51 protein-coding genes, 2 rRNA genes, 1 pseudogene and 1 riboswitch (1 of these 55 cut by a window edge) are annotated in these 56,032 nt (G+C 62.2%); of the genes and pseudogenes, 22 read left to right on the top strand and 32 right to left on the bottom strand.

What is annotated here, in order from left to right; all coding sequences use genetic code 11:
* Positions 1-45, bottom strand: partial view of a tRNA (adenosine(37)-N6)-threonylcarbamoyltransferase complex ATPase subunit type 1 TsaE gene (gene tsaE / locus C3418_RS01040; RefSeq protein WP_029313846.1) — the start only. Its footprint begins 429 nt before the window's first position; only the first 45 of its 474 coding nucleotides appear in the window; the start codon lies at positions 43-45; its stop codon lies beyond the left edge, outside the window.
* A 17-nt stretch (positions 46-62) separates the two neighbouring features.
* Positions 63-1,565 (bottom strand): NAD(P)H-hydrate dehydratase, encoded by a 1,503-nt coding sequence (locus C3418_RS01035; RefSeq protein ID WP_103857862.1) that lies wholly within the window; start codon positions 1,563-1,565, stop codon positions 63-65.
* 99 nt (positions 1,566-1,664) lie between these two features.
* Between C3418_RS01035 and queG the strand changes: the two genes are divergently transcribed.
* Entirely contained in the window at positions 1,665-2,819 is a 1,155-nt protein-coding gene (gene queG, locus C3418_RS01030) for a tRNA epoxyqueuosine(34) reductase QueG (protein ID WP_103857810.1), read from the top strand.
* An 83-nt stretch (positions 2,820-2,902) separates the two neighbouring features.
* Positions 2,903-3,646: a polyphosphate--glucose phosphotransferase gene (gene ppgK / locus C3418_RS01025; protein WP_041214591.1), complete on the top strand. Its 744-nt coding sequence runs from the start codon at positions 2,903-2,905 to the stop codon at positions 3,644-3,646.
* 52 nt (positions 3,647-3,698) lie between these two features.
* Here ppgK and C3418_RS01020 read toward each other — a convergent pair whose 3' ends face one another.
* Entirely contained in the window at positions 3,699-4,154 is a 456-nt protein-coding gene (locus C3418_RS01020) for a hypothetical protein (RefSeq protein ID WP_010673186.1), read from the bottom strand.
* 472 nt (positions 4,155-4,626) lie between these two features.
* On the opposite strand from C3418_RS01020, the gene metN reads away from it, so the two are divergent.
* From metN to rfaH, 4 genes are all read left to right on the top strand, one after another.
* Positions 4,627-5,670, top strand: a complete 1,044-nt coding sequence (metN, locus tag C3418_RS01015) for a methionine ABC transporter ATP-binding protein MetN (protein WP_039040957.1) — start codon at positions 4,627-4,629, stop codon at positions 5,668-5,670.
* Positions 5,651-6,304 carry a methionine ABC transporter permease gene (locus C3418_RS01010; protein ID WP_029313844.1) on the top strand — a complete coding sequence of 218 codons (654 nt, stop codon included), beginning with the start codon at positions 5,651-5,653 and terminating at the stop codon, positions 6,302-6,304. The genes metN and C3418_RS01010 overlap by 20 nt, the downstream gene beginning before the upstream one ends.
* A 26-nt stretch (positions 6,305-6,330) precedes the next feature.
* Complete coding sequence (metQ, locus tag C3418_RS01005) at positions 6,331-7,131, top strand: methionine ABC transporter substrate-binding lipoprotein MetQ (protein ID WP_010673183.1); 801 nt, start codon at positions 6,331-6,333, stop codon at positions 7,129-7,131.
* Between the two features lie 97 nt (positions 7,132-7,228).
* Complete coding sequence (gene rfaH / locus C3418_RS01000; protein ID WP_010673182.1) at positions 7,229-7,729, top strand: transcription/translation regulatory transformer protein RfaH; 501 nt, start codon at positions 7,229-7,231, stop codon at positions 7,727-7,729.
* 167 nt (positions 7,730-7,896) lie between these two features.
* Here the strand turns inward: rfaH and C3418_RS00995 are convergent, their stop codons facing one another.
* The 8 genes from C3418_RS00995 to arcB form a co-directional block, all read right to left on the bottom strand.
* On the bottom strand, positions 7,897-9,873 hold the full coding sequence (locus tag C3418_RS00995; RefSeq protein WP_103857809.1) for a methyl-accepting chemotaxis protein: 1,977 nt from the start codon (positions 9,871-9,873) through the stop codon (positions 7,897-7,899).
* Between the two features lie 37 nt (positions 9,874-9,910).
* Positions 9,911-11,122, bottom strand: a complete 1,212-nt coding sequence (locus C3418_RS00990; protein WP_041214588.1) for an EAL domain-containing protein — start codon at positions 11,120-11,122, stop codon at positions 9,911-9,913.
* A complete protein-coding gene (locus tag C3418_RS24615; RefSeq protein ID WP_235677329.1) occupies positions 11,115-11,831 on the bottom strand; it encodes a response regulator in 717 nt (238 codons plus the stop codon). The genes C3418_RS00990 and C3418_RS24615 overlap by 8 nt, the downstream gene beginning before the upstream one ends.
* The gene (locus tag C3418_RS24610; protein WP_235677357.1) at positions 11,821-14,196 is read right to left on the bottom strand and encodes an ATP-binding protein; all 2,376 of its coding nucleotides are present in this window, start codon (positions 14,194-14,196) and stop codon (positions 11,821-11,823) included. Before C3418_RS24610 ends, C3418_RS24615 begins: the two co-directional genes overlap by 11 nt.
* A 17-nt stretch (positions 14,197-14,213) precedes the next feature.
* A complete protein-coding gene (locus C3418_RS24605; protein WP_258039711.1) occupies positions 14,214-15,401 on the bottom strand; it encodes a transporter substrate-binding domain-containing protein in 1,188 nt (395 codons plus the stop codon).
* Positions 15,402-15,545: 144 nt separating this feature from the next.
* Positions 15,546-15,749: a hypothetical protein gene (locus tag C3418_RS00980; protein ID WP_041211124.1), complete on the bottom strand. Its 204-nt coding sequence runs from the start codon at positions 15,747-15,749 to the stop codon at positions 15,546-15,548.
* A 293-nt stretch (positions 15,750-16,042) separates the two neighbouring features.
* Positions 16,043-17,419, bottom strand: coding sequence for a dGTPase (gene dgt / locus C3418_RS00975; protein WP_043152541.1), 1,377 nt, complete (start codon positions 17,417-17,419; stop codon positions 16,043-16,045).
* A gap of 29 nt (positions 17,420-17,448) precedes the next feature.
* Positions 17,449-19,761 carry an aerobic respiration two-component sensor histidine kinase ArcB gene (gene arcB, locus C3418_RS00970; RefSeq protein ID WP_103857808.1) on the bottom strand — a complete coding sequence of 771 codons (2,313 nt, stop codon included), beginning with the start codon at positions 19,759-19,761 and terminating at the stop codon, positions 17,449-17,451.
* A gap of 202 nt (positions 19,762-19,963) precedes the next feature.
* On the opposite strand from arcB, the gene C3418_RS00965 reads away from it, so the two are divergent.
* Positions 19,964-20,962: a DUF2860 family protein gene (locus tag C3418_RS00965; protein ID WP_103857807.1), complete on the top strand. Its 999-nt coding sequence runs from the start codon at positions 19,964-19,966 to the stop codon at positions 20,960-20,962.
* Between the two features lie 61 nt (positions 20,963-21,023).
* Here C3418_RS00965 and C3418_RS00960 read toward each other — a convergent pair whose 3' ends face one another.
* From C3418_RS00960 to C3418_RS00945, 4 genes are all read right to left on the bottom strand, one after another.
* On the bottom strand, positions 21,024-21,716 hold the full coding sequence (locus C3418_RS00960; protein ID WP_029313837.1) for a DUF3334 family protein: 693 nt from the start codon (positions 21,714-21,716) through the stop codon (positions 21,024-21,026).
* Between the two features lie 118 nt (positions 21,717-21,834).
* The gene (locus C3418_RS00955) at positions 21,835-22,281 is read right to left on the bottom strand and encodes an HIT domain-containing protein (protein ID WP_102949251.1); all 447 of its coding nucleotides are present in this window, start codon (positions 22,279-22,281) and stop codon (positions 21,835-21,837) included.
* A gap of 73 nt (positions 22,282-22,354) precedes the next feature.
* Positions 22,355-22,978, bottom strand: a complete 624-nt coding sequence (locus C3418_RS00950; RefSeq protein ID WP_103857806.1) for a DUF2057 domain-containing protein — start codon at positions 22,976-22,978, stop codon at positions 22,355-22,357.
* A 74-nt stretch (positions 22,979-23,052) separates the two neighbouring features.
* Entirely contained in the window at positions 23,053-23,955 is a 903-nt protein-coding gene (locus C3418_RS00945) for a LysR family transcriptional regulator (RefSeq protein WP_103857861.1), read from the bottom strand.
* Between the two features lie 97 nt (positions 23,956-24,052).
* Here C3418_RS00945 and C3418_RS00940 point away from each other — a divergent pair, with 97 nt between their 5' ends.
* Complete coding sequence (locus C3418_RS00940; RefSeq protein WP_042881199.1) at positions 24,053-24,655, top strand: short chain dehydrogenase; 603 nt, start codon at positions 24,053-24,055, stop codon at positions 24,653-24,655.
* A gap of 123 nt (positions 24,656-24,778) precedes the next feature.
* Here the strand turns inward: C3418_RS00940 and C3418_RS00935 are convergent, their stop codons facing one another.
* The 3 genes from C3418_RS00935 to dapA form a co-directional block, all read right to left on the bottom strand.
* Complete coding sequence (locus C3418_RS00935; protein WP_039040947.1) at positions 24,779-25,882, bottom strand: phosphoribosylaminoimidazolesuccinocarboxamide synthase; 1,104 nt, start codon at positions 25,880-25,882, stop codon at positions 24,779-24,781.
* 169 nt (positions 25,883-26,051) lie between these two features.
* Complete coding sequence (gene bamC / locus C3418_RS00930) at positions 26,052-27,170, bottom strand: outer membrane protein assembly factor BamC (RefSeq protein ID WP_029313833.1); 1,119 nt, start codon at positions 27,168-27,170, stop codon at positions 26,052-26,054.
* On the bottom strand, positions 27,163-28,050 hold the full coding sequence (dapA, locus tag C3418_RS00925; protein WP_103244290.1) for a 4-hydroxy-tetrahydrodipicolinate synthase: 888 nt from the start codon (positions 28,048-28,050) through the stop codon (positions 27,163-27,165). The genes bamC and dapA overlap by 8 nt, the downstream gene beginning before the upstream one ends.
* 188 nt (positions 28,051-28,238) lie before the next feature.
* Between dapA and C3418_RS00920 the strand changes: the two genes are divergently transcribed.
* The 3 genes from C3418_RS00920 (at position 28,239) to C3418_RS00910 (ending at position 29,956) form a co-directional block, all read left to right on the top strand.
* Entirely contained in the window at positions 28,239-28,772 is a 534-nt protein-coding gene (locus tag C3418_RS00920) for a glycine cleavage system protein R (protein WP_010673166.1), read from the top strand.
* Positions 28,773-28,795: 23 nt separating this feature from the next.
* Positions 28,796-29,260, top strand: coding sequence for a thioredoxin-dependent thiol peroxidase (gene bcp / locus C3418_RS00915; RefSeq protein WP_010673165.1), 465 nt, complete (start codon positions 28,796-28,798; stop codon positions 29,258-29,260).
* A gap of 195 nt (positions 29,261-29,455) precedes the next feature.
* Positions 29,456-29,956, top strand: a complete 501-nt coding sequence (locus C3418_RS00910) for a YfbU family protein (RefSeq protein WP_039040945.1) — start codon at positions 29,456-29,458, stop codon at positions 29,954-29,956.
* A gap of 52 nt (positions 29,957-30,008) precedes the next feature.
* Here C3418_RS00910 and yfbV read toward each other — a convergent pair whose 3' ends face one another.
* A complete protein-coding gene (yfbV, locus tag C3418_RS00905) occupies positions 30,009-30,449 on the bottom strand; it encodes a terminus macrodomain insulation protein YfbV (RefSeq protein ID WP_039040944.1) in 441 nt (146 codons plus the stop codon).
* Between the two features lie 300 nt (positions 30,450-30,749).
* On the opposite strand from yfbV, the gene C3418_RS00900 reads away from it, so the two are divergent.
* Positions 30,750-31,952 carry an acetate kinase gene (locus tag C3418_RS00900; protein WP_010673162.1) on the top strand — a complete coding sequence of 401 codons (1,203 nt, stop codon included), beginning with the start codon at positions 30,750-30,752 and terminating at the stop codon, positions 31,950-31,952.
* 70 nt (positions 31,953-32,022) lie between these two features.
* Positions 32,023-34,176, top strand: coding sequence for a phosphate acetyltransferase (gene pta, locus C3418_RS00895; protein WP_010673161.1), 2,154 nt, complete (start codon positions 32,023-32,025; stop codon positions 34,174-34,176).
* 478 nt (positions 34,177-34,654) lie between these two features.
* On the opposite strand, the gene ilvN is transcribed toward pta, so the two are convergent.
* From ilvN to C3418_RS00865, 6 genes are all read right to left on the bottom strand, one after another.
* Entirely contained in the window at positions 34,655-35,149 is a 495-nt protein-coding gene (gene ilvN / locus C3418_RS00890) for an acetolactate synthase small subunit (RefSeq protein WP_010673160.1), read from the bottom strand.
* Positions 35,149-36,867 (bottom strand): acetolactate synthase 3 large subunit, encoded by a 1,719-nt coding sequence (locus tag C3418_RS00885; protein ID WP_010673159.1) that lies wholly within the window; start codon positions 36,865-36,867, stop codon positions 35,149-35,151. The genes ilvN and C3418_RS00885 overlap by 1 nt, the downstream gene beginning before the upstream one ends.
* A gap of 390 nt (positions 36,868-37,257) precedes the next feature.
* Positions 37,258-37,410: a hypothetical protein gene (locus C3418_RS00880; protein WP_010673158.1), complete on the bottom strand. Its 153-nt coding sequence runs from the start codon at positions 37,408-37,410 to the stop codon at positions 37,258-37,260.
* Positions 37,411-37,445: 35 nt separating this feature from the next.
* Positions 37,446-38,555, bottom strand: a complete 1,110-nt coding sequence (locus C3418_RS00875) for an MJ1255/VC2487 family glycosyltransferase (RefSeq protein WP_029313827.1) — start codon at positions 38,553-38,555, stop codon at positions 37,446-37,448.
* Positions 38,552-39,055, bottom strand: coding sequence for a phosphatase PAP2 family protein (locus C3418_RS00870; protein WP_103857805.1), 504 nt, complete (start codon positions 39,053-39,055; stop codon positions 38,552-38,554). The genes C3418_RS00875 and C3418_RS00870 overlap by 4 nt, the downstream gene beginning before the upstream one ends.
* A 125-nt stretch (positions 39,056-39,180) precedes the next feature.
* Positions 39,181-39,804, bottom strand: a complete 624-nt coding sequence (locus C3418_RS00865) for a TetR/AcrR family transcriptional regulator (protein ID WP_010673155.1) — start codon at positions 39,802-39,804, stop codon at positions 39,181-39,183.
* Positions 39,805-40,209: 405 nt separating this feature from the next.
* Between C3418_RS00865 and leuA the strand changes: the two genes are divergently transcribed.
* The 5 genes and pseudogenes from leuA (at position 40,210) to C3418_RS00840 (ending at position 46,057) form a co-directional block, all read left to right on the top strand.
* On the top strand, positions 40,210-41,772 hold the full coding sequence (gene leuA / locus C3418_RS00860; RefSeq protein ID WP_010673154.1) for a 2-isopropylmalate synthase: 1,563 nt from the start codon (positions 40,210-40,212) through the stop codon (positions 41,770-41,772).
* A 111-nt stretch (positions 41,773-41,883) separates the two neighbouring features.
* The gene (gene leuB, locus C3418_RS00855) at positions 41,884-42,969 is read left to right on the top strand and encodes a 3-isopropylmalate dehydrogenase (RefSeq protein ID WP_041211114.1); all 1,086 of its coding nucleotides are present in this window, start codon (positions 41,884-41,886) and stop codon (positions 42,967-42,969) included.
* 32 nt (positions 42,970-43,001) lie between these two features.
* A complete protein-coding gene (leuC, locus tag C3418_RS00850; protein WP_041211113.1) occupies positions 43,002-44,399 on the top strand; it encodes a 3-isopropylmalate dehydratase large subunit in 1,398 nt (465 codons plus the stop codon).
* A 16-nt stretch (positions 44,400-44,415) separates the two neighbouring features.
* Positions 44,416-45,015: a 3-isopropylmalate dehydratase small subunit gene (gene leuD, locus C3418_RS00845; protein ID WP_103857804.1), complete on the top strand. Its 600-nt coding sequence runs from the start codon at positions 44,416-44,418 to the stop codon at positions 45,013-45,015.
* Between the two features lie 112 nt (positions 45,016-45,127).
* Positions 45,128-46,057, top strand: a pseudogene (locus C3418_RS00840) (transglutaminase domain-containing protein).
* Positions 46,058-46,108: 51 nt separating this feature from the next.
* On the opposite strand, the gene C3418_RS00835 reads toward C3418_RS00840, so the two are convergent.
* A complete protein-coding gene (locus C3418_RS00835) occupies positions 46,109-46,399 on the bottom strand; it encodes a PilZ domain-containing protein (RefSeq protein WP_103857803.1) in 291 nt (96 codons plus the stop codon).
* Positions 46,400-46,490: 91 nt separating this feature from the next.
* Positions 46,491-46,581, top strand: a riboswitch (TPP riboswitch).
* An 83-nt stretch (positions 46,582-46,664) separates the two neighbouring features.
* Here C3418_RS00835 and thiB point away from each other — a divergent pair.
* From thiB to C3418_RS24295, 4 genes are all read left to right on the top strand, one after another.
* Positions 46,665-47,645, top strand: a complete 981-nt coding sequence (gene thiB / locus C3418_RS00830; protein ID WP_103857802.1) for a thiamine ABC transporter substrate binding subunit — start codon at positions 46,665-46,667, stop codon at positions 47,643-47,645.
* Positions 47,621-49,249 carry a thiamine/thiamine pyrophosphate ABC transporter permease gene (gene thiP, locus C3418_RS00825; RefSeq protein WP_103857801.1) on the top strand — a complete coding sequence of 543 codons (1,629 nt, stop codon included), beginning with the start codon at positions 47,621-47,623 and terminating at the stop codon, positions 49,247-49,249. Before thiB ends, thiP begins: the two co-directional genes overlap by 25 nt.
* 141 nt (positions 49,250-49,390) lie before the next feature.
* Positions 49,391-50,101 carry a thiamine ABC transporter ATP-binding protein gene (gene thiQ, locus C3418_RS00820; protein ID WP_049637131.1) on the top strand — a complete coding sequence of 237 codons (711 nt, stop codon included), beginning with the start codon at positions 49,391-49,393 and terminating at the stop codon, positions 50,099-50,101.
* 15 nt (positions 50,102-50,116) lie between these two features.
* Entirely contained in the window at positions 50,117-50,278 is a 162-nt protein-coding gene (locus tag C3418_RS24295; RefSeq protein WP_181023048.1) for a hypothetical protein, read from the top strand.
* Between the two features lie 67 nt (positions 50,279-50,345).
* Here the strand turns inward: C3418_RS24295 and C3418_RS00815 are convergent, their stop codons facing one another.
* The 6 genes from C3418_RS00815 to C3418_RS00790 form a co-directional block, all read right to left on the bottom strand.
* Complete coding sequence (locus C3418_RS00815; protein ID WP_041214576.1) at positions 50,346-51,716, bottom strand: PhoH family protein; 1,371 nt, start codon at positions 51,714-51,716, stop codon at positions 50,346-50,348.
* A 206-nt stretch (positions 51,717-51,922) separates the two neighbouring features.
* Complete coding sequence (locus C3418_RS00810; RefSeq protein ID WP_103260769.1) at positions 51,923-52,606, bottom strand: NrdJb; 684 nt, start codon at positions 52,604-52,606, stop codon at positions 51,923-51,925.
* Between the two features lie 9 nt (positions 52,607-52,615).
* Entirely contained in the window at positions 52,616-54,763 is a 2,148-nt protein-coding gene (locus C3418_RS00805) for an adenosylcobalamin-dependent ribonucleoside-diphosphate reductase (protein ID WP_103857860.1), read from the bottom strand.
* Between the two features lie 204 nt (positions 54,764-54,967).
* Positions 54,968-55,420 (bottom strand): pullulanase, encoded by a 453-nt coding sequence (locus C3418_RS00800; protein WP_029313820.1) that lies wholly within the window; start codon positions 55,418-55,420, stop codon positions 54,968-54,970.
* A gap of 309 nt (positions 55,421-55,729) precedes the next feature.
* Positions 55,730-55,844, bottom strand: a 5S ribosomal RNA gene (gene rrf / locus C3418_RS00795).
* A gap of 81 nt (positions 55,845-55,925) precedes the next feature.
* Positions 55,926-56,032, bottom strand: a 23S ribosomal RNA gene (locus C3418_RS00790); the annotation flags it as partial.

Genomic DNA, 56,032 nt, shown 5'->3' with positions numbered 1-56,032 from the left:
TGTTGCTGCCTCATCCGGCAGTGTCATCATCAAGGTTTTTGCCATGTTCTTCTTGTTACTTGTTACTGTGTCGGATTGACCAGACGACGGATCCAGGGCAGCAGATCCGATGCCAGCATGCCCCTCTCACCCTCGGCAGCGGCCAGATCGGCGGCCTCTGCGTGGATCACGGCCCCGAGTCGGGTGGCCATGCCCGCAGACCAGCCCTGAGCCAGAAGGGCGGCGATTATACCAGACAAGAGGTCACCCATGCCGCCACTGGCCATGCCGGGGTTGCCCTCGTCGCACAGGGAAATGCGCCTGCCGTCGCAGATGAGCGACCCCGCCCCCTTGAGCAACACCACACCACCGTAGCGCTGTTGCAGTCGCGAGACGGCCGCAAACCTGTCCCCCTCGACCTCGGCGATGGAGCAACCCAGCAGGCGAGCCGCCTCCCCGGGGTGGGGTGTGAGCACCCAATTATCCTGATGACGGGGGGCCTGCGCCAGCCAATTCAATCCATCGGCGTCCAATACCAGTGGCACGGCGGCTCCGATGCCCTGTTCGAACCGGGCCCGGCCCCACCCATCCTGACCGAGCCCGGGGCCCAGTACCTGCACCGACGCCCACCCTTCATCCATGTCCGCCGGGCATCCCATCAGCTCGGGTTGAACCAGGCTGGCCACAGGGCAATCCGGGTGCTGGCGCAGGCGTACCAATCCCGCCCCCGCCCGCAGACAGGCCTGACCCGCCAGCAGGATGGCTCCCTGCATGCCGAGGTTCCCCCCCGTCAGCAGTACCTTGCCGCTGTGTCCCTTGTGAGCCGAGCGCCTGCGCGGGGTCAGCAACCCCTTGAGGCTGGGATAATCGATCCGCTCGGCAGCGGGAACCCGTTCCTCCCCCGGCGTCACACCCAGGGGATCCCGGTCGAGGTGGCCGACTCCGTCCACCCCGTCGGCGGTGAGCATGCCCTGCTTGATGCCGATGAAAGTGAGGGTGCGGGTGGCACGCACCAGTGCGCCCATGGCGCGACCGGTGTCGGCATGGAGACCGGAGGGGAGATCCACCGCCAGCACGGGCGCGTTCAAGCCATTGATTGTTGCGACGATCTTTGTCATTGACGAGGAGAGGGGAAGCTGGACGCCGGTACCGAGCAGTGCGTCTATGACCAGATCCGGCGGCGGCAGCGTGGCGGGCAGCAGATCCTCGGCCATGGTCACGCTCCCCCCCGATGCGAGCCACTCTTCGGCAGCCCGCCTGGCATCTCCCCTCAGCAGGCCGGGAGCCCGGGCAGCAATCACCAGAGGCTCGAGGCCGATGCGCCGGGCAAGGCGGGCCAACACGTAGCCATCCCCACCGTTGTTGCCAGGGCCGACGAAGATCCACCACTGACGGCTGTCGGGCCAGTGGTGACAGGCATAGTTGCACAGCGCACTCCCGGCCCGCTCCATCAGCACATAGAGGGGCAACCCCTCCTGCTCGGCCCAGCGCCGTTCCATGCTGCGGATCTGCTCGGCCCGCCACAGGGGTTGTGCTAGACTCTCCCACTCATTTTTGCGGATAGCGTCCCCGAACACCTCTACCATGACGGCCCCCACGTTTCATCATCCCATGACCCGGCAACTGGCACACCATATCGCCGCCCTGCGCCTGCCACACTCCTGCAGGCAGAGGGGGGATGCTGCATGACGGCTGCCGAACTTGCGCAACTGGCCCACGATATCAAGCTCTGGGCAAGGGAGCTAGGATTTGACCAGGTCGGCATCGCCGACACCGATCTCACCCTGGAAGAGCCGAGGTTGCAGGCCTGGCTGGATGCCGGTTATCACGGCACCATGGACTACATGGCGCGCCACGGCATGATGAGGGCCCGCCCCCACGAGCTGTTGCCGGGCACCTTGCGGGTCATCTCGGTGCGGATGAACTATCTGCCGTTCGAGGCGGGCTTTGCCGCCACCCTGCGCGCTCCCACCCTCGGCTACATCAGCCGCTATGCCCTCGGCCGCGACTACCACAAGGTGCTGCGCAACCGGCTCAAACAGTTGGGGGAGCGCATCGAGCTGCGGTGCGACACCCTGTTGCGGGCGGCGGGACAAACCCTGGGCGAGTGGCGCCCCTTCGTCGACTCGGCCCCTATTCTGGAAAGGCCGCTGGCGGCCAAGGCCGGCCTTGGCTGGGTGGGAAAGCACTCACTGCTGATCAACGAGTCCGCCGGCTCCTTCTTCTTTCTGGGAGAATTGCTCATCGCCCTGCCGCTGCCCGTGGATGCCCCGGTGGAGAAGGAGCTGTGTGGCAAGTGCGTGGCCTGCATCAACATCTGCCCCACCGGTGCCATCATCGCCCCCTATGTGGTGGACGGACGGCGCTGCATCTCCTATCTCACCATCGAGAATGACGGCCCCATTCCCGAGGAGTTCAGGCCGCTCATGGGCAATCGCATCTATGGCTGTGACGACTGCCAGCTCATCTGCCCCTGGAACCGCTATGCCGATGCCAGCCCCGAACCCGATTTCAGCCCCCGTCCCGACCTGCATCGCCCTCCCCTGCTAGTGCTGTGGCGCTGGAACGAGGCCGAATTTCTCAAGCACACGGAAGGCAGCCCCATCCGCCGCATCGGCTATCAGCGCTGGCGCCGCAACCTGGCAGTGGCCCTTGGCAACGGGCCGGCCAGCAGCGAGGTCCTGGCCGCCCTGCAACAGGCGCTGCCTGAGGCGGCGCCCATGGTGGCCGAGCATATCGAGTGGGCGCTGGCGACCCTGGCCAGGCGTCAGCAGGAAGAGAATAAAAAGACGCGATTGCTGATCCGCTGCATCGAAAAAGGTCTGCCGGATCACGCATAAGTGATCTGGCCCTTGCCGGATCGCAGCCATTTTTTCATGCTCTGCCGACCATTGAACATCGGCACAATAAAAGGAAGATTCTGATGCAGATGCTGGGAGTAGATATTGGGGGGTCCGGGATCAAGGGCTGCCTGGTCGACACCGAAACCGGGGAGCTGATTGGCGAACGCCACCGCATCGCCACACCGCAACCGGCAACCCCGGCCGCCGTGGCACACACCCTCAAGGCGCTGGTCGAGCACTTCCAATGGAAGGGGCCCGTGGGGTGCGGTTTTCCCGCCACCATCCACAACGGCATCGCCAAGAATGCCTCCAACATCGACAAGAGCTGGATTGAGACCGATGCCGCCCACCTGTTTGCCGATGTGACCGGCCTGCCCTGCCATGTCCTGAACGACGCCGATGCGGCCGGTCTGGCGGAGATGCGCTTTGGCACCGGGCAGGATCGCCAGGGGGTCATCATTCTCATCACCGTCGGCACCGGCATCGGTACCGCCGTCTTCGTCAATGGCCAGTTGCTGCCCAATACCGAACTGGGTCACCTGATGCTGGAAGGCATGGTGGCTGAACACTATTGCTCCGATGCGGTGCGCAAGCGCGAGGATCTTTCCTGGGGCCGCTGGGGCAAACGTTTCAACAAATACCTGGCTCGCCTGGAGTTTCTGTTCTCCCCCGACCTCTTCATCCTGGGGGGCGGCAGCGCCGCCAAGCTCGACAAGTTCATCGACAAGATTGAGACCCGGGCTCCCCTGGTGGCGGCCGCGAACCTCAACCAGGCCGGCATCATAGGCGCCGCCCTCTATGGCGCGTCCCGGCAAGGGGGCTGACCGCCAGCAACATCAGAAGACCCGGCCCGTGCCGGGTCTCTCTCATCCGGGCTCAGAGATCGTCGAGGCGATGAGCACCGTGTACCAGACGGGTAAGGCGGGATTGGGCCATGGAGGCCAGGGCTTTCAGCAGCGCCGCCGTGTCGGGCGTGGGGCACTCCCGGGCCAGACGTTCCAGCTCGCCGATGAGCCTCTCCTCCTGGCGTGACACCAGGGCCACTATCTCCGCGGGCTGGGTTGTGGCGGGCAGCGCCAGACGATCCCCCTCGGCCAGCAGATCCTCGCCAAACCCCTGATCCAGCCAGGTCTCCTTCACCGCGCTGCCCATCTGCTCGCGATAATCGTGCAGATGAGCCGCCGCGGCATCCTCCCGCCCTTGCAAATAGGCCAGCAACATTCTGCTGCGCTCAGCATCCACCCGGGGGATCTGGCGCCCGTAAATGTGCCCTTGCCGATGATGAAGCTCCTCGAGATAGAGCATCAGGTCCTTGATCTGTTGGAATCGCATCTCGCCCCCCTCCTGGCATCCACCTGCAGCCAGTATAGGGAGCTGGCATGTCGACACGGCCACAAACTGGTCATTTATTGTTCTGCATCAAGGAGATGGAAAAGAAAGCAGGAAAAGAGACGGCAGGAGGAAGGGGAAACCGGCAGCGAGACTGCCCGGACGACCGGGCACCTTGTCCGAAGGGGAGACATCAAATCGACGACATAAAAGATATTTACCAGCTTATATTCGGACTAGAGTCATCAAATCGGAATCTAATATTGATGCTGGTGGTTATACCTCCACACCATAGTCAAATGGCGGGAATCCTTATCCATTTTTTAGACGTCTAGACGTAAAAACATGCGTTGACACAGCCATCCGGACATCTTAGCATCATCCTCCATGATGACAGAGCTACCCAGTGAAACCTCTGCCCAATTTACCCGCCTGTAGCGCCCTGTGCTTTAAGGCTGTTAGCACGGAAGAATCCATGATTAAGTTGATCGGTCTCAACAAAGTCTACGGTAAAGGCAGTGATGCCGTGCACGCCCTGCGTGACGTGAGCCTGCATGTGCCCCAAGGCAAGATCTTCGGGGTGATCGGTGCCTCCGGTGCCGGCAAGAGTACCCTCATCCGCTGCGTCAACCTGCTGGAGCGCCCCACCGAGGGGCAGGTCATCGTCGATGGCCAGGACCTGGTCGCCCTGAGCGAGCGGGATCTGACTCAGGCTCGCCGCCAGATCGGCATGATCTTCCAGCACTTCAACCTGCTGGCCTCTCGCACCGTCTCCGCCAACATCGCCTTCCCGCTGGAACTGGCGGGCTGGAGCAAGGACAAGATCCAGAGCCGGGTCAGCGAACTGCTGGCCCTGGTCGGGCTGGAAGCCCGTGCCCACGCTTATCCGTCCGAGCTCTCCGGCGGCCAGAAGCAGCGCGTCGCCATCGCCCGTGCCCTGGCTCCGGCTCCCAAGGTCCTGCTGTGCGACGAGGCCACCTCGGCCCTCGACCCCCAGACCACACGCTCGATCCTGACCCTGCTCAAGGAGATCAACGTCAAGCTGGGGCTCACCATACTGCTCATCACCCACGAAATGGACGTGGTGAAGGGGATCTGCGACGAAGTGGCCATCATCAGCGACGGCCGTCTCATCGAGCAGGGGGAAGTGGCCTGGTTCTTCAGCAATGCCAAGACCCAGCTGGCCCGGGATTTCATCCACTCCACCATCCACCTGGAAGTGCCTCAGGAGTATCAGGATCGGATGAGTAGCGACCGGGTGCCCGGCAGCTATCCCCTGGTGAAGCTCGGCTTTACCGGGACCACGGTGGATTCGCCGCTGATTTCCGAGGCGAGCCGCCGTTTCAACATCGACATCAGCATCCTGAGCGCAGACATCGAATACGCCGGTGGCGTCAAGTTCGGCTTCCTGCTGGCGGAACTGTTCGGGGACGAGGCCCAGTGCGAGGCCACCCAGCAGTTCCTCATCGACAACCACATTCAGCTGGAGGTAATGGGTTATGTCCGAAGCAATGATTAATCTGCTGATTTCGGCTCTGGGCGACACCCTCATCATGGTGTTTGCCTCCGCCCTGTTCGGCTGCCTGCTCGGCCTGCCGCTCGGCGTGGCGCTGCACGTGACCAAGGCGGGCCAGATCCTGGCCAATCCGCTGCTCAACAAGGTCCTGGGCGTCATCGTCAACGTCGGTCGCTCGGTGCCCTTCATCATTCTGCTGGTCGCCATCATTCCGTTGACCCGCTTCATCGTCGGCACCAGCATCGGCACCATCGCCGCCATCGTGCCGCTGACCGTGGGCTGCATTCCCTTCATCGCCCGCCTGGTGGAAGGGGCTCTGATGGAGGTGCCTGACGGCCTGCTGGAAGCGGCCAAGGCCATGGGGGCCAAGCCCCTGCAAATCATCGCCAAGGTGCTGCTGCCCGAGGCCCTGCCGGGGATCCTCAACAGCGTCATCATCACCCTCGTCACCCTGGTGAACTACTCCGCCATGGCAGGTGCCATCGGAGGCGGTGGTCTCGGTGATGTGGGTATTCGCTACGGCTACCAGCGTTTCGATCCCACCGTCATGCTGGTCACCGTGGTCATTCTGGTGGTGCTGGTTCAACTCATCCAGAGCGCGGGTGAGCGCCTGGTCAAACAATGTGATCATCGTTAATCGTCGATTTCTGACAGGAGGTTTTTATGAAATTGGGCATCAAATCCGCAGCAGCTGCGCTGCTGGCAACCCTGGTACTGGTCGGCTGCGGCCAGAAGGAAGAGAACAAGACCCTGAAGGTGGGCGCCATCGCCGGCCCCGAGACCGAGCTGGTTGAGACCGCGGCCAAGGTTGCCAAGGAAAAATACGGCCTGACCGTCGAAGTGGTCACCTTCTCCGACTACGTCACCCCGAACGTGGCCCTGAACGACGGCAGCGTCGACGTCAACGCCTTCCAGCACAAGCCCTACCTGGATGCCCAGATCCGTGATCGCGGCTTCAAGCTGGTGCCGGTCGGCAACACCTTCGTCTACCCGATAGCCGGTTACTCCAAGAAGGTCAAGGCCCTGTCCGAGCTGAAAGACGGTGCCCAGATCGCGGTGCCGAACGATCCGACCAACCTGGGTCGTTCCCTGATCCTGCTGGAGAAGCAGGGCCTGCTGAAGCTTAAAGAGGGTGCCGGTCTGGAAGCGACCGTACTGGACATCGCCAGCAACCCGCGCAACTTCAAGATCGTCGAGCTGGAAGCCGCACAACTGCCGCGCTCCCTGGAAGACGTGGATCTGGCCATCATCAACAACACCTTCGCCGGTCAGATTGGTCTGACCCCGACCGAGAACGGCCTGTTTGTCGAAGACAAGGAGTCCCCCTACGTCAACCTGATCGTTGCTCGCGAGAACAACAAGGACGACGAGAAGGTCAAGGAGTTCGTTCAGTCCTTCCAGACCGACGAGGTCTTCAAGAAGGGGACCGAGCTGTTCAAGGGCGGTCTGGTGAAAGGTTGGTAATCACTCACTCTGGAAAAAAGGCCACGTCAAGCGTGGCCTTTTTTTTTACCCCCGTTATCATAGCCAGAAGCACGGCAACACGAAAAACAGAACAACAATGAAGAAATGGTATCTGGCCTACTGCAAACCCAAGGAAGAGGCCCGCGCCCGCGCCCATCTGGCAGCCCAGGGCGTTGAATCCTATTACCCCATGGTCGAGATTGAAAAACTGCGGCGAGGCAAGCGCGTGCCCCAGCGCGAGCCCATGTTCCCCAACTATCTCTTCATCTACGTGGATCTGGAAGAGGTCACCCCGGTCACCCTGAAATCGACCCGGGGCATCAGTCGCATCATCCACTTCGGCAAGGAGTGGACCCCCGTCAGCAGCCAGCTGATCTACCGGCTCATGAGCCGGGACGACAGCGACGAGGCGCGCGCCAGCTACGCCCGTCTGCCGACCCAGGGAGACAAGGTACTTATCGAATCCGGCCCCCTCGCCGGGTTTGAAGCCATCTATCTGGAACCGGATGGCGAAAAGCGGGCCATCCTGCTGGTCAACCTGCTCAACCAGGAGACCTGCAGCAGCTTCGAAAACCAGGCCTTCCGCCGCCTGGAGTGACCCGTCCTGCCGGCAGAAAGAGCCACAGGGCAGTACACAAGACACCATCCCCCTGCTCCCGAACGGTCAGGACCGCACCTGCGTCGTACATCCTTCCACCACCAGGTTTTCGGGCCGAAAAAAACGGGGCAGACCCAGAGGTCTGCCCCGTTTTTCTCTCCCTTGCGTCAGGCATCCAGTTCGAAGCGGCTGATGGCCGATGTCAGTCTCCCCGTCTCCCGGGTCAGGCGGGCGGCGATCTGCTCCCCCTGCTGGCCATGCTCGCTGGACTGATGGCTGAGCCCGGCAATCTCCTCCACCGTGCCCGCCACCTCCTGCGCCGCCCTTGACTGCTGCTCGGTGGCGGTAGCGATGGCGGCAAGCTGGCCGCTGAGATCCTGCACCAGCGTCGCCATCGACTCCAGGGTCTCGGTCACCGAGGCCACGGCGCCGCGCCCCAGCTCCACCAGCAGGGTACCGCTGCCCACGGTATCCGCGGTCTCCCGGGTCTGCTGCTGGATGCTGGCAATGGTCTGGTTGATCTCCATGGTCGATGCGCTGGTGCGGCTGGCCAACTGCCTCACTTCATCGGCCACCACGGCAAATCCCCGTCCCTGCTCACCGGCCCGCGCCGCCTCGATGGCCGCATTGAGTGCCAGCAGGTTGGTCTGCTCGGCGATGGTGGCGATCACTTCGGTGACCCTCCCCACCTGCTCGCTCTGGCTGCTGAGCTGCGTCATCGCCTGGTTTGCCTGGGCAATCATGTCACCAATCTGCGCCATGGTGGTCCCCATGCGGGCGAGGGCCTGCTCCCCCTCCCTTGCCTGTTGCTCGGTCTGGCGAGCCGCTCCCGCCGCGTCCGCAATGTTGCCCGCCACATCCCGGGTACTGACCGACATCTGCTCGATGGCGGCTGCCACCGCATCGAGCCGCTGATTCTGGCTCGCCAGATCATCCACGATGGCATTGGTGGTCTGGCCCACCTCGCGGCCAGCCCCTTCCACCTGACCGACCGCCCCCTGGATCTCCCCCACCAGCTCGCGCAACTGTGCCGACATCCGGTTGATGGAGCCCGTGAGCCCTCCCAGCTCATCCTGACGAAGCACGGGCAAGGGGGTGACGGGGAGGCGGCCATCGGCCACCAGGCCCGCCCGTTTCACCAGGCTGGCGATGTCCCGGGTCAGGCGCCGGCTGAACAGCAGGGCCACCAGGGTACCCAGCAGGATGACGCTGGTGGTGGCCAGCAGCAGGGTGCGATGAATGGTCTGACTGGCGGCCGCCATCTCCCCCGCCATCTTGTCCACCTCGGCACGGGTATGGGTCACCTGGGTCGCCAGCTGATCCGCCAGCCGGGTCAGGGCGGGCTCTATCTCGGTGGCCATCAGGTGGTTGGCCCTGTCCCAGTCCGGGGCCTGGCGCTTCTCGATCACCTGGCCCACCAGCTCGGCAAAGGGGGCAGACATCTCTTCAAAGAGCGTCCAGAGCCCCTTTTGTGCCTCGGTGAAGTTGGCCTCTTGCTGCTTCAGCTCGGCCACCCGCTGCTGGTGAAACTGGTAGTAGTCCCGGTACTTGTCCAGATACTCCTTCTCCCCCGAGATGAGGAAATCCCGCAGGGCGGAGAGCGCATTGCCCAGGCTGTTGTAGGCATCCCCCACCTGCTTGAGCAGCAGGCGCCTGTCACCGGGCAACGTCGCCTGGGGCGTCGCCACCTCTTCATTGGCAAAAGACTGCAACTGATCGAGGGCCGACTCCGCCAGGGGGCCGGCCTCCAGCAGCATCAGGGTGTGGGCGGGCAGGTTCTCTTCGGTGTGAGCCAGGGCCCACACCTGTGACTGTGCCCCCTTGAAATCCTTGAGTGCCCGGGTCAGGTCGGGGGTGAAACGCTGGCGTTCGATGGCGTGCCAGGCCTCTTCCCACTCCTGCTTGATGCGATCACCCTGTGCCGGATCCTTGCCGAGGATGAGATAGGCCCGCAGGGATGAAACGGTGGCAATCAGGGCTTTCTGGCTCGCCTCGTCCCGCTGCAGGGCGGGCAGGGCCTGGGCCAGCAAGGCATCTTGCGAGCCTTCGATCCGGCCGAGCTGATGATAGACAAGGGCGGAGGAGAGAATGATGAGCAGGTTGATAAAACAGAAGCTCAACAACAACTTGCTTGATATTTTCATGGCCATCCTTGGAATTCGTCGGGCATCCTGCCCGGGATTAGCGTCTGATGAGCGCGGGCAAACGAGCCTGCCAACCCTGATGCCATCCCATCAGCTCCTCGCGGGGCATGGGACGGGCGGAGAAGAAGCCCTGGCATTGATCGCACCCCAGCTTCGCCAGCAATTGCCAGGTCGCCTCATCTTCGACCCCCTCGGCCACCGATTTCAAGCCCAACTTGCGAGCCAGCTCGATGCTGGACTCGATGATGGCTAGGCGAGAGGGATCTTCATAGCAGCGATCCACGAAGGATCTGTCCAGTTTCAACTCGGTAAAGGGGAGCAGGGCGAGCTGCTGCATGGAGGAGTAGCCGGTCCCGAAATCATCGATGGAGAGACCAAAACCGTGCATCCGCAAGCGGGTCAGCACCTCCAGCGATTTGCCGAGATCCTTGACGAAGGCGCTCTCGGTCACTTCGAGGGTGATGAGCTCGGGGTTGATGCTCCAGCGCTGGCAGTGGCTGAGCAGGGTGTTGCACAGATCCCCCTCGATGAGGGAGGTGGTGGAGAGGTTCATCGACAGGTTCAGGGAGAGCCCGGTCTTCTCCCACAAGTGGCCGTCCCGCAGCGCCTTGCCGATGATCACCTCGGTGAGCGGGTCGATGAGCCCGTTGTGCTCCGCCAGCGGGATGAAACGGGCCGGCGAGATAAGGCCATATTCGGGGTGCTGCCAGCGGGCAAGCGCCTCCATGCCGAGCCACTCCCCGTTGTGAAAACCCACCTTGGGTTGATACCAGGGCAGCAACTGGTCCTGATCCAGCGCCCGGCGCAGCTCATCCAGGGTCAGGTGATAACCATCCTCTTCCTGGCTGCGCACCTGCTGGGGCCGCCAGGCACCGATGAGCTGCGCGATCTGCTGGGGAGACGCGGGTTTCTCGATGCGCCCCAGCACCTGCAGGCCATAGGCCCGGCTCATGCGCAGCACGGCATCGACCACGTCATCCTCCAGGGCGCTGCACAGCACAATGCCGCCGCGGAACCCGCCAAGGGAGAGGCGGCGCAGCAGCGCCATGCCATCCATGCCCGGCATGCGCAGATCGCAGAACAGGATGTCGACCCTGTGGTGCTGGCACTGTGCCAGCGCCTCCTCCCCGTCCTGCGCCTCCAGCAGGTTGCCGTAGCCCAGTCCGCGGATCTGGTGCATCAGGGCCTTGCGCTGGAAGTTGTGATCCTCCACCACCATGATCGCCAACTCATGCCGTGCGCTATTCATCGAGCCATAACCCCGTTTCAACTCTGATAGAGTCCATCAATGCCTGTACCGCCCTGGCCAGGTCATCGAGCTTGTCCAGTTGTTTCAATCTGGCCGCCGCCTCCAGCCGGGCCGCCTCCTCTGCCAATGCCTGCTGTCCTACCATGCGCGCGGCCCCCTTGATGCGATGTGCCGTCTCCACCAGCGCCTGGGTATCCTGGCTGGCCAGCGCCAGCCTCATGTCCTCGCCATCCTGCTCGTTGGCTTCCAGGTATTCGCTGGCCATGCTGCGTGCCACCGCTTCATCCCCGAACAGGGTCAACCAGCTTATGCCTGGCAGCTGAACCCTGGCTTGCCGGGGCGCCTCCGAGGCGAGCTGTTCTTCCTGAGTCGGCAACCAGCGTCCCAGGGTCTGGCTCAGGGCATCCAGGCTGTAGGGCTTGAACAGCATGTCGTTCATGCCGGCATCACGCATCTGTTGGCTCGCCTCCTCAGAGGTATCGGCCGTCACCCCGATAATGGGAGCACTGTCCCCGGCATCCCGCAAGGCTCGCGTGAGGGCATAGCCATCCATCACCGGCATGTGGCAGTCGGTCAGCAGCAGGGCGAAGTCCTGCCCCTGCCAGGCGCGCAGCGCCTCCTCGCCATCTTCCACCACCTCGGACTCGAGCCCCAGGATAGCGAGCTGTCTCGTCAGCAATGCCCGGTTGACGGGGTGATCATCGGCCACCAGCACCCGCCCCTTGAGCTTCTCCCCCCTCCATCCCCATCGACTGGCTCGCCTGCTGGTTGAACAGTGACTGGCAGGTTTCCAGCAACAGATCGGGATAGAGAGGCGATTGTCCCAGTCGCCACCAGGCGTCACCACCCATGCGTCCCCGCAGGGCCTCATGGGGAGAGAGTACTATGCCCTTGAGGTTCGAACGCTGCAAACAGGCCAGCCAGTCACTGCCAAGGGCCTGCTCCAGGTGATTCTCCTGCGCCAGCAGATGCCCCTCGAGGGGCTGCTGCCAATGGTGTGCCTCCATGCGAACCAGTCTGGCGCCCAGCCTGGCCATCACCGATTCCAGCCCCTCATCCTCCCCAAACCACCACCATACCTGGCCGGTCAGGGGGGGCGCTTCCCACTGGCACTCGGCCAGAGGCAACGTGAAAGTCACGCAGGTGCCCATTCCGGGGGTACTCTCCAGGGTCAGGCTCCCCCCCATTTTCTGGGTGAGTTGATGACAGATGGCAAGCCCGAGCCCGGTGCCGCCAAACCGGCGGTTGGTGTCGGACTCCACCTGCTTGAACGGGATGAAGAGGGTGCGCTGCTGCTCCAGGGCGATGCCTATCCCGGTATCCCGGATCCGGAAGGCCAGCCGGTCGTCTTCATAATCCACCTGGATGGCGATCGCCCCTGCCTCGGTGAACTTCACCGCGTTGTTCAACAGATTGGAGATCACCTGCCCCACCCTGATCCCGTCGATACAGGCCAGATCCGGCACCGTCTTCCCCCACCGCAGCGTCACAATGAGTCCCTTGCCATAGGCCAGGGCCGCATGTCCCCGGATGACATCGCAAATCACCGAGGTCAGGCGGCAGTGATGGGGATGCAGTTGCAACTGCCCGGCTTCCATCTTGGAGAAGTCCAGGATGTCGTTCACCAGATAGAGCAGGTGGTTGGTGGAGGTCGAGATATTGCGCAACATGTAGCGCTGATCGTCATCCAGCGGGCTCATTTGCAGCAGCTCCAGCATGCCGTGCATGCCGGAGATGGGAGTGCGAAGCTCATGACTCATGGTGGCGAGGAAGCGGCTGCGCGCCTGGGTCGCCTCCTCCGCCACCCGCCTGGCCTGGCGCAGCTCCAGCTCCTGGCGCTTGAGCTTGGTGATGTCCTGCACCACGCCGTTCAATATGACCCCTTCAAGCCCCTCCTGGTGAACGAAGTGACCACGGATCTGCAAATAGCCCGCCTCCCCCTGGCGCCGGATCTCCACCTCGAGATCCAGCGGCTGCATGCTCAGGGCATGACGATCCACCGTGGCCACGAAGTCCTGGTGCGCCTTGCCTGTCAGCCCCAGGATGGAGGCACCGGTGACCGCCATGCCGACCAGGTCCTCTTCCACCCCCACCATCTCCCTGACCCCTTGCGAGGTGTAGAGGAAGTGCCCCTTGCCCGGCCCAAGCCAGTGATACTGATAGACCAGACCCGGCATGCTGTCGGTGATCTGGGTCAGCCGGGTCTGCGCCTCCTGGGCCGCAAACCGCGCCTGCTCCAGCTCGGTCACGTCGGTCAGCACGGTCAGGATCCCGAGCCGCTTGTCATCGGGCCCCGCAAAGAGCCGCTTGGTGTAGATCATCTGGTGCAGGCGATCGTCATCAAACCGGATCTCGCCCCGGCCATGAAGCTCCTCTCCGCTCTCCCAGACGCTGGCATCCTCCTCCATCACCCTGGCGCGGATCGACTCGGGTAATCGATCCTGGAGCAACCGCTCATAGGAGCCCGTCAGATTCTCCCCGCCGAGGAACATCTGCCGATACGCCCGGTTCGTCATTGCCACTTCATAGCGCTCGTTGGTCAGCACCACCTGGTTGGGCAGGGCATCCAGCATCATCTGGACAAACACCAGCTGCTCCTCGAGCCGCCGCTCGGCCTCCCGCCGCTGGCTGATCTGGCGGCGCAGCGTCCGGTTCCAGCCCATGAACAGCAAGAGGCAGAGCAGGAAGATGCCGCCGCCAAGGGAGGACCAGAGCAGCACCGTCTTCGGATCCAGTCCCGTCTGTATGGTCAGGGAGAGCCACTTTTTCTCCAGGGCGGAGAGCTCGTCGGGGGGAATGGCGATCAACACCTTGGTGAGGATCTGCTGCAGCATGGGGTCCTGCAACTGGGTCGCCATGGCGATGGGTACCCGCAGGTCGCTGCCGGAGAAGACCACCTGGTAGCGGTCGCTGAATCCCTTTTGCAGCGACTGCTCCAGGGTGGTGGTGCTCATCAGCACATAGTCGACCTTCTGCTGGTCCAGCAGGGGCAGCAATTCGGCATCGCTGGCCACCGGCACGGCGATGGCCCCCACCTCGTTCAGCAAGACCTGCTCCACCGAGCCCCCCACCATGCCCACCCTGTGCCCTTTCAGTGCCCTTTCAGTGCCCTGGCGGCGGTGAGCTCGGCCATCCCCTGCCTCGCCACGACCACCCGGTTGATCGACGCGTAGTTGGGGGTAAAGCGGGCAAACTGCTGACGCTCCGCGGTGGGAGTCATGGCCGGGATGAGATCCAGCTTGCGATCCTGGAAGAGCGCCATGCTCTGGGCCCAGCTCCGGGTCGGCACCAGGGTGAACTGGAGCCCGGCACGCTGGCTCATCAGTGTCAGCAGATCGGCAATGAGCCCCTTGAGCCGCCCCCTGTCGTCCACCTCGCTCATCCCGGGCCAATCCGGGGCAACCCCGTAGCGGATGACCGGATGTGCTTGCAACCACGCCTGCTCCTGCGGATTGAAGACGATCTCCCTGCTCCTTTTCACCAGGGCATAGTCGAGGATATCCCCCGCCTCCAGAATGGCGCGACGCTCGAGGGGAGAGATATCCTCGAGGGCCCGCTCCAGCAATCCCTGCAAGACATCATTCCTGGGCGCCACGGCCATGGCGAGGGAGGTATCCCTCATCCAGTCGATCCTGGCCAGCGCCATGCCCGCCATGGCTTGCAGCCTGTTCAGCATGGGCAGCTCGGCCAGGTAGGCATCCGCCTTGCCCTCCTTGAGCATGAAGATCGCCTCGTCCCGGCTGTCGGCCGTGATCAGGTTCGAGATCCCAAGGCGCAGCAGCTCATCGCAGGCGCTGACACCGAAGACGCAGACCCAGCGCACCCCATAGGCCTCCTCCAGGGAGAGGCTCTCCCGCCCCCCCGTCAGCAGCACGGCCCGGGGCAGTGCCATCAGCTCGGAGGTAAATTGCATCTGCAGGGTGCGGGTCGGGCTCGGTGCCACCCCGATCAACATGTCGACCTTGCCATCCAGCAAGGCCTGCTGGACCGCCGCATTGTTGGCATAGGCACGGTAGCGAAGGCTCACCCCCAGCCTGGCTGCAATCTGGGAGGCGAACCCATCCAGGGGGCCGGTGAAGTTGCCGCGCCCATCGGTATAGACATAGGGTGGCCAAGCCGCCGAAGGCATGCCGACGACCAGTTCATCATGGGTGGCAAGCCAGTGCAGTTCGTCCAGGGTGAAGTTGCTCTGGTCCAGTTGCGCCGACGCAGCCGCAACCATCAGGCTCCAGAAAGCCAGACCACATAGCAGGATGAGACGACAGCAGCGGCGGAACATTATCAACTCCCATACGAAACGGAGGGGGATCATAGAGTGTTTGGCGCAATGTGCGACAACTAAATTGAGACAATGCTCATCAGGAAAGAAAAATGGCAGGCCCAGGCCTGCCATCCACCAGGTCGGGGGCCGGGCCCCCTCCCCTCAGGTTATTCGGTTCCCGAGCCGGAAACCGGTTTGAAACTCCCGCTCACGGATGTGGGCGATCTGCACTTCCTTGCCTTCCAGCCCGATGTCTTTGAGCAGGGCAGGTGAAAGATGCAGGTAGCTGACGCGACGCTCCAGCCGGGTGATCCTTTTTTGAACCAGGGTCTCTACGTGGCGCAGCAGGGCGAGTTCGATAGACATAATATTCTCCAGTTGAACGTGCGGTTCCCCCGGAGAGAGGTGATCACCCTGCGGGACAACCGCGGGTGATGAAAAAAGCAGGTGTTACCTGTCCCCTCCACGCGGCAAATAAAGAGCACGAGTCTTCGCGCTGCCAGAGCAGCGATCGAACGCAACGTTGAACATGGAATGTTGCATGGTCGTCTCCTTACCGTGTGAAAGTTGAACAAGTTGCCGCAGTGTAAAAAAACACCGAATTTTACGCAATATCTCTCCCACCCATATGGGTGGAATGCGGCCAAAAAGAGGTTCAGTCAAATCCCTGACAACAGCCGGAACTCCTCCAGCGCATAGGTATCCGTCATGCCGCTCACATAATCGAGCAGCAGCCGCACCCGGTAGTACCACTCCTGCTCGCTCTCCTTTTCGAAACGGGGATCCCGGCTCGCCACCGCCAGCCGGTACGCCTTGAGGTGGCGGGCAGAGAGGCGGTGGAACAGCCGCCGGGCAAAGAAGAGCTCGCTCCCGCCGTTGCCTGCGAGCAGCCGCTCGAACTGGCTGGCGGGCAGGGCCAGCAGGCAGGCGTAGGTGGAGAGCACCCCGCGCAGGGCGGCATAGCCTTCCAGCTCCAGCGCCTCCACCTCCGGGCGCATGAACACCAGCTCGCGAGCCACCCGCTTGAGGGTATCGAGTACCCGGGCTGCCGGAGCCTGGCCGTGCAGCAGCGCCTGGGGATAGGCCCCGCTCAGGATCTGATCGTGCTCGGCCACATAGGTATGGGCGGCAAGCGCCACCAGATCCCGGGTCAGATGCTGGCGAAAATGGGGGAAGAACCCCCGACCGGAGGCAAGCGCCTCATCGAGCAGATCGGCCATGTAACCGCCCTCGTCCGCCTCGCGCAGGGCTGCCAGCAGCTCGCTCTGGGTGAGGATGCGCCTGTCCACCGCATCCTCGAGATCGGCGATGCAGTAGGAGATGTCGTCCGCCGCCTCCATGATGTAGACCAGCGGATGACGGCACCCCTCGGCCAGCCCCAGGCTCTGGCCGAGGGCACGATAGAGGGGTTGTTCGCTGAAGAAGATGCCGCGCTTGCTGGTCCAGCCGTGGTGCTGACCATAGCCCTGTGGATGGTGCAGGCCCGGCAGGGGCTGCTGCGGGTATTTGCACAGCGCCGCCAGTTGCCCCAGGGTGAGGTTCAGCTCATGGAGGCTGTGCACCAGTCGCAGGCTCTGGGCATTGCCGTCAAACACCAGCAGATCCTGGCGAAGGGTTGCCCACTGGGGGCTCGGCAACTGGTCGTGGGCACGGGCGAAGAGGCCGTCCAGCTCCTGGGCAAGCCACTGACTCATCACCTGCTCACCGAAATGGCCAAACGGCGGGTTGCCGACATCGTGCAACAGGCAGGACATCTCCACCAGATTGATGAAGGCCCCCTCGCACACCACTCCGGCCGGCAGCGCCGCCAGGATACGGCGACTGATCTGGCGACCGGTCTCCTGCACCTCCAGCGAATGGGTGAGACGGCTGCGCACCGAGGCTTTCACATCGAGCGGGAAGACCTGGGTCTTCTGCTGCAACCGACGCACCGGCGCCGCCTGCACGATGCGGGTGCGGTCCTGCTCCGTCGCCTCCAGCAGGTCTTCGTCTCCCCAGGGGTGAATGCGCTCGGGGGGGATCAAACGGTCATACATGTCGTGGCTCCTTGCCTGAGGCGTCGTGTCTACGAGAGCAGCCAGCGCCGCAGGCGGGCGATGTCACCCGGGTATTCCCGGCGCAGGGTTTCAATCCAGTCTTCCACGTTCTCCCACCAGGCGGGGTGTTCCGGGCTCTGGATGAGCTGGGCCGTCTGCTGCAACCGGCGCAGGCCGATGGAGCCCGCCGCCCCCTTGATCTTGTGGGCCTCCTCCACCACACCGGCCTGATCCCTGGCAATCATGTTGGAGTCGAGCACCGCCATGTAATCCGGCATCATCTTCTCGAACAGCTCGACGCTGGAGAGCAGCACCGGCTTGCCGACCGTGCTGGCGTAATCGGTGAGGAAGGGCAGATCCAGCAGGGCATCCTGATGGTGGACATCGTCCTGCTCGTCCGCCTCGTCCCCGGCAAGATCCGCAAACAGGTGGCCTATCACCTCCCGCACCGCCTTGGAGCCCAGCGGCTTGTTGATCACATCCTGCATGCCGTGATCCCGGTAGTACTGGCGATCGCCGGTGGCGTTGGCGGTGAGCGCCACCATGGGGGGCAGGCTGTCGCCGTAGCGCGCGAGCAGCTGCTCCGCCACATCGAACCCCGTCATGTCCGGCAACTGGATGTCGAGCAGGATCAAGTCGAAATCATCCGGGTTGGCCATGGCCAGCGCCTCTGCACCATCCCGCGCCACCTTGACCTGATGGCCGAGCTTGTTCAGCAGGGCGCAGGCCACGGTCACGTTGAGCTCCACATCCTCCACCAGCAGGATGTCGAGGGAGGGCATCTCGGGCTCCGGGGCCGCGGCCCTGGGCTCGACGCAGTCCACCTCCAGCTCGGCGGTGAAGCAGGCGCCTTCGCCCGGGTCGCTGTCCACATAAAGTTGACCGCCCATGGCCTGCACCAGCTGGCGGGAGACCGCAAGGCCGATGCCGGTGCCGGTGGCGTGCTTCTTGCCCTGCACCTGATAGTACATGGCGAAGATCTTCTCCTGCTGGGCACGGGGAATGCCCACCCCGGTGTCTTCCACCTCGAAGTGCAGCGCCAGCTTGCCCGGTTCATCAGCGGCGTGGGCGAGACAGCGTATGGTGACGCCTCCTTCATCGGTGAACTTGACCGCATTGCCCACCAGGTTCCACAGCACCTGGCGCAGCCGGGTGCCGTCCGCCATCACGAACTGGGGCATGTCGCCGTCCCGGTCGAAGTGCAGGTAGAGCCCCTTCTGCTCCGCCTGGATGCGCGACAGCGTCTCCAGCTCGTCGAGGAAGGCGGGCAAATCCAGCTGAGCCGGCGCAATCTCCAGCCTGCGACGGTCGAGCTTGTCCAGATCGATGATGTCGTTGAAGATGTTGCCGAGCGTCACCGCGCTCAGGTGGATGGTCTTGAGTTGCTGCTGCTGTCTGGCATCGAGGGGCGTATCCATCAGCATCCGGCTCAGGCCGACGATGCCATTGAGCGGGGTGCGCAGCTCGTGGCTGATGGTGGAGATGAAGGTGGTCTTGTCCCGACTCGCCTTCTCCAGCTTGTCCTGGTACTGCTTGCGCTCGGTGATGTCGCGACCAAAGCCGAGCAGGCCGAGCCGCTTGCCGAAGCGGTCGAAGAAGGGCACCTTGCGCAGCTCGAAGTAGGCCTTGCGGCCATCGGGATACTCCAGCCACTGCTCATAGGTGAGCGGCTCGTTCTGGGCGAAGACCTGCTTGTCGGTCTCCACCACCTTGCTGGCGATGTCGTGCTTGTAGACATCGAACGGGGTCAGGCCGATGAGTTCCGCTTCCACCTTGCCGGTGAGCTCCTCCATGGCGCGGTTGCAACCGGAGAACTGCTCGTCCTCGTTGCGGTAATAGACCAGATCGGGGGAACAGTCGATGAAGGAGCGCAAGAGGGCGGTACGCTCCCCCAGATGCAGCTGGGCCTTCTCCCGCTGGAACACTTCGTTTTCGAGATCCTCGATGGCTTGCTGGCGCAGGGTCTCGGCCCGGTTGGTCTCGGCGATCTGGGCATTGAGGCGGCTGATGTTCTCCTGCAACTGGCTGTTGAGCTCGAGATCCCGCTCGCGCATGTCTTGCAGCTTTCGCACCATGCGGGTCAGCCGCTGGCGGGAGTCCTCCAGCTGATCCACCACGATGGAGAGAAAATAGACGGCCCAGGGGGTCACCAGCAGACCGAAGAAGACAGAGCGCACTAGGTCGACGATGTCCACGGTGCCGCGCAAAAACAGGGTCACCCCCATCTGGATCGACACGGCCAGCACTATGATGGCGGTGGCCAGGAACATGCTGAAGCGCACCAGTCCCAGCTTGGTCATCAGGTCGACGTAATATTGCGCCCAGGATTTGATCTGCTTCATCTCGTTGTTTTCTCCCCTTTTCTTGCGCAAACAGGATACCAGTACGGCGCCATGAACTCTTGTCCGTCGCGTATTCAATTATTGATTAACGTCACACTCCGGCTGGGGTAGCATGCCTGCCATGCCTCAGTCAGCACCGGTTCCACCGGAATACCGGGGCACACTGTCACCCTTCTCATTCGTTATGTCAGGAGCATACCCGATGCGAAATCATGTTCTGTTGAGCCTTGGCCTGCTGGTCGCCACCACCGCCCACGCCGATCTGGGGGAGATCCCCCGCCAGACCGGCTGGTCCGGTTTTCTGCTGGGCGGGGTCAATGCCGGCAGCCACAAGTCCAACTTCTATGCCGGTGACGACAGCAACAGCCGTATCGATGATCTGGGCTCCCCCGGCCGCGAAAGCGGTCTGAGCCCGCTGCTCAATGCCGATATCCGCTACACCTTCGCCGATACCCGCACCCAGGTCTTCCTCGGCAACCTCATCCAGGACGCGGTGCGCTTCGACTTTACCCAGCAACTCGGTCTGCGCCAGGAGATGGGTGACAAGGGTATCGTCGCCACCTCCCTGGTGTTCAACCTCATGCCGGTGGAAGTGTGGAGCGATCCCTTCGCCACCGGCGTGGACCGCAGCGCCACCGATCTCACCTCGAAAGGGGTGCGCTTTGCCTGGGACAGGATCTGGGGCAGCAACGTCTACGCCACCCTGGCCAGCCGGGAAGTGGAGCTCGACGAGGAGCGCAGCGGCCAGCAATATGACCTGACCCACGGCACCCACTACGCCTCCATGCTGAGCCGCAACGGCAAGGTCCACGACCTGGCTGTCTCCTACCAGTACCACTTCGGCGGCGACCAGCTGCTGGAGCCCGCCTTCCTCTACAAGGAGGCCCGCCTGGACGGGAGTGCGGAGAGCTTCAAGAATACCGGTCTGCAGCTGACCTATGCCAAGCGCGCCTCCCAGTGGTCCATCGTGAGCAACCTCTACGCCGGCAAGCGCAAGTACGACGAGGCGAATCCCCTGTTCGGCCAGCGCGCCGATGCCAGCGAGTTCGCCCTCAATGGCACCTTCTTCTGGCACAACCTGTTCGGCATCAAACCCCTTGCCGCCACCTTCACCGCGGCCTACTCCAGCGCCGACTCCGACATCGACTTCTACGATGCCGAGGCGCTTCGCTTCAGTACCGGGCTGCTTTACAACTTCTGACCCGCCCCAAGCAAGGAGGCCACCCCCGGGGTGGCCTCTTCATTTGCACAACCCTCGACCATCAGATGCCGAGGGAATCCAGCAGATCGTCGTGCTCGTTGCTCGCTGGCGCGGCCGCCGGTGCCGGTTTGGCTGACTGCTTGGCCTGGGCGATCAGCTCGTCGGGATCCACCTCCTCCTGCACGCCGCCATCATGGATCCGGATAAACTCCGTCTTGTCCATGGCCAGCTCCAGATAGAAGATGTTGTTGCTGGCGGTGAAGAAGGTCACCCGGCGGGTCTCGGGATTGTCGAGGTTGGTGTCGACGCTCAGCATCACCTGCTTGTTGAGCGCCAGCATCTTGGGCTGGTTCTGGGTGATGTGGGTCTGCAGCTCGCGCCCCACCTTGGTGGTGAAGCTGCCGACGATCTGGTTCATCAGCTCGCCCATGACGTTGCTCACCTCGTCCGAGGTGTGGGAGATGGCAAGATCCTCCTTGGAGAGCCCCATGCTCAGCATGTAGCTCTGGTAGAGCTCCATGGCCGCGGCGGCGGAGAAGTTGATCACCACCAGCCCGGAGAAGCCGCCGTCAAACAGCACGAAACAGCCGATGTCAGGCTTGAGGCAGGTCTTGCTGATCCGCTGCACCATGCCGGAGAAGCGCACCTGGGTCTGGGTCGCCGCACTCAATACGCTCGTCACCGAATTGCACAGGCTCAGCAGTACGTCCTCTGTGGTCAATACGGCATCATCCTCGGATCTTGTCACTATCATGGAACCTTCCTGCTGATCGAAATAATGGGGCTGTCACTCGTGTCGCCCATGTCACCATGCACCAACGCGATACGCTAACAGATTGCGTGATCCCGGTGCCCAAAGCGCGAGCCACCTCTCACTTGACTGGATTATCAGTCAGAAATGGCTGAAATCCATCCAGGGTAGCCAGACGGGTTTGCCAACTGGCAGCCGCCCCTTGCAAGGCCTGCTCCTCATAGGGAATGGCGGGACAGGCACCCCAGATGGGACCGGGCCAGGCCGCATCCGAGCTGAAGCGGGCCACGTGGTGCAGGTGCAGCTGAGGCACCAGATTGCCGAGGGCCGCCACGTTGATCTTGTCCGGGTCAAGTGCCCGCTCCATCAGGGTGGCGACGGCGCAGGACTCCTGCATCAACTGCTGTTGCTGCTCGGGGGCCAGATGATGGATCTCCCGCAGGTTGGCGACCCGGGGCACCAGAATCAGCCAGGGATACTGGCTGTCTTTGGCCAGCAGGACGCGGCACAGGGGCAGATCCCCGAGTATCCGGGTATCCGCCTGAAGGCGGGGGTGCAATTCAAACATGGGGGCCTCGCTGATCAACATGGGCACATCGGGAATCAAAGATGTGCCCACGTTACTGCAACGGGGAGCAAACTTAAAGGCGCGGCACGGCCCAACCGATGAAGCGCTTGCGAAGCGCGGGGTCCGCCTGCAGGAAAAGCTGTTGCAACTGCCCTTCCAGGGCGCTGGCCGGCTCGGAGGAGGCCCGGGGCGTCGCCACGGCGGCCGCAGCCACATCCGCCGCACCGGCGAGCACGGCAGGCCCCTCGCCACGGTTGTACTCCATCAGCCTGGCATGCCAGTCCATGCCGATCTGCATCCCCTGCACCATCAGCGTATCCTGGCGCACCTCGAGGGGTTGCCCCCCCGCCACCAGGCCCAGGACAGGGGCCCTGGCGTAGCGTTCCATCCCGGCCTCGTCCGCAGGCACGGGAGCCTGCAGGCGCACCGACTGCCCGCGGGCCTCATAGCGAAGCACCTGGGGCTCGGAGCGAACCTGGCGATCATTGTCGCTGCTGTTGCGACTCGGGATCACCCCCTCGTAGCGCACCAGCAGTTGCTGCTCCCCGTCGGCCAGCACGGCATGCTGCTCGTCCTGCACCTTGCCTGCGCTCACCGCCAGGATCTGGAAATCCCGGGGCACCTCGACCCTGACCTCGGCCTGCACACCGCCGCAGCACAGCAGCGCAACCCCTGCCCAACCCTGATGACGCTTCATTCCCTGACTCTCCTTTCGCGATGAAGGGCGCAGGGTAGCAGCCCCAGATGACAGAAAAATAACGGGATGCAGGCTCACCCCAGCAGATAATGGGGCCGCTCGGCAAACCACTGGGCCAGCACCTGCTTGAACAGCCGGATCTTGCGCGGCACCCGGCGCTGCTGGGCGTGCAGCACATGGATCGGGTGCAGGCCGGTCTGCCACTCCGTCAGCACGGCCACCAGCTCCCCTCGGGCCAGGCTGGCCTCCACCAGCATCAGTGGACACTTGGCAAAGCCCATGCCCGCCCGGGCCAGTTGCAGCAGGGTGCTGTAGTGGTTGGCCCGCACTCGCCCCTGCACCAGGATGTGCGCCTCCTCTTCCCCCTGGCGAAAGTGCCACTGCTCCCAGTCCGGGTTGTGGCCCTGCAGCAGGCAGGATCGCCCCCCCAGCTCATAGGGAGTGGCGGGGATCCCCTCCCGCGCCAGCAGGGCGGGGCTTGCCACCACCACATCCTTGAGCCTGCCGAGCGGCAGGGCCACCAGGTTGTCGGGGAGCAGCTCCATGGCCCGCAGAGCGATGTCATTCTCCCCCTGGCTCATGTCGATCATGGCATTGGTGAAGTTGAGCTCGACCTGGACGCCGGGGCAGAGCTCGGCAAAACGGGCGAGCAGCTCGCTCACCATGCGGTCCCCCGTGCTGACCGGGCAGGTGAAGCGCAGGCGGCCGCTGTCCTCCTCGGTCAGGGCGCGGATCCCCTCCTCCGCCTCCCGGGCCAGGGCAAAGATCTCGCCGGCCTGCTGGTGAAGCACCCTCCCCGCCTCGGTCAGGCTGAGTCTGCGGGTCGTGCGCTGGAGCAGCTGGGCATTGAGGGCGGACTCCAGGGCGCTGACATGGCGGCTCAGCATCCCCTTGCTCACCCCCAGGGCATCGGCAGCGGCGGAGAAACTGCCCCGCTGCACCACTTCATAGAAACTGGCCAGGTGAGTGATATCCATCATTAGCACCAATATGGAAACAATGGGTTCATCATAAGCGCTTTTTCTCCCTTTTTATCCCGCTATCATCAACTCATCTCAACCAGGAGCGATAGATATGAAGATTGTGATTGTGGGTGCCTCCGGCACCATTGGCGCCGCCGTCAGCGAACTGCTTGCCCAGGATCACCAGGTGATCCGGGTCGGTCACAGCCAGGGGGATGCCAGAGTGGACATGCGCGACCCCGCCTCCATCAGAGCGCTCTTCGAGCAGGTCGGGTCCTTCGATGCCCTGGTGGTCGCCAGCGGCAGCGTCGCCTTCAATGCCCTGACCGAGATGACGGACGAGCAATGGCAGGTGGGGCTTCAGAGCAAGCTGATGGGCCAGATCAACCTGACCCGGGCCGCCATTACCCACCTGAGCGACCGTGGCTCCATCACCCTCATCAGCGGCATTCTGAGCGAGGAGCCCATCCACTGGGGGGTGAGCGCCACCACCATCAACGGTGCCATCGAGCACTTCGTGAAAGGGGCCGCCTGCGAGCTGCCAAGGGGCATTCGCATCAACGTGGTCAGCCCCACCGTGCTGGAAGAGTCCATGAGCAAGTATGCCGACTTCTTCCCGGGCTTCGTGCCGGTACCCGCCGCCCGGGTGGCCCAGGCCTACAAGAAATCGGTACTGGGGGTACAGACCGGTCAGATCTTCCGGGTCAATGGCTGAGCGCTCCGGACAACCCAATGAAAACGGGCCCCGTCATGGGGCCCGTTTTGTCATCTGCGTTGCAAGCGCCTCCCCTGCCACCGGCAAACGTTTGTTCGCCTGCGGCAAAAAAAGCGGTCGGCCTCAGTCGATCAGGCCGTACTGCTCCCGCAGTACCTCGATGATCTCCTGCTTCGGATTGGCACTGCGTACCAGCGGCTGACCGATGATCTTCTCGGCGATCCCCACATAGGTGCGGGAGATATCCATCATCACCTCGGTGGGCAGCTTGTTGTCCCGGGCCAGGGCGAAGCGCTCGGGCATGCGGTTCTTGTTGAGCAGGATGTCCGGATCCGGGAAGTGGTTCAGCAGCCACTGGCGGAAGCCCTCTTTGGACTTCTCGATGATCTCGCCGCCGCGAAGGGCTGCGCCGTCCCAGATGCGGGAGCTGTCGGGGGTGCCCACTTCATCCATGTAGATGAGCTTCTCGCGACCGGCGGCATCGGTCACGTAACCGAACTCGAACTTGGTGTCGACGAAGACCTGATCCAGGGCAGCCAGCGCCTCGCTGATGACGTTGAAGCCCTCTTTGAGCAGCGCCTCGTAGCGGTCGATGTCCGCCGGGGAGCGGAAGCCGAAGGCCTGATGGTGGCGCTCGATGTCGCCGCGGGAGACGTTGACGTCGTCCGCTTCCGGCACACCATCCAGCCCCTTGAGGATCCCCTTGGTGGACGGGGTGATGAGGATCTCGGGCAGCTTCTGATCCTTCTTGAGCCCTTCCGGCAGGGTGATGCCGCAGAATTCCCGCTCACCATCCTTGTAGGCACGCCACATGGAGCCGGTGATGTACTGGCGGGCAATCGCCTCGATCATCACGGGACGGGCTTTTTGCACGATCCAGACGAAGGGGTGCGGGATGTCCAGGATGTGGCTGTCCGCCAGCCCCTGCTCCTTGAACAGCTTGAACCAGTGGCTGGAGATGGCATTGAGCGCCGCGCCCTTGCCCGGCACGCCGTTCAGACCGTCCACCCCTTGCCAGATGCAGTCGAAAGCCGAGATGCGATCACTGATCACCATGAGGGCCAGGGGCGTATCGGCCGGCACATCATAGCCTTTCTCCCGAATGAGCCGGGCACTGTCTGCCGGGGTCAACCAGTAGACGCTGCGCACTTTGCCGGAATGGACAGGTTTATCGGTACGGATCGGCAAATCGTCGTTCACCGCCAATACTTGATCTGCAAGACTCATGGCTAATAACACTTCCTGTTGTGGGACTAGTTAGGCAGGGGCACCAGACCCCTGTCTGTGGGGGATTCACATCATCAGGTACTCAGGCCCGGGGCAACCGGCTCGGCACGCTGGCCCTGCGGCAACCCGGACATAACAAAACAGGGGCGCGAGGCCCCTGTTTCCATGCTTACTTCGCCCCCTGATCGGCCAAGCCCTTGGCAAAGGCCTCGGACAGGCTGATGTACATCTGGGAGATGACACCGGATGCGACAGGCTTCTTGTCCTTGTCGAACAGGGTGATGGAGGTCTTGCCGCCCGTCATCTCGCCGAGCTGGAAGCGATACTTGTCTTCCTCGAGCTTGAACGGTTCCGCTCCCTTGGCCTTCCAGAACTCGCTGTCCGGCTCATCGTATTCCACGTCGATCCAGCCCAGGGACTGCTGGGTATCCTTGATGGTGAAACCATAGGCAGGCAGCACCTGATTGAGGCGGCGCCACACCTGGTCAAACGACCCTTCGGCAATCCAGGCGCTCAGCTCGTTGTTGTCCAGACCCAGCTCCAGCCCCATGCCATCGCTGGACTTGTGCTGTTCACGGGCCTTGAGCTGCTTGTCGTAATAGAGGGAGAACTGGTTCAGGGCGCGGGTAGCATAACGCTGGGCGTCCGCCGGCGTCAGCACAGTGCTGGTCTCGCCGTCGATGGTCTCTTCGTGATCCAGCACCCGTACCGACATCTTGATGGCGTGGCGCTGCACATCGTTGCGCAGGGTGAACTGGTAACGCTGACGGATCTTGAAGTCATCGTCATCTTCCGCCCAGCCATCGAGCACCGCTGAGTTGTCAAACCAGCCGGTCTGCAAGACGCCGTCCTGTTGGTCCAGCTTCTCAGTGGTGACCTTGTGTTCGGCCAGGAAGTTCATCAGGAAGGCCCAGGTATCGCGCTCCACGCTCTGGGAGGTGCTGAGGGCATAGAAGGCGACGGTTGGCTCGCTGGCATTGGCCACCACCTGGCTGCCGGGCACCACGGTGAGCAACTGGGCGGGCGGACGCACGTCCACCTTGGCCCCGAGGGCGCCCTCACGGCTGCTCTCGGGCAGGGCCGGAATGTCGAAATTGCTGTTAAAGGCGGGGGTACTCAACCCGGCGGGCACAAGGAAGGCGCGGCCTTCGAGGCGGCTCTCTTCATACTCGAAGCCACGGTTGGCCATTTTGCGTTCCTGGGGTGAGCTGCAGGCAGCCAGCACGGCCACCGTCGCGACACTCAGTACCAGGCGCACTGCATTTCCCTTTCCATTTGCTTTAAACACTCGCCATCAACTCCGCAGTCATCAGTGCTCGCGCCATCGCCGCTTCCCCCTCGGGGGTGAGATCGGTCAGGGGCAGACGCAAGGTCGCCGTCGCCATCAATCCCAGCCGGGCACAGGCCCATTTCACCGGGATGGGACTCGGTTCACAGAACAGAGTCTGATGCAACGGCATCAATCGATTGTTGATGTCATGAGCCTGCCCGACATCACCGGCCAGGGCAGCACGACACATGTCGGCCATCTGGGGCGCCGCAATATTGGTGGTGACCGAAATGACACCATCGCCCCCTTGCAGCATAAAATCACATCCGCTGGCGTCATCGCCACTATAAAGCGCAAAATCCGGCCCGCACAGTTCGCGCAGCAGCGGGGTACGGCCAAGATCGCCAGTCGCTTCTTTCAAACCTATGATGCCGGGCACCTTGGCCAGACGGGCCACCGTCTCGGGTTTGAGGTCACAACAGGTGCGACCGGGCACATTATAGAGAATTTGAGGCAGACCACTAGCCTCGGCGATCGCACAATAGTGACGATAGAGGCCTTCCTGGGTGGGTTTGTTGTAATAGGGGGTAACCGAGAGACCCGCCACCACGCCCATGGTGGCGAAACGCCGGGAGAGGGCGATGGCATGAGCAGTATTGTTGGAGCCGCAGCCCGCGATGACGGGAATGCGTCCGGCGGCGTATTCCACCGTCTTCTCAACCACGGCGATATGTTCCTGCTCGCTCAGGGTGACCGACTCTCCCGTGGTTCCCACGGCGACAATGGCGCTGGTCCCGGCATCCACATGATATTCCACCAGCGCTGCCAGACTGACCCAATCGATGTCGCCCGAGGGCAGCATGGGGGTAACGAGCGCAACAATACTACCGCGTAACATGGATAATTCTCCCGATTTTCAGGGGCGTAATGGTAAAGCTGCCCCTTTTGAAAAACAAGGGAGGCACGGGACAAGCCGTGTTACCATCCGGCACAAAACGTATGAATGCACGAGCGCACAAGAGGCCTCACGGCAGGGTGCCTGCACCCGCGGTCAACGCATTCTCAATAATGGACGAGAGACGATTTATGACTCACTACCTGGTCGTAACGGCCATCGGCACGGACAGGCCTGGCATCGTCAATGAGGTGACCCGTCACGTCAGTGGCTGCGGTTGCAACATTGTCGACAGCCGTCTTGGCATCTTCGGCAACGAATTCACCTTCATCATGCTGCTGTCCGGTGACTGGAACAGCCTGATGCAACTGGAAATCAGCCTCCCACTGCGCAGCCAGGAGTGGGATCTCATCACCATGATGAAACGCACCGAGCGCCACCACTCCCTGCAATATGACATCAGCGCCAGCGCAGAGGTGCTGATCCGGGATCAGCCGGGCATCGTAAGTCAGTGCACCCAGTTCTTCAGCGATCACGGCTGGGACATCCAGGCCATGCAGACCATCACCCTGGAACAGCAGCCCTTCAACCTGCTCAAGGCGAACTTTCAGTTGAATCTCTCCAAGCAGGGAGAAGAGCCCGGCTCGAAGACAGCCTTCGCCGATTTCTGTCGTGGACTGGGCGCCGAGTCGTTCGAATTCATCGTCAATCACAAGTACGCCTGACGGCGTTTATCCGAGGAGACCCCATGTCACCACTAGAAGCTGGTACCCAGGCCCCCGATTTCTCCCTCTCCGATCAGGACGGCAATCAGGTTCGCCTCGCCGACCTGCGCGGCAAGAAGGTGCTGATCTATTTCTACCCCAAGGCGATGACCCCGGGTTGCACCACCCAGGCCTGCGGTCTGCGCGACGTCAATAGCGAGCTGGCTGCCCTCAATGTGGTGGTGCTCGGCATCAGCCCTGACAGCGCCAAGCGCCTGAAAAAGTTCGAGGAGCGCGACAACCTCAACTTCCGCCTGCTGGCCGATGAGGATCACGCGGTGGCCGATGCCTTTGGCGTCTGGGGCCCGAAGAAGTTCATGGGCAAGGAGTATGACGGCATCCATCGACTGAGCTTCCTCATCGACGAAGAGGGCAAGGTTGCCCATCGCTTCGACAAGTTCAAGACCAGCGATCACCATCAGGTGGTGCTCGACCTCGTCAAGGGGTAAGCCACCAGCGGCATTGTTGCAGGGCTCGCCATAGCGGGCCCTGCTCGTTTCACCACGGCATCAGCCCCCACTCTCTGGCGGCTCACCAGGGCGCCTCCTCCCCCCTTTTCTCGCCAACCTCCCCTCTCAGATCAAAAAATTCATCCTGGATATGGGTTAACGTGACCCCAGATTCATTTTCCAGCGAGACAGCCCATGAACATGAGCCACACCGAACGCCTGATCCTGAGCAACCAGTACGAGATCCTGGCCAAACTCAATCCGGAAAAGGCGGCGTTTTACCAGCGTGCCAGCACCATCGTCGAGCGCGGCTACTGCCTGCAGATCCTCGAGCTGGAGAAGAGCTTCGGCCATCTGGATCTTGCCACCTGCCAGGAGGTGCTGGACACCCTGGAGCTGCACCATGCACTGGCCATCTCCTGGGGCAACCTGGATGCCAGCGCCCGGGCCGATGTCAACGAGAGCCGCCTTGCCTTCAACGGCTACAGCCGCAGCCAGGAGCGGGAACTGGCGGATTACGTCTGCTTCCTGCTGGAAGTGGACAAGCGCTTCCCCGAACTGCCCTGCCCCTGCGATGAGCTCTCCAGCGACATCGCCATGCGGGACAAGTACCAACGCATGCTGGCGGTCTGGCGTCAGTGCCCCCGTCAATACAAGCTATCCATCCAGGAGATCAGCAAGGTGCTGGCCGCCTGAATGTGAAAAAGGCGCCTGAGGGCGCCTTTGTCGTCAGTCTGACTCCGGAAAGTCATTCGTAGAGGAAGGATTTGTCCAGCTGCTTGAAGGCGGCGTTGAGGGTATCGGCCAGCTCTTCGTAGCGGGGACGGGCCACCAGCTGACGTTGACCGCCCTGCTCGTTCATCTTGCCGTTTATCTCCCGATACCAGGTGGCGAGGGAGGGGGGCAGCCGGGTATCGGCGCGCTGGCCGAGCCAGTAGTACCCTTGCAGCGGCAGGCTGAGCAGGAAGAGCACGGACGCCATCACGGAGGGCCAGTAATGAAGCTCGCCAAACTGGAACTGCACCATGACGCTGAGCACCGCCAGTGCCGGGATCACCTTGAGGGCGAATTCGGTGGCCCTGATCACCCGATTCTCCGGGAACATGGAATTAAGCTCGGGACGGCGCGGCCAAAGAGTCATATAATGACGGCCTTGCTGTAATTTAGTTCCAAAAATGTTCATGCTCATGCTACCTCCGAGCTCTTTTCGAACGCATTAACGGCAAAACCTCGACAATATTTGAGAGGCAATAACAAAGGTTGAGGATGACTTTGTTATTTTTCAACAATCAGGTTATCCTTTGTACGCCCATTTTACGCTGGGGCACGGCCACTGACCAGTCAGGGACGTCTGAATTTCGGGTCTTGTATCACTATACAAGGGGCAAGCAACAGATTGCCAACCCTCATAAGGATAAGTTGATAGTTTTTGGACGCACCGCGTCCGGCGCATCCTCCAACCCAACCCAATCTGCGATAGGATTTATTCATGAGTAAGCTGGTTCTTGTTCTTAACTGTGGCAGCTCGTCCCTGAAGTTTGCTGTCATTGACGCAACCACCGGTGATGACCTGCTGTCCGGCCTGGCCGAATGCTTCAACCTCGACGACGCCCGCATCAAGTGGAAGCTGAACGGCGAGAAAGGCAACGCTGATCTGGGTGCCGGTGCCGCTCACCAGGAAGCGCTGGACTTCATCGTTCACAAGATCCTGCCGCTCAACCCGGAACTGTCCAAGAACCTGATCGCCATCGGCCACCGCGTGGTACACGGCGGCGAGCGTTTCACCTCCTCCGTTCGCATCTGTGATGACGTCATTGCCGGCATCGAAGCCGCCATTCCTTACGCACCGCTGCACAACCCGGCTCACCTGATCGGTATCCGTGCCGCCCTGAAGGTCTTCCCGGAACTGGCCGAGAAGAACGTCGCCGTGTTCGACACCGCCTTCCACCAGACCATGCCGGAAGAAGCCTTCCTGTACGCCCTGCCGTACAAGCTCTACAAAGAGAACGGCATCCGTCGCTACGGCGCCCACGGCACCAGCCACTACTACATCAGCCTGGAAGCGGCCAAGCAGCTGAACAAGCCGGTGGAAGAGCTCAACATCATCAACTGCCACCTGGGCAACGGCGGCTCCGTCTGCGCCATCAAGAACGGCCAGTCCGTCGACACCTCCATGGGCCTGACCCCGCTGGAAGGCCTGGTGATGGGTACCCGTTCCGGCGACATCGATCCGGCTATCATCTTCTTCCTGCACGACAAGCTGGGCATGAGCGTTGCCGAGATCAACACCATGCTGACCAAGGAATCCGGCCTGCAGGGTCTGACCGAAGTCACCTCCGACTGCCGTTTCGTTGAAGACAACTACGACAGCAAGGAAGAAGCCAAGCGCGCCATGGACGTGTACTGCTACCGTCTGGCCAAGTACATCGGTGCCTACGCCGCCGCCATGGACGGTCGTCTGGATGCCGTGGTCTTCACCGGCGGCATCGGCGAGAACTCCGCCCCGATCCGTGAGATCACCCTGAACAAGCTGGGCCTGCTGGGCTTTGACGTCGACCACGACGCCAACCTGAAGGCTCGCTTCGGCAAGGGCGGCGAGATCACCAAGGCTGGTTCCACCAAGGCCCTGGTTATCCCGACCAACGAAGAGTGGGTCATCGCCCACGACGCGCTGGAACTGGTCGGCGCATAAATTAGCTGTAGAGCAAGGCCGCCCCAGGGCGGCCTTTTCCTGATCCCAAAAAATGAACAAGGGGTAATAAGTGGCACGCACTATTATGCTCATCCCGGTCGGCACTGGTGTCGGCGTAACCTCCGTGAGTCTTGGCGTCGTTCGCGCCATGGAGCGTCACGGTGTCAATGTCAGCTTCTTCAAACCGGTCGCCCAGCCGCGTCCGGGTGAAACCGGTACCGAGCGCTCCACCGCCGTGATCCGCGCCGCTGCCAACATCAACCCGCCCGAGCCGTTCGCCCTCTCCTACGCCGAGAACATGATCACCTCCAGCAACACCGACATCCTGCTGGAAGAGATCGTGGCCCGCTTCGAAGAGCACGTGAAGACCAGCGGTGCCGAAGTGGTGGTGATCGAGGGCCTGGTTCCGACCGACAAGCAACCCTTTGCCAACAAGCTGAACTACGACGTCGCCAAGGCGCTGGACGCCGACATGGTGTTCGTGACCCATCCGGGCAACGACTCCAGCCAGAAGCTCAAAGAGCGCATCGAGCTGGCCTGCTCCAACTTCGGTGGCGTCAACAACCCGCGCATCGTGGGCTGCGTCATCAACAAGGTGGGTGCCCCGGTTGACGAGCACGGCGTGACCCGTCCCGACCTGACCGAGATGTTCGAAGCGCACCACCACGGCGCCGATACCGGCCACAACCTGGAAGTGCTGCAGGTCTTCGGCAAGAGTCCGCTGCGCATCCTCGGCTGCATTCCCTGGAACACCCAGCTGATCGCACCGCGCGCCAAGGATCTCGCCAAGCACCTGGCCGCCAAGATCATCAACAAGGGTGAGCTGGAAAGCCGCCGCCTGCAGACCGTGACCTTCTGCGCCCGCTCAATCCACAACATGATCGAGCACTTCCGTCCGGGCAGCCTGCTGGTGACCTCCGGCGACCGCTCCGACGTCATCGTCTCCGCCTGCCTGTCCGCCATGAACGGCGTCAAGCTGGGTGCCCTGCTGCTGACCGGCAACTACCACCCGGAACCCCAGGTGATGGCACTGTGCCAACAGGCCATGGCCACCGGTCTGCCGATCATGATCACCGGCACCAACACCTGGCAGACCGCCGTCAGCCTGCAGAACTTCAACGTCGACATCCCGGAAGATGACCGCGAGCGTATCGAGCTGGTGCAGGACTACGTTGCTGGTCACATCGACAAGCACTGGATCGAGTCTCTCTCCGCCAAGTCCACCCGCTCCCGTCGCCTGAGCCCGCCGGCCTTCCGCTATCAGCTGACCGAGCTGGCCCGTCAGGCCAACAAGCGCGTCGTGCTGCCGGAAGGGGAAGAGCCGCGCACCATCAAGGCTGCCGCTATCTGTGCCGAGCGTGGCATCGCCCGCCCGGTCCTGCTGGGCAACCCGGAAGAGATCCGTCGTGTTGCCGAACAGCAGGGCGTGGTACTGACCGACCGCGTCGAGATCATCGATCCCGTTGCCGTGCGCGAGCGCTATGTGGCTCGTCTGGTCGAGCTGCGCAAGAACAAGGGTATGACCGAAGTGGTTGCCCGCGAGCAGCTGGAAGACAACGTGGTACTGGGTACCATGATGCTGGAGCGCAATGAAGTTGACGGCCTGGTATCCGGCGCCGTGCACACCACTGCCAACACCATCCGTCCGCCGATGCAGATCATCAAGACCGCTCCGGGCTCTTCCCTGATCTCCTCCATCTTCTTCATGCTGCTGCCGGACCAGGTACTGGTCTACGGTGACTGCGCCATCAACCCGGATCCCACTGCCGAGCAGCTGGCCGAGATCGCCATCCAGTCCGCCGACTCCGCCGCCGCCTTCGGTATCGAGCCGCGCGTGGCCATGATCTCCTACTCCACCGGCACCTCCGGCGCCGGCGCGGACGTGGAGAAGGTGCGTGAAGCGACCGAGCTGGCCAAGGCCAAGCGTCCCGACCTCATCATCGACGGCCCGCTGCAGTACGATGCGGCCATCATGGAGAACGTCGCCAAGTCCAAGGCACCGAACTCCCCGGTTGCCGGCAAGGCCACCGTGTTCGTCTTCCCGGATCTCAACACCGGCAACACCACCTACAAGGCGGTACAGCGCTCCGCTGAGCTGGTCTCCATCGGCCCCATGCTGCAAGGCATGCGCAAGCCGGTCAACGACCTCTCCCGTGGCGCCCTGGTGGACGACATCGTCTACACCATCGCCCTGACCGGCATCCAGGCAGCCCAGGCCGAGTAATCGACCCGCAGTCCGATGCACTGAAAAACCCGCCGAGAGGCGGGTTTTTTTATGGCTCGCGCCCAGAAATGTTGATCCGCAAGATCAGGTCGGGATCCCGTCCGGATCCACGGACAGATCCGCGTTCCGCCCTTGGCAAGGCACGAGGGATAAGCAAACGCTCACACCCTCGCCAGAGGATTGCACAAATGCGATCCAGCCAGGATCAAATTGAAATATTCCTTTAAGATCATGCGACTAACGTCAGACACACCGCTAATCTACAGAGTTTTCCACAGCTTTTGTGGATAGTTTACCGATCATTTGAAAGAAAATGACAGGTGAGGCCCCTCCCTTCCCCCTTCTCTTTCACCCCCTCGATAGCCCCCTGATGCTGTGGACTGCATCCCTACCGGCGCCCCCACTTGCCCGCAACGCTGCCAGACACGAAAAAGGGCTCCGAAGAGCCCTTGAACAGCAATTTTCTCATCCGGCCACATCAGGGACGCAGGGATTTGTCCGCCCGGGAGATGCCGCAGACACCGGAGCGCACCACTTCGATGATCTCGTTGGTCTGGGCAGCCGTCTTGATGAAGGCGTCCAGCTTTTCGCTGGTCCCGACGAGCTGCACCGTGTAGAGCTCGGGGGTGACGTCGACGATCTGGCCACGGAAGATGTCCGCCAGCCGCTTCAGTTCGTCACGGGCACCACCGGCGGCGCGCGCCTTGACCAGCGCGATCTCCCGCTCGATGTGCTCCCCTTCGCTGAGATCGCACACCTTGAGCACGTCCACCAGCTTGTGCAGCTGCTTCTGGATCTGCTCCAGTACCCGCTCATCCCCCATGGTGACGATGGTCATGCGGGACAGGGTGGGATCCTCGGTGGGGGCCACCGTCAGGGTCTCGATGTTGTAGCCGCGCTGGGAGAAGAGGCCCACCACACGGCTCAGGGCACCGGATTCGTTCTCCAGCAGAACGGAAATTATATGTCTCATCAGGTTCTCTCCGTCTTGCTCAGCCACATCTCGTCCATGGCGCCAAATTTGATCTGCATCGGATAGACGTGCTCGTCCGGATCGACCGAGATGTCCATGAACACCAGTCTGTCCTTCATGGCAAAGGCCTTCTCCATGGCGCTCTCCAGCTCCGCCGGATCGCTCACCGCGATGCCGACGTGGCCATAGGCTTCCGCCAGCTTGACGAAGTCAGGCAGGGATTCCATGTAGGAGTGGCTGTGGCGGCCACCGTAGAACATCTTCTGCCACTGCTTGACCATGCCCAGCGCACGGTTGTTGATGGAGATGATCTTGATGGGCACCCCGTACTGCATGCAGGTAGAGAGCTCCTGGATGTTCATCTGCACCGAGCCGTCGCCGGTGACGCAGCAGACCACGGCTTCCGGGTTGGCAAACTGGGCGCCCATGGCGGCGGGAATGCCAAAGCCCATGGTGCCGAGACCGCCGGAGTTGATCCACTGGCGCGGTTTGGCAAACGGGTAGTAGAGGGCGGCAAACATCTGGTGCTGGCCGACGTCGGAGGCGACGAACGCCTCCCCCTTGGTCACCTTGTAGAGAGTCTCGATGACCTGCTGCGGCTTGATCAGGGTGGGATGGGTCTCGTAGGCCAGGCAGTTGCGGGAGCGCCACTGGTTGATCTGCTCCCACCAGTCCGCCAGCGCCTGCTTGTCGTTGTCAAAGCCGCACTCGCGGATCACTTCCAGCATCTGTTCCAGCACGGTTTCCACCGAGCCGACGATGGGCACATGGGCCTGTACCGTCTTGGAGATGGAGGTGGGGTCGATGTCGATGTGGACTATGGTAGCGTTGGGGCAGAACTTGGCTACGTTGTTGGTCACGCGATCATCGAAGCGGGCACCCACTGCGAAGATGAGATCCGCGTTGTGCATGCTCTTGTTCGCTTCGAAGGTACCGTGCATCCCCAACATACCGATAAACTGCGGATGGGTGCCGGAGAAGGCGCCCAGCCCCATGAGCGTGGTAGTCACCGGCAGGTTCAGCAGCTCCGCCAGCTTGGTCACCAGGTGATCCGCATTGGCGTTGATGGCGCCGCCACCCACGTACATGACCGGGCGGCTCGCCTCGGTCAGCAGCTTGGCAGCCCGCTTGATCTGGCCCTTGTGTCCGGCCTTGGTCGGATTGTAGGAGCGCAGGGAAACGGACTCGGGATACTGATAGGGGAACTTCTCTTTCGGATTCTGCACGTCTTTGGGCAGATCCACCACCACGGGCCCCGGGCGGCCACTGGCGGCAATGTAATAGGCCTTCTTGATGGCCTCGGGAATGTCGCTGGCTTTCTTGCACAGGAAGCTGTGCTTCACCACCGGGCGGGAGATGCCGATCATGTCGGTCTCCTGGAACGCATCCTCCCCGATCATGCTGGTCGGCACCTGGCCGGACAGGATCACCAGGGGAATGGAATCCATGTAGGCGGTGGCGATCCCCGTGATGCAGTTGGTGGCGCCGGGACCCGAGGTCACCAGCACAGTGCCCACCTTGCCGGTGGAGCGGGCGTAACCGTCCGCCATGTGCACTGCGGCCTGCTCATGCCGCACCAGGACATGCTCCATCTTGCCGTTTTCGAAGAGAGCGTCATAGATGTCGAGCACTGAGCCACCAGGGTAGCCGAAAACGTGTTCCACTCCCTGATCTTCCAGCGCTCTAACCACCATCTGGGCGCCTGATAACATCTCCATGATAAAGCCCTCCAGGCTTTGCTCCGTTAAGCGAAAGCTATCGACAGTCCGCTGCTTCCCGGCAGCGCCGATCCGAGTCTTGTTGTTGTCTGCAGGCAGATCAGGCGAGTTCGGAGCCGTCGATAGTAGAAAAATAGGGGTTTTCCATCATTCACCCGAAAAGCGGGTGAAAAACCAACTTAACCCGCCCGTGAACGCTTGTCCACGGCTTTGTCTGGCCATAACAGTCATAAATTTCAAACAGCTATTAACATTCAGTGACTTGGCCACCAGACGGGCAACAAAGAGGGGCCCTGGGGGGAACAACCAGCGGATCATGCTGCCCGCGTCGGTCAGGAACAAAATAAACGGCCCACCCCGAGGGGGTGGGCCGTCAAAAACAGGCTGGTTTCACTGCTCGTCTTCGGGCTCTGCCAGCCAGATCTGCTGATCCGGATCCGTCTCTTCGCAGACCGAAATGCTGACCCCCATGTCGAGCAGCTCATGCAGGGTGAGATTGTCTGCCAGAGTCATGGTGTCGCCGTTTTCATTGGTAAAGCGCATGGTGTCCGTCCTCTCCGTGGTGGGATCGACTCAGTTTAGTCAAAGGCGCTGAGTTGGGATAACCAGGGACGCTCCTGGCCGGTACGGCTGGCAAGCTCCCCCAGGCTGTCACACACCTCCTCCGGAAAGAGAGTCCTGCCCCAGAGGCGGCGGGAGAGCGCCCCCACCTCCTCCCCGGCCCCGGCCAACAACCAGTCGGCCAGCTCTCCTGCCACATCGGGATAGCGTACCCTGCCAGGAGAAGGGGCCTCCAGCCAGCTTCGCACCGCATTGGCATCCAGGCTGTCCATCAACTGGGCCAGCCCCATCAGCTCCAGGGTCCTGCCGTTGGTCAACTGCTCGAACTGGCCACCCAGGGGTTTGACCAGCAGCTTCTTGCCAAGGGAGAGCGCCTCGGAGGCAAGCTCGAATCCCGCATTGCTGATGACCCCGCGACAACCGGCCAGCGCCAGCTTGAACCCCTCTCTGGCCTGAGGTTCAAAGCGGATGTTGCGCCACTCGCTACGCTTGCGCACCTCGGGATGGAAGCAGATGAACGACTGCGTGCTGAAACGCGACAACAGGGCCGCGATCGTCTCTGTCTGCTCGAATGGCAGATAGACCAGGATCTGCTGGTTGTCCGGCACCGGCTCGAGGGGATCGACGATGGGAGGCAGCAGGGGCTGGCCGAAATGGAACCAGTGCAGCCCCAGGGACTGGCGTACCGGCGCAAAATGGCGCATCAGCTGGCGGTTGAAGCCGCTCTCTCCCCAGCGCGGGATCGGCCAGTCGAAGCTCGCCTGATGGCTGATGGTGAGGCTGGGTTTGCCCCAGCGGCGAGCAGCATGGGCACTGAGCGGCTCGAAGTCGCTGATGACCAGATCGTACTCGCGACAATCGAGGGCACGCAGATCTTGCCAGAAACGCAGGGGAGAGAGCCCCTTGAGGGTGCGCCAGCCCGAGATGCGCCCCTGATGGCTGGCGAAAGTGATACCGGGGAAGGTGCGATAATCCCCGAATTCCCCCATCTCGAAGTAGCCATCGGCGGCGCGCCCGCTGAACAGATAGTCCACCGCCACGCCCCTGCTCTTCAATGCGCGCGCCAGGGTCCGGCTACGACTGATATGACCGTTGCCGGTCCCCTGAACGCCGAACAGTATCCTCATCCCTGGCTCCAACCCAGCGCCCAGAGGGCGCAACCACCGCCAAGCAGCGCCCCGGCCACCAGATCACTCAGATAATGCACCCCGAGCAGCAGGCGGGACGCCCCCACCAGCGCGGCCCAGACAAACAGCAGCGGTGCCCAGAGCGGGAAACTGGCGGCCACTACGGTCGCCATCAGAAAGGCGGCCGCAGTATGGCCAGAGGGCAGGCTGTAACGATCCGACGGGGTGATGAAGACAGGCAACCCTGCCGGGCGCTGGCGTTTGAGGGCATTCTTGAGCAGCAGGTAGAGCGGCAACTCGAGGGCAAACGCCCAGAGCGCCACCCTGACCGCCTCCTGCCCGGCGATCCCCTGCCACCAGAGCAGGCAGGCCGCCACGGCATAGAGGGGGCCGTCACCGGTACGGGAGACAAGCCGGCTTATCCTGGCCTGCGGCTGATTGTAGGGATGAAGCAGGCAGACACGGCACACCCGCAGGTCCCATTGCTGGATCTTGTTCATCACGGCCCTCCCTTGCATCCTGAGTGCAGACTAGGAGGGCGGCATGACACTTCGTTGACGCCCATATAACAGATTGATGAAAAAAAGGGCCCAGGGGCCCTTTTTCATCCGTCATCCCGAAAAAGTCAGTTCAGGGCACCGCGCAGGCCGTTTTCCATCAGGCGGCAGTTGTGGGCCGCGAGGCGGCTCATGAAGTGCTCGTCCACCGTCAGACCAAACACCTGTTCGTAGAGATCCTTCATCACGAAAGGCTGCCACATCATGCTGAGGAAGGAGATCTTCAGCATCTCGGGGTCCAGATTGTCCGCCAGCTGGCCGTTGGAGCGCATGGATTCGAGCAGGGCATCGAACTGGGGAAGTTGGCGATCCAGCAGGCGGCTCAGCACAAAATCACGCCCCGGGCTCTTTTCAGTGGACAATGCGCTGGAGATGGCGGAAGTCAGCTCGCTGTTGGGCGCCATCACCTGATAGTAGGTGTTGAGCAGATCGGTCAGGCTGCGGTTGCTGCTCTCGTCGTGCCAGGCTTGCTCGAGGGGCTCGGCCACATCCCCCAGCACCGCCTTGTAGAGGCCTTCCTTGCTGCCGAAGTAGTAGTGGATCATCGCCAGATTGGAGCCTGCCAGCTCGGCAATCTCGCGGGTCGTCACCTTGCTGTAGGGGGTGTTGAGAAAACGTTCGCGTGCGGCGGCAAGCAGCTTGTCACGAATGTCGGAACGTCCGACTGGACGGCCAGGTCTGCGTTTTTCCATGGAATACCTCAGATAATTCAGCAAGGGCTGATAAGTCGATCTGATTGTGCGGGTGATCGAGTACAGCAGGAATGACCAGATAATCAGGCATGAACCGAATATGGAACAAGAGAATTTGCACTCCTTTACAATCCGATTAAATAACCCAGTGAATTGAACCTGTCCGTTCAGGTTGACACAGCATAAAAATCTCGATATTGATAGTAGCGTTATCGACTGGAAGGATTGAGTCATCATGCGTATTGCCGCCCCGCTACTACTTATCTCCCTAATCGCGATTCCTCGCGCGGGATCCTTGTAGCCGGGCTAAGGCATAGCCGGAATTTACAGAAACCCGTGCACCCCGCACGGGTTTTTTTATGCCATGCAGGATGCACGCAGCGAACTTAGGAAGAGGGAAGTCACATGTCAGATCGGGTCATCATATTCGACACCACCTTGCGTGATGGTGAGCAGGCGCTGTCGGCCAGCTTGACGGTCAAGGAGAAGCTGCAGATCGCCCAGGCGCTGGAGCGGCTCGGGGTCGACATCATGGAAGTGGGTTTCCCCGTCTCCTCCCCCGGCGATTTTCAATCGGTTCAGACCATCGCCCGCCACATCAAGAACAGCCGGGTCTGCGCCCTGGCTCGCGCCCTGCAAAAAGACATCGATGCCGCTGGCGAAGCCTTGAAAGTGGCAGAGGCGTTTCGCATCCACACCTTCATCTCCACCTCCTCCATCCACGTGGAGAGCAAGCTGAAAAAGAGCTTCGAAGACGTGCTGGAGATGGGGGTCGGCGCCATCAAGCACGCCTTGCGCTACACCGATGACGTGGAGTTCTCCTGTGAGGATGCGGGCCGCACCCCGATAGACAACCTGTGCCGCATGGTGGAAGCCGCCATCAAGGCCGGCGCCCGCACCATCAACATTCCTGACACCGTGGGCTACACGGTGCCGACCGAATTCTCCGGCATCATCCACACCCTGTTCAACCGGGTACCCAACATCGACAAGGCCATCATCTCGGTGCACTGCCACGACGATCTGGGCCTCTCGGTGGCCAACTCCATCAGTGCCGTGCAGATGGGGGCCCGCCAGATCGAGTGCACCATCAACGGCATCGGCGAGCGTGCTGGCAACTGCTCACTCGAAGAGGTGGCGATGATCCTGAAGACCCGCGCCGACCTGCTCGGGGTACACACCAACATTCGCCACAGCGAGATCCACCGCACCAGCACCCTCGTCAGTCAAATCTGCAACATGCCGGTGCAGCCCAACAAGGCCATCGTCGGCGCCAACGCCTTCTCCCACAGCTCAGGCATCCATCAGGACGGCGTGCTCAAGGCGAAGAACACCTATGAAATCATCACCCCAGAGAGCATCGGTCTCACCCAGAACAACCTCAACATGACCTCCCGCTCCGGCCGCCACGTCATCAAGCACCGGATGGAGTCCATGGGCTACGCCGAGAGCAGCTACGACCTCGACGATCTCTACGCCAAGTTCCTCACCCTGGCCGACAAGAAGGGCCAGGTGTTCGACTACGACCTGGAGGCCCTCGCCTTCTTCAGCCAGATCCACGAGGAGCCCGAGCACTTCAAGCTGGAGTACCTCGGCGTGCAGAGCGGCAGCTCGGTGCTCGCCACCGCCTCGGTCAAGCTCAAGGTAGGCCAGGATCTGGTGTGCGAGGCCGCCACCGGCAACGGCCCGGTGGATGCGGTCTACCAGTGCATCAACCGCATCACCGGCTACGAGATCCGCATCGATAAATACGAACTCAAGGGCAAGGGCGAGGGCAAGAACGCCCTCGGCCAGGTGGACATCGTCGCCGAGTACAAGGGGCGCAAGTTCCACGGCATGGGGCTGGCCACTGACATCATCGAATCCTCGGCCCAGGCCCTGGTCCACGTGATCAACAGCATCTGGCGCGCGGACCAGGTGGCCGAGCAGATGGAGCGCAACCACACCATCAAATCGGAAACCGTCTGAGCCCGCCGCCGGACAAGATGACAGCATGACATGGGGAGGACCGGGGCCAGGGCAGTGGTCCGGACCGGCCTCCCGGATGAAACGGAATCACACTATCAAGACGGAGAGAGTATGAGCAGTTATCGGATCGCAGTATTGCCGGGTGACGGCATTGGCCCGGAAGTGATGGCAGAGGCCATCAAGGTACTGGAAAAGGTGCAGACCAAATTCGGCTTCTCCCTCGACTATGACCGTCACGACGTCGGCGGCATCGCCATCGACAACCACGGCACACCGCTGCCCCAGAGCACGATCAAAGGCTGCGAAGCGGCCGATGCGGTGCTGTTCGGATCGGTGGGTGGCCCCAAGTGGGAGCACCTGCCGCCCAACGATCAGCCGGAGCGCGGTGCCCTGCTGCCCCTGCGTGCCCACTTCAAACTGTTCTGCAACCTGCGCCCGGCCCGCATCTACACCGGTCTGGAGCAGTTCTCCCCGCTGCGTGCCGACATCTCCGATCGCGGTTTTGACATCGCCTGCGTGCGCGAGCTGACCGGCGGCATCTATTTCGGCCAGCCCAAGGGGCGTGAAGGGGAAGGCGCCACCGAGAAGGCCTTCGACACCGAGGTGTACCACCGCTTCGAGATCGAGCGCATCGCCAAGATCGCCTTTGAATCGGCCCGGGTGCGCAAGGCCAGGGTCACCTCCATCGACAAGGCCAACGTGCTCGCCTCCTCCATCCTGTGGCGCGAGGTGGTGACCGAGGTCGCCAAGTCCTACCCGGACGTGGCCCTGAACCACATGTACATCGACAACGCCACCATGCAGCTCATCAAGGATCCGTCCCAGTTCGACGTGCTGCTCTGCTCCAACCTGTTCGGTGACATCCTCTCCGACGAGTGCGCCATGATCACTGGCTCCATGGGCCTGCTCCCCTCCGCCAGCCTCAACGAATCCGGCTTCGGTCTGTTCGAGCCGGCCGGTGGCTCGGCCCCGGATATCGCCGGCAAGGGGATTGCGAATCCCATCGCCCAGATCCTCTCCGCCGCCCTGATGCTGCGTTACAGTCTCGGCCAGGAAGCCGCCGCCCAGGCCATAGAGCAGGCTGTGGCCCAGACCCTGGCAGAAGGCTATTTCACCGCCGACCTGCATCAGGCCAGCGCCACACACCCGGTGCAGAGCACGGCCGACATGGGCAGCCAGATCGCCGCGCGCATCTGATCCCACGGCATCGATAACAAGGAAACCGAGCAATGTCCAAGACCCTCTATCAGAAAGTGTTCGACGCACACGTGGTGCGGGAAGTGGAAGGGGAAACCCCTCTCATCTACATCGACCGTCACCTGGTGCATGAAGTGACCAGCCCCCAGGCATTCGACGGCCTGCGCGCCATGAACCGCCAGCTGCGTCGCCCGGATCTGACCTGGGCCACCATGGATCACAACGTCTCCACCACCACCAAGGACATCGCCGCCTCCGGCGAGATGGCCCGCATCCAGATGGAGACGCTCGCCGCCAACTGCAAGGCGTTCGGGGTTCGTCTCTATGACTTGAACCACAAGTACCAGGGCATCGTCCACGTGATGGGCCCCGAGCTCGGCATCACATTGCCCGGCACCACCATCGTCTGCGGTGACTCACACACCGCCACCCACGGTGCCTTCGGGTCGCTCGCATTCGGTATCGGCACCTCCGAAGTGGAACACGTAATGGCCACCCAGACCCTGAAACAGGGCCGCGCCAGGACCATGCGTATCTCTGTCAACGGCAAGCTGGCCGCAGGCATCAGCGCCAAAGACGTGGTGCTCGCCATCATCGGCAAGGTAGGTCACGCAGGCGGGACCGGCTACGTGGTGGAGTTCGCCGGTGAAGCCATCGAGGGGCTCACCATGGAAGGGCGCATGACGGTGTGCAACATGGCCATCGAGCTCGGCGCCAAAGCGGGCATGATTGCCCCCGACCAGACCACCATCGACTACATCCGTGGCAAGGAGTTCGCTCCCAAGGGGGAGGCGCTGGAACAGGCCATCGCCTACTGGCTGACCCTCAAGAGCGACGAAGGTGCCCACTTCGACGCCGAAGTGGTGCTCGACGCCGCCGACATCGCCCCGCAAGTGACCTGGGGAACCAACCCGGGCCAGGTGATTGCCGTCAATGAGCCCATCCCTGCACCGGAATCCTTCGCCGATCCGGTGGAGCAGCAGTCCGCCCGCAAGGCCCTCGCCTACATGGACCTGCAACCGGGTCAGAAGCTCTCCGACGTCGCCATCGACAAGGTGTTCATCGGTTCGTGCACCAACAGCCGCATCGAGGATCTGCGCGCTGCCGCCGCCATCGCCCGCGGTCGCAAGGTGGCCGCAGGGGTACAGGCCCTGGTGGTGCCGGGCTCCGAGCAGGTGAAGGCCCAGGCCGAGGCCGAGGGGCTGGACAAGATCTTCATCGAGGCAGGCTTTGAGTGGCGCTTGCCCGGCTGCTCCATGTGTCTGGCCATGAACAACGACCGGCTGCAACCGGGGGAGCGCTGCGCCTCCACCAGCAACCGCAACTTCGAGGGGCGTCAGGGTCGTGCCGGTCGCACCCACCTGGTGAGCCCGGCCATGGCCGCCGCCGCCGCCGTCACCGGCCGCTTCGCCGACATTCGTGCGCTGTAACGACAAGGAGAACATGATGACAGGTTTCAAACAGCATAAAGGGATCGTCGTTCCCCTCGACAGCGCCAACGTCGACACCGACGCCATCATTCCCAAGCAGTTCCTGCAGAAAGTGAACCGCATCGGCTTTGGCAAGCACCTGTTCCACGACTGGCGCTTCCTGGACGATGCAGGGGAGCAGCCCAACCCGGAGTTCGTGCTGAACAAACCGCAATTCGCCGGTGCCAGCATCCTGCTGGCCCGCGAGAACTTCGGCTGCGGCTCGAGTCGCGAGCACGCCCCCTGGGCGCTGGCGGACTACGGCTTCAAGACCATGATCGCCCCGAGCTTTGCCGACATCTTCTACGGCAACGCCATCAACAACGGCATGGTGCCGGTTCGTCTGAAGGAGGAGGAGGTCGACGCCCTGTTCCAGCTGGTCGCCGCCCAGCCGGGCATCGAGATCGAAGTGGATCTGGAGGCCAACCAGGTGCGTGCAGGCAGCCTCACGTTCGGCTTCGAAATCGACGAGTTCCGTCGCTACTGTCTGCTCAACGGGCTGGATGCCATCGGTCTGACCCTGCAGCAAGAGGCCGCCATCAGCGCCTTCGAGGCGAAGCAGCCAAGCTGGATTTGACGAGCCTGCGACAAGAAAGCGAGTAGAATCAACAGGGAGCCGAGGCTCCCTGTTTTATTGTCGGGTCGCTGTACAAAGCCCGCCACCTCTGCATGTCCGACAGGAGACACCTATGTCCGCAAGGGGCGCCCTTTCATTGCTCTGCCTGCTGATCAGCCTCCCGGCCCTGGGCGGGCAGACCTCTTTCACCAACAGTGGCGGTCAGCTCAATGTCGGCTGGCAGGACAGATAGGGCAAGGCGCAGCAGCTCAGCTATCGGCTGGAGGCGGGCAAGCTGCCCCCTCTCATCGCTTACCGTCCGGCCAGGATGCAGGAAGACGTACTGCAAAGCCTGCTGCAGCAGGCACCCCTGGCGTTCCCCGAGGTGCAGTTCTCCCTCGTTCGCCCCGCCATGAGCCTCAGCATCAAGAGCCGCAACGCCGACAAGGCGCGGGAAGCCTCCCAATGGGTCAAGCCCGAGCAGGCCAAACTGGAGGCCGCCTGGCTCACGCAGCACTACTTCCAGCCCTTCACTGCCCCCGACGGCGCTCCCGCCATCAAGCAGGATCATGTGCGCATCGCCCTGGAGAGTCGGGACGAGCTGGCCCCGTTGATGGAGCAGCTCAAGCAGGAAGGGGCCACCGAGACCGAGGCGCGCCAGAAGACGGTGGCCTACATGCTCGACTTCATCCAGGCCATCCCCTATCAACTGCTCGACAGCCAGTCGGGCCGCTCTGGCAAGGGGTTTCTGAGCCCGCGCCAGGTGCTGGAGCAGAACCGGGGGGATTGCGACAGCAAGGTGACCCTGATGGCCGCCCTGCTGGCCCAGGGGTATCCCGATCTCAAGCAGGCCATGGTGTTCGTGCCGGGACATGCCCTGCTGGGGGTGGCCCTGCCAGCCAAACCGGGGGAGGCCACCTTGAGCCGGGCGGGGGAGACCTACCTCCTGATGGAGCCGACCGGCCCGGCCCAGCTGCCCATGGGCCAGCTCGCGCCCACCAGCAAGACGCTGGTCGACAGCGGCCAGTTGAGCGTGCAACCGGTGCAGGATGAGGGGAAATGAGACAGGCCAGCCCATGGCTGGCCTGTCTCGAGGAGGACGGGCGCCCAGGTCTCAGGTGAGGGAGAGAAACTCCAGCGCCAGCAGGAGACCGTCTTCTTCCTCCAGCACCCGCACGATGCGAGCCTGGGCCTCGAAGGGAGGCAGAAGATTGCTGCTGGTCGCCAGGCTCACCCGGATGGGCTGGGCCAGATCGAACGCGTGCTTGTTCACCTCGACGCCCATGCCGTTGGCGCTGAGATCCCGGCAGATCCCCTCCAGCACCTGCTGATGCTGGAACAGGGTGACGGGGGCATTGATGACCATGCGCTGGAAGGCACGTCTTTCCTTGGTGCTGGTGATCACTGGGGACTTCCTCCTTGGTGGTGGCTCGCACGATGCGGCCCGTGAAACATAGTGCTGGCCTCCCCCCAGGAACGCCAATACAATGCGATGCGTTGCTCAAACGGGGTGCGGTTTACCGCTGAGATTATACCCGTGAACCTGATCCAGATAATGCTGGCGGAGGAATTTGAGGCATGGCGCGCGTTTTTTGTGCCCTCATCCGCCGGCGCTCACCACACGCGAGGTGCCATTGATGAGCACCCCGATATCCACAGGAGTGCCATTGATGAAGACCCTGCTGCTGATCGCCACCAGCCTGCTCTCTGCCCAGGCGTTTGCCGCCGACACCCTCACCGTCTACACCTACGGCTCCTTCGCCGCCGAATGGGGGCCGGGCCCCAAGATCAAGCAGGCCTTCGAGAAGGAGTGCGGCTGCACCCTCAATCTGGTGCCCCTCGAGGATGGCGTCGCCATCCTCAACCGGCTGCGGCTGGAAGGCCAGCACAGCAAGGCCGACATGGTGCTGGGGCTGGACGATGCCCTCATCAGCGAGGCCAAACAGAGCGGCCTGTTCGCCCCCCATTCCACCAGGCTCGATGACCTCAAGGTGCCGGGTGGCTGGCAGGATGACACCTTTGTCCCCTATGACTACGGCTACTTCGCCTTCGTCTATGACAGCAACAAGCTCAAGCAGCCCCCCAAGAGCCTGAAGGAGCTGGTGGCGCGCCCCGATATCAAGGTGATCTATCAGGATCCCCGCACCTCCACCCCGGGTCAGGGGCTGATGCTCTGGATGAAGTCGGTCTACGGGGATGAGGCCCCTGCGGCCTGGGCCACGCTTGCCAAAAAGACGGTCACCGTCACCAAGGGGTGGTCAGAGGCCTACGGCATGTTCCTCGACGGCGAGGCGGACATGGTGCTCTCCTACACCACCTCCCCCGCCTATCACCTGATCGCCGAGAGCAAGCCCCAGTACCGGGCGGCCACGTTCGAGGAGGGGCACTACCGCCAGGTGGAAGTAGCGGCCAAGCTCAAGGGCGCCACACAGGGCAAACTGGCTGACCAGTTCCTGCAATTCATGGTGAGCCCCGCCTTCCAGAACGAGATCCCCGGCGGCAACTGGATGTATCCGGTGACAGACGTGGCGCTGCCCAAGGGGTTCGAACAGATGATCACCGTAGCTAAGCCGCTGACCTTCAGCTCTGACGAGGTGGCCGCCAACCGCAAGGGGTGGATCCGCGAATGGCTGCAAGCCGTCACCCAGTGAGTTCAGGTCGTCGCACCCTCTGGTGGCTGCCCGGCAGTGCAGCCACCCTGGTCATCCTGCTGCTCTCCATTGGGCCGCTGGTCGCCCTGTTGTGGCAGGCGGGGGCCCTCTCCCCCCGCGCCCTGCTAGGCGATCCCTACCTGCGCCACGTGCTGGGTTTCAGCCTCTGGCAGGCACTGCTCTCCACCCTGCTGAGCCTGGGGCTTGCCATCCCGGTGGCCAGGGCCCTGGCGCGACGCCGTTTCACCGGACGCCGCCTGCTGCTCAAGCTGTTCGGCCTCTCCCTGGTGTTGCCGGTCATCATCGCCATCTTCGGCATTGTGGCGGTGCACGGTCGCCAGGGCTGGCTGCCGCAACTGCTGCACGGCCTGGGCATGGATCCCGGCAACTACCTCTATGGCCTGTTCGGCATCCTGCTGGCCCATGTCTTCTTCAACATGCCGCTGGCCGCCCGCCTCATTCTGCAGAGCATAGAGAGCATCCCCGAGTCCTCCTGGCGCCTCGCCAGCCAGCTCGGCATGCGCTCCTCCCACATCTTCCGGCTGCTGGAGTGGCCGCTCATCCGCGGCATCTTGCCGGGGCTCGCCAGCCTCATCTTCATGCTCTGCTTCACCAGCTTCACCACAGTGCTGGCGCTCGGGGGCGGCCCCAAGTCCACCACACTGGAGGTGGCTGTCTACCAGGCGCTGCGCTTTGACTTCGATCTCGCCACCGCTGGCGGGCTCGCCCTGGTGCAACTGCTGCTGACCCTGGCCCTGCTCCTGCTGCAACACAAGCTGCAGACCACCCCGGCCAGTCGCCTCACCAGCCGTCGCCCCTGCCTGCGTCCCGACAGACACCAGAAGGGCAGCGCTCTGGTGGATGGCCTGGCCCTGACCATGGGGCTCGCCATCTTCCTGCCGCCCCTGCTGGCCATCGTGGTCGCCGGGTTCAACCCCGGTCTGCTGGCGGCGCTCGGCTCACCCCGGCTGTGGCAGGCAGGGGGGCAGTCCCTGGGCATAGCCCTGGCGGCGGGCTCCCTGGCCACTTTGCTCGGCGCCGGGCTGCTGCTCACCAGCCGGCATCTGAGGGTGCGGGATCGCAAACGGCGGGCCGCCGCCCTGTGGGAGGCCAGCGGCTCCATGATCCTGATGATCCCGGCGGTGGTGCTCTCCACCGGCCTCTTCATCCTGTTCATGCCCTTCACCGACGTCTTTGCCCTGGGCCCCTGGCTGGTGGTGCTAGTCAACGCGCTGATGGCGCTGCCCTATGTGCTGCGCACCCTCTCGGCCCCCATGCAACTGGTGGTGCGCCAGTACGATAGGCTGGCGGACAGCCTGGGGGTGCGCGGCCTGCATCGCCTGCGCCTGGTGGAGTGGCCCCTGCTGCGCCGTCCGCTGGCCCTGGCCATGGCGCTCTCGATGATATTGTCCCTCGGGGATCTCGGGGCCATCGCCATGTTCGGCAGCCAGACCCTCACTACCCTGCCCTGGCTGCTCTATCAGCAGCTCGGCAGCTACCGGCTGACCGAGGCGGCCGCCACCGCCCTGCTGCTGCTCACCCTCTGCTTCTCCCTGTTCTGGCTGGTGGAGCGGGGACTGGGAGGCAGGCATGTGGATCACTGATCCCCGGCGGCATTGCCGCCTCCCCGCCCCCAGGATCCGGCCGGGCACGTCCCTGGAGCGCCCCTTGTGGCAGTCACTCACGCTGCCTTTCATCAATTTTTCTTACTTGTTGTTCTATAAAACGACATTCAGGAGCCAAACATGCTGGTAATTGAGGAACTGGTCACCAGTTATCCCGACTGGCAGGTGACCTTCAGTGCGACCTTGCCCAAGGGGGAGATCACCGCCCTCATCGGTCCGAGCGGCGCCGGCAAGTCCACCCTGCTAGGCATGATCGCGGGCTTCGTGCCGGTGGAGTCGGGCACCCTCACCTTCGACGGCCAGGATCTGCTGTCACTGGGCCCCGCCGAGCGCCCGGTCACCACCCTGTTCCAGGATCACAACCTCTTCCTGCACCTGTCGGTGTTCGACAACATCGCCATCGGCCTGCATCCCGGCCTGCGCTTGAATCCGGCCCAGAAAAGGCAGGTGCAGGAGGCCGCTGACAAGGTGGGCCTGGGGGAGATGCTGACGCGCCTGCCGGAGCAGCTCTCCGGCGGCCAGCAGCAGCGAGTGGGGCTGGCCCGCGCCCTGGTGCGGGGCAGGCCGCTGCTGCTGCTGGACGAGCCCTTCTCGGCCCTCGATCCGGCCCTGCGGCGGGAGATGCTGGCGGAGGTCGCCCGCCTCGCCTGCGAGCAGGGCATCACCGTGCTGATGGTCTCTCACAACCCCGAGGATGCCCAGCTCATCGCCGATCAGGTGCTCTTCATCGACGCGGGACGCATCGCCTTGCAGGGCAAACCGGATATTCTGCACAGCAGCGATCACCCCGGGCTGCTGCGCTACCTGGGCCGCGCGCTGGCGCCACAGTGAAGGGCTGACAAGCTGATGGTCTCTCCCTGTCGTTCCCAGGACGATGCCCAGCTCATCGCCGATCAGGTGCTCTTCATCGACGCAGGGCGCATCGCCTTGCAGGGCAAGCCGGATATCCTGCACAGCAGCGATCACCCCGGGTTGCTGCGCTACCTGGGCCGACCGAGAGAGACATGAGATAGAAGGGATCAAAAAAGGGAAGCCACCTGGCTTCCCTTTTCATGAGTGGCCAGTTGGCCGGGGATCAGAGGTTTTCCTCGGCAAACGAAGCCAGCCGGCTGCGCACCACCCCGTTCAGGAAGATATTGGCACTGCCGTCGAAGTCCTTGAACCGCTCGACGATGTAGGTCAGACCCGAGGTCACCGGGCTCAGGTAGTTGGAGTCGATCTGAGCCAGGTTGCCGGAGCAGACGATCTTGGTCCCCTCCCCGCAGCGGGTGATGATGGTCTTGATCTGGGACGCGGTCAGGTTCTGGCACTCGTCCAGCAGCACGAAGGTGTTCTGGATGCTGCGCCCGCGCATGAAGTTGACCGATTTGAACTGGATGTTGGCCTTCTCCATGATGTAGCTGAGGGACCCGCTCATGTTCTCGTCCTGCTTGTGCAGCACCTCCAGAGTGTCGGTCACCGCCGCCAGCCAGGGCATCATCTTCTCTTCTTCGGTGCCGGGCAGGAAGCCGATGCTCTCGGCGATTTCCGGGGTATTTCGGGTGACGATCACCTTCTCGTAGATCCCCTTCTCGATCACCAGCTCCAGCGCCGCCGCCATGGCGAGCAGGGTCTTGCCGCAGCCCGCCGGGCCGGTCAGGATCACCAGGTCGATGTGCGGATCCAGCAGGGCATCCAACGCCATGCCCTGATAGACGTTCTTGGGATGCACCCCCCAGGCCTTGCGGGACATCAGCCGCTCGCGGCCGAGATCTTTCAGGCGGATCTTGTTGCCGTCGTGGCTCAGCACCCGCGCGGCAAAGAAGTTCTCCTCGTCCAGGAGGTACTGGTTGACGTGGACTCCCTCCAGCAGGTTGGCATCGATGACGTGGACCGTATCGCGGCCATGGGTTTCGCTGTCGCACTCACCGACCCGCTCCCAGAAGCTGCCGGGCACCACCTGGAAGCCCTTGGCGAGCAGGCGGATGTCGTCGATGAGCTGGTCGCTGCGGTAATCCTCCACATGGGCAAGACCTGCTCCCTTGGCCTTGAGGCGCATGTTGATGTCTTTGGTGACCAGCACCACCTGACGCTTCATCTCGTGCTTTTGCAGGTAGAGGGCGGCGTTGATGATGCGGTTGTCCGCCTCCTTGTCGGTGAACACCTCGGCATCCTGGGGCAGATGGTGGTCGCTGAAGATGGAGATATGGCCGCTCGCCTCGCCGGCCAGCGCCACTCCTTGCACTATCTGCTCCGGAGTCGCATCACGGAACACATCTTCCAGGGCACGGATGGCGATACGGGCATCACGGCTGACGTCCTTCTGGCGATCCTTGATGTTGTCGAGCTCTTCGAGCACCGTCATGGGGATGAGCACGTCGTGCTCTTTGAAGGAGTAGATGGCGAGGGGTTCGTGAAGCAGAACGTTGGTATCCAGGATAAACAGCTTTCGGTCCGTGTTGTCCATAAGCATCCTCCTTGGCACTGAAGGTGCCACGTGTGTGAATCTCAGATGTCATTGAAACCACACGGCCGTGACAGTTTTATTACCCCCAACGCTACGCCCGAATTTACCGGTGCGCAACAAATCGCTGCCATCATGGGCGTCGTTCGAACATAAAATCAGCAACGAAAAGGCCGGCATGTCGCCGGCCTTTGGTAGCAATCAGCCCCTCAACCGCACTTGGAATCCCCGCAGTTGAGACAGGTCATGCAGCCATCCTTTTGCACCAGCGCCTTGGTGTGGCACTTGTAGCAGAGCGCGGCACTGGGTGGGAAACCGCTGCCCGCCGACTGCTCTTCTGCCTGTTGCTGTGCCTGCAATTGCGCCTGCTTCTCGGCCAGGAACGCCTGCTGGTGCTCGTCCAGCCCGGGCACCTTGAGCATGCCGATCTCGGTGAGATGGGTTTCGATCACGTTGCCAATTTCGGCGATGAGCGAAGGCACGTACTTGCCCTTGTTCCAGTACCCCCCCTTGGGATCGAACACGGAGCGCAACTCCTCCACCAGAAAGGTGACGTCCCCTCCCTTGCGAAACACCGCCGAGATGATGCGGGTCAGCGCCACTATCCACTGATAGTGCTCCAGGCTCTTGGAGTTGATGAAAATCTCGAACGGGCGCCGGGTCTCGTGCACCGTGCCCTCGTTGAGAATGATGTCGTTGATGGTGATGAACAGCGAGTGCTCGGAGACGTGCTCCGGCGTCTTCAGCTTGTAGGTGGTGCCCATCAACCGTTCCGGGCGCAGCACGGTTTCATGCATGTGCACCACGTCATCCTGGGGCGTCGGCGCATCTTGCGGCTCATCCCGGGTTTTTACCTTGTAGGCGACGATTTTTCTGTCGATCTTCTTGACCATGTCTCGTCCTCAGAACTTGCCGTAATAGCCTTCTTTCAAGGCGTCATAGAGGTTGGCTGCGGTGTGCAGCTCGCCATCGTATTCGATCTCCTCGTTCCCCTTCGCCGTGATGACGGTGCCATCTTCCAGGGTAAACTCGTAACTGGTGTTCTCCAGATCCTTCTCCTTCACCAGCACGCCCTGGAAGGCGGCCGGGTTGAAGCGGAAGGTGGTACAGCCCTTTAGGCCGGAGTCCGAGGCATAGAGGTAGATATCCTTGAACTGCTCGAACGGAAAATCGGTCGGCACGTTGGCGGTCTTGGAGATAGAGGAGTCGATCCAGCGCTGGGCCGCCGCCTGGATATCCACGTGCCCGGTCGGCGTGATGTCGTCCGCGGTGATGAAGTAATCCGGCAGGCGGCTACCCTCCTCCTCGGCATAGGGCATGGCGGCCGGGTTCACCAGCTCGCGATAAGCCAGCAGCTCGAAGGAGTAGACATCCACGCTCTCCTTGCTCTTCTTGCCCGGTTTGATGACATTGCGGCTGTAGTGGTGGGCAAAGCTCGGCTCGATGCCGTTGCTGGCGTTGTTGGCGAGCGACAGGGAGATGGTACCGGTCGGTGCTATGCTGCTGTGGTGGGTGAAGCGTCCACCCACCTCGGCCAGCTCGGCTACCAGAGCGGGATCCACCTCGGCCACCTGCTGCATATAGCGGCTGTAGCGGGCATGCAACACCTTGCCCTTCACCTTGTCGCCGAGCTTGATGCCATCTGCCGCCATTTCGGGGCGCAGACGCAGCATCTTGCCGGTGACTTCGAACTCCTGCTCCATGATGGGGGCCGGCCCCTTCTCCTTCGCCAGACGCAGAGACTCCTGCCAGCCGGTCATCGCCAGCTCCTGGGAGACCTGTTCGGTGAAGGCGACGGAGGCCGCAGAGCCGTACTTGATGCGCAGCATGGTGAGGGTCGAGCCCAGCCCCAAGAAGCCCATGCCGTGGCGACGCTTGGCGGTGATCTCCTCGCGCTGCTTGGCCAGCGGCAGCTGGTTTATCTCCACCACGTTGTCGAGCATGCGGGTGAAGATGGCCACCACCTTGCGAAACGCGGGCCAGTCGAAGGCGGCCTGCTCGGTGAAGGGATCGCGCACGAAGGTGGTCAGGTTGACCGAGCCCAGCAGGCAGGCCCCATAGGGCGGCAGAGGCTGTTCACCGCAAGGGTTGGTGGCACGGATCTCTTCGCAGAACCAGTTGTTGTTCATCTGGTTCACCTTGTCGATCAGGATGAAACCGGGCTCCGCATAGTCGTAGGTAGAGGTCATGATGACGTTCCACAGCTTGCGCGCGGGCAGGGTCTTGTAGACCTTGCAGGCCACCTGGCCCAGCTCGTTGATCACCACACCCTCCTTGTTGGGCCAGTCCGCCCAGACCACCCTCACAGGGTCATCCAGCGCGATGCCATCCTGCTCCACCTCCTTGGCGGTGTAGGGGAAGATCAGTTGCCAGGGGGCATCCTCCTTCACCGCACTGACGAACTCTTCGGTGATGAGCAGGGAGAGGTTGAATTGACGCAGGCGACCATCCTCCCGCTTGGCCTGGATGAACTCGACGACATCGGGGTGACGGATATCCATGGTGCCCATCTGGGCGCCACGACGGCCACCGGCAGAGGAGACGGTAAAGCACATCTTGTCGTAGATATCCATGAAGGAGAGCGGCCCCGAGGTATAGGCCCCCGCTCCCGAAACGAAGGCTCCGCGCGGTCGCAGGGTCGAGAAGTCGTAACCGATGCCGCAACCCGCCTTCAGGGTCAGCCCCGCCTCGTGCACCTTGCCGAGGATATCGTCCATCGAATCCTCAATGGTGCCGGAGACGGTGCAGTTGATCGTGGAGGTCGCCGGCTTGTGCTCAAACGCCCCGGCGTTGGAGGTGATACGGCCCGCTGGAATGGCACCATTGCGCAGGGCCCACAGGAAGGGTTCATACCAGGTGTCGGGTTCGCGCTCCTGCGCAGCCAGCGCGCGAGCGACACGCTGGTAGGTCCCGTCGATGGAGCCGTCGATGGGGGCGCCATCCTTGCTCTTGAGACGATACTTGCTGTCCCAGATCTCGAGAGACGTCTCCTGCAGAGGGATCTGGCGGCTGGCGGTGACGCCCTCCAGTACCGGAATGGATTTAGCCATGGTCAATCAACCTCCTGTGAATGGGGCAATATCGTGACAAAAATACTACCAGTAGTGAATTTAAGAACTCAAAGCACAATATATTGTGATTCATCCGTCATAAGGGCGCCGATTCTATCCTAAAAAAATGCCCCGGCCAGCAGATTTCTGGGCCAGGGCATTTAACCGGTTCAATTTCCGAGAGATTTAAAGCGAGAGACTATCTCAGGGTTTCTTGACGTATACGCTCGGAGTCTCACCCGCCATATTCAGATAGAACTCATAGACGCCATCCGCCTCGGGCGAGAACTTCATGTCCTCATACTTGGAGCACGGATTGACCGGTACAGGCTCCCCGCCGAGCACGGCAACGCCATCGCTCGGGCTCTTGTAGCCGAAGTTGGTGCCACAACTCCAGCCGGAGTCGGCAAACTTGAACTTGTAAGGAGCCCACTCTTTCTTGAGCGTCCCCTTGGCCATGTAGAGCTTGTCGGCAACCTTGACGACCTTGCTTTCGTCGGTGGCCATCCAGTCGTTCATCTCACCACGCAGGTAGATGGACTTGCCGCCGAAGTCGCTGTTGTCCGCCGCCGCCTGCTCTGCACCACCATTGGATGCGCAACCGCCTAATACCAGGGTTCCCGCCGCCAGCATCATCGTTACTGTTCTTTTGAACATGTGTCCATTCCTCAAATTATTGTGATTCCTTGGTCCATCGATGTGGACCCGGGAATTAAACCAGAGCAGGCATGACAAGAAAGGTAGAAGCATCACATTCTGTGCTTTTTATATCCAGAATGCAGGCTTTCGAATAGATATTGAACAGAGACGGGCCACAAACAAGTCGATATTAGCTGGGATGATGAATGCGAGTATCAGAAAACACGGCGGGAAACAGCACCATAGTGCCCGCTTGCCCTCCAGTGAGTGCTGAATTTCAGGCAATAAAAAACCCCGCTCGAGTGAGCGGGGTTTCTTGTATTGGGTGCCTGGCAGTGTCCTACTCTCGCATGGCGAATGCCACACTACCATCGGCGCTACAGCGTTTCACTTCTGAGTTCGGCATGGGATCAGGTGGTTCCACTGCGCTATTGCCGCCAGGCAAAATCTTCAATCTGAGAAAGCTGATGTAAGTAATTCGTTCGTATCTGCTACAAGCCTTCGAACACTTCTTGGGTGTTGTATGGTTAAGCCTCACGGGTAATTAGTATGGGTTAGCTCAACGTATCGCTACGCTTACACACCCCACCTATCAACGTTGTGGTCTCCAACGGCCCTTTAGGACCCTCA

It is taken from the genome of Aeromonas sp. ASNIH8 (genome assembly GCF_002919855.1).
Lineage (GTDB): Bacteria > Pseudomonadota > Gammaproteobacteria > Enterobacterales > Aeromonadaceae > Aeromonas > Aeromonas caviae.
Note: the sequence above shows the minus strand (reverse complement) of the source record. Positions and strands in the feature narration are given on the sequence as shown.

What these genes read in the sequence shown, in the direction of transcription:
- C3418_RS01035 (WP_103857862.1), bottom strand. Translation starts at nt 1,565, where the DNA reads ATGGTAGAGGTGTTCGGGGACGCTATCCGCAAAAATGAGTGGGAGAGT.
- queG (WP_103857810.1), top strand. Translation starts at nt 1,665, where the DNA reads ATGACGGCTGCCGAACTTGCGCAACTGGCCCACGATATCAAGCTCTGG.
- ppgK (WP_041214591.1), top strand. Translation starts at nt 2,903, where the DNA reads ATGCAGATGCTGGGAGTAGATATTGGGGGGTCCGGGATCAAGGGCTGC.
- C3418_RS01020 (WP_010673186.1), bottom strand. Translation starts at nt 4,154, where the DNA reads ATGCGATTCCAACAGATCAAGGACCTGATGCTCTATCTCGAGGAGCTT.
- metN (WP_039040957.1), top strand. Translation starts at nt 4,627, where the DNA reads ATGATTAAGTTGATCGGTCTCAACAAAGTCTACGGTAAAGGCAGTGAT.
- C3418_RS01010 (WP_029313844.1), top strand. Translation starts at nt 5,651, where the DNA reads ATGTCCGAAGCAATGATTAATCTGCTGATTTCGGCTCTGGGCGACACC.
- metQ (WP_010673183.1), top strand. Translation starts at nt 6,331, where the DNA reads ATGAAATTGGGCATCAAATCCGCAGCAGCTGCGCTGCTGGCAACCCTG.
- rfaH (WP_010673182.1), top strand. Translation starts at nt 7,229, where the DNA reads ATGAAGAAATGGTATCTGGCCTACTGCAAACCCAAGGAAGAGGCCCGC.
- C3418_RS00995 (WP_103857809.1), bottom strand. Translation starts at nt 9,873, where the DNA reads ATGAAAATATCAAGCAAGTTGTTGTTGAGCTTCTGTTTTATCAACCTG.
- C3418_RS00990 (WP_041214588.1), bottom strand. Translation starts at nt 11,122, where the DNA reads ATGAATAGCGCACGGCATGAGTTGGCGATCATGGTGGTGGAGGATCAC.
- C3418_RS24610 (WP_235677357.1), bottom strand. Translation starts at nt 14,196, where the DNA reads ATGGTGGGGGGCTCGGTGGAGCAGGTCTTGCTGAACGAGGTGGGGGCC.
- C3418_RS24605 (WP_258039711.1), bottom strand. Translation starts at nt 15,401, where the DNA reads ATGTTCCGCCGCTGCTGTCGTCTCATCCTGCTATGTGGTCTGGCTTTC.
- C3418_RS00980 (WP_041211124.1), bottom strand. Translation starts at nt 15,749, where the DNA reads ATGTCTATCGAACTCGCCCTGCTGCGCCACGTAGAGACCCTGGTTCAA.
- dgt (WP_043152541.1), bottom strand. Translation starts at nt 17,419, where the DNA reads ATGTATGACCGTTTGATCCCCCCCGAGCGCATTCACCCCTGGGGAGAC.
- arcB (WP_103857808.1), bottom strand. Translation starts at nt 19,761, where the DNA reads ATGAAGCAGATCAAATCCTGGGCGCAATATTACGTCGACCTGATGACC.
- C3418_RS00965 (WP_103857807.1), top strand. Translation starts at nt 19,964, where the DNA reads ATGCGAAATCATGTTCTGTTGAGCCTTGGCCTGCTGGTCGCCACCACC.
- C3418_RS00960 (WP_029313837.1), bottom strand. Translation starts at nt 21,716, where the DNA reads ATGATAGTGACAAGATCCGAGGATGATGCCGTATTGACCACAGAGGAC.
- C3418_RS00955 (WP_102949251.1), bottom strand. Translation starts at nt 22,281, where the DNA reads ATGTTTGAATTGCACCCCCGCCTTCAGGCGGATACCCGGATACTCGGG.
- C3418_RS00950 (WP_103857806.1), bottom strand. Translation starts at nt 22,978, where the DNA reads ATGAAGCGTCATCAGGGTTGGGCAGGGGTTGCGCTGCTGTGCTGCGGC.
- C3418_RS00945 (WP_103857861.1), bottom strand. Translation starts at nt 23,955, where the DNA reads ATGGATATCACTCACCTGGCCAGTTTCTATGAAGTGGTGCAGCGGGGC.
- C3418_RS00940 (WP_042881199.1), top strand. Translation starts at nt 24,053, where the DNA reads ATGAAGATTGTGATTGTGGGTGCCTCCGGCACCATTGGCGCCGCCGTC.
- C3418_RS00935 (WP_039040947.1), bottom strand. Translation starts at nt 25,882, where the DNA reads ATGAGTCTTGCAGATCAAGTATTGGCGGTGAACGACGATTTGCCGATC.
- dapA (WP_103244290.1), bottom strand. Translation starts at nt 28,050, where the DNA reads ATGTTACGCGGTAGTATTGTTGCGCTCGTTACCCCCATGCTGCCCTCG.
- C3418_RS00920 (WP_010673166.1), top strand. Translation starts at nt 28,239, where the DNA reads ATGACTCACTACCTGGTCGTAACGGCCATCGGCACGGACAGGCCTGGC.
- bcp (WP_010673165.1), top strand. Translation starts at nt 28,796, where the DNA reads ATGTCACCACTAGAAGCTGGTACCCAGGCCCCCGATTTCTCCCTCTCC.
- C3418_RS00910 (WP_039040945.1), top strand. Translation starts at nt 29,456, where the DNA reads ATGAACATGAGCCACACCGAACGCCTGATCCTGAGCAACCAGTACGAG.
- yfbV (WP_039040944.1), bottom strand. Translation starts at nt 30,449, where the DNA reads ATGAGCATGAACATTTTTGGAACTAAATTACAGCAAGGCCGTCATTAT.
- C3418_RS00900 (WP_010673162.1), top strand. Translation starts at nt 30,750, where the DNA reads ATGAGTAAGCTGGTTCTTGTTCTTAACTGTGGCAGCTCGTCCCTGAAG.
- ilvN (WP_010673160.1), bottom strand. Translation starts at nt 35,149, where the DNA reads ATGAGACATATAATTTCCGTTCTGCTGGAGAACGAATCCGGTGCCCTG.
- C3418_RS00885 (WP_010673159.1), bottom strand. Translation starts at nt 36,867, where the DNA reads ATGGAGATGTTATCAGGCGCCCAGATGGTGGTTAGAGCGCTGGAAGAT.
- C3418_RS00880 (WP_010673158.1), bottom strand. Translation starts at nt 37,410, where the DNA reads ATGCGCTTTACCAATGAAAACGGCGACACCATGACTCTGGCAGACAAT.
- C3418_RS00875 (WP_029313827.1), bottom strand. Translation starts at nt 38,555, where the DNA reads ATGAGGATACTGTTCGGCGTTCAGGGGACCGGCAACGGTCATATCAGT.
- C3418_RS00870 (WP_103857805.1), bottom strand. Translation starts at nt 39,055, where the DNA reads ATGAACAAGATCCAGCAATGGGACCTGCGGGTGTGCCGTGTCTGCCTG.
- C3418_RS00865 (WP_010673155.1), bottom strand. Translation starts at nt 39,804, where the DNA reads ATGGAAAAACGCAGACCTGGCCGTCCAGTCGGACGTTCCGACATTCGT.
- leuA (WP_010673154.1), top strand. Translation starts at nt 40,210, where the DNA reads ATGTCAGATCGGGTCATCATATTCGACACCACCTTGCGTGATGGTGAG.
- leuB (WP_041211114.1), top strand. Translation starts at nt 41,884, where the DNA reads ATGAGCAGTTATCGGATCGCAGTATTGCCGGGTGACGGCATTGGCCCG.
- leuC (WP_041211113.1), top strand. Translation starts at nt 43,002, where the DNA reads ATGTCCAAGACCCTCTATCAGAAAGTGTTCGACGCACACGTGGTGCGG.
- leuD (WP_103857804.1), top strand. Translation starts at nt 44,416, where the DNA reads ATGACAGGTTTCAAACAGCATAAAGGGATCGTCGTTCCCCTCGACAGC.
- thiB (WP_103857802.1), top strand. Translation starts at nt 46,665, where the DNA reads ATGAAGACCCTGCTGCTGATCGCCACCAGCCTGCTCTCTGCCCAGGCG.
- thiP (WP_103857801.1), top strand. Translation starts at nt 47,621, where the DNA reads ATGGCTGCAAGCCGTCACCCAGTGAGTTCAGGTCGTCGCACCCTCTGG.
- thiQ (WP_049637131.1), top strand. Translation starts at nt 49,391, where the DNA reads ATGCTGGTAATTGAGGAACTGGTCACCAGTTATCCCGACTGGCAGGTG.
- C3418_RS24295 (WP_181023048.1), top strand. Translation starts at nt 50,117, where the DNA reads ATGGTCTCTCCCTGTCGTTCCCAGGACGATGCCCAGCTCATCGCCGAT.
- C3418_RS00815 (WP_041214576.1), bottom strand. Translation starts at nt 51,716, where the DNA reads ATGGACAACACGGACCGAAAGCTGTTTATCCTGGATACCAACGTTCTG.
- C3418_RS00810 (WP_103260769.1), bottom strand. Translation starts at nt 52,606, where the DNA reads ATGGTCAAGAAGATCGACAGAAAAATCGTCGCCTACAAGGTAAAAACC.
- C3418_RS00805 (WP_103857860.1), bottom strand. Translation starts at nt 54,763, where the DNA reads ATGGCTAAATCCATTCCGGTACTGGAGGGCGTCACCGCCAGCCGCCAG.
- C3418_RS00800 (WP_029313820.1), bottom strand. Translation starts at nt 55,420, where the DNA reads ATGTTCAAAAGAACAGTAACGATGATGCTGGCGGCGGGAACCCTGGTA.